Source organism: Paracoccus salipaludis (genome assembly GCF_002287065.1).
GTDB lineage: Bacteria > Pseudomonadota > Alphaproteobacteria > Rhodobacterales > Rhodobacteraceae > Paracoccus > Paracoccus salipaludis.
In genome coordinates, this window is record NZ_NSJZ01000010.1 from 1 (window position 1) to 57671 (window position 57671).

50 protein-coding genes and 2 pseudogenes (1 of these 52 running past the window's edge) are annotated in these 57671 nt (G+C 69.1%); 34 read left to right on the forward strand and 18 right to left on the reverse strand.

Translation table 11 applies throughout. The features are described from left to right. The 3 genes and pseudogenes from CK240_RS18700 to CK240_RS11705 form a co-directional block, all read left to right on the forward strand. A pseudogene (locus CK240_RS18700) lies at window positions 1-619 on the forward strand (hypothetical protein); the annotation flags it as partial. A gap of 125 nt (window positions 620-744) precedes the next feature. Next, window positions 745-2565, forward strand: coding sequence for a translational GTPase TypA (gene typA / locus CK240_RS11700; RefSeq protein WP_095640531.1), 1821 nt, complete (start codon window positions 745-747; stop codon window positions 2563-2565). A gap of 132 nt (window positions 2566-2697) precedes the next feature. Further along, window positions 2698-3288 (forward strand): TetR/AcrR family transcriptional regulator, encoded by a 591-nt coding sequence (locus tag CK240_RS11705; protein ID WP_095640532.1) that lies wholly within the window; start codon window positions 2698-2700, stop codon window positions 3286-3288. On the opposite strand, the gene purU is transcribed toward CK240_RS11705, so the two are convergent. The 6 genes from purU to CK240_RS11735 form a co-directional block, all read right to left on the reverse strand. Further along, the gene (gene purU, locus CK240_RS11710; protein WP_095640533.1) at window positions 3264-4148 is read right to left on the reverse strand and encodes a formyltetrahydrofolate deformylase; all 885 of its coding nucleotides are present in this window, start codon (window positions 4146-4148) and stop codon (window positions 3264-3266) included. The genes CK240_RS11705 and purU overlap by 25 nt on opposite strands. Before the next feature lie 13 nt (window positions 4149-4161). After that, complete coding sequence (locus CK240_RS11715; RefSeq protein WP_095640534.1) at window positions 4162-4485, reverse strand: 2Fe-2S iron-sulfur cluster-binding protein; 324 nt, start codon at window positions 4483-4485, stop codon at window positions 4162-4164. Between the two features lie 311 nt (window positions 4486-4796). Next, window positions 4797-6032, reverse strand: a complete 1236-nt coding sequence (locus CK240_RS11720; RefSeq protein WP_095640535.1) for a beta-ketoacyl-[acyl-carrier-protein] synthase family protein — start codon at window positions 6030-6032, stop codon at window positions 4797-4799. Next, on the reverse strand, window positions 6029-6292 hold the full coding sequence (locus CK240_RS11725) for an acyl carrier protein (RefSeq protein WP_095640536.1): 264 nt from the start codon (window positions 6290-6292) through the stop codon (window positions 6029-6031). Before CK240_RS11725 ends, CK240_RS11720 begins: the two co-directional genes overlap by 4 nt. A gap of 12 nt (window positions 6293-6304) precedes the next feature. Continuing rightward, window positions 6305-7405 (reverse strand): UDP-3-O-(3-hydroxymyristoyl)glucosamine N-acyltransferase, encoded by a 1101-nt coding sequence (locus CK240_RS11730; protein WP_095640537.1) that lies wholly within the window; start codon window positions 7403-7405, stop codon window positions 6305-6307. Window positions 7406-7430: 25 nt separating this feature from the next. Then, entirely contained in the window at window positions 7431-9026 is a 1596-nt protein-coding gene (locus CK240_RS11735) for a L,D-transpeptidase family protein (protein WP_135058833.1), read from the reverse strand. 305 nt (window positions 9027-9331) lie between these two features. On the opposite strand from CK240_RS11735, the gene mepK reads away from it, so the two are divergent. Together mepK and CK240_RS11745 are read left to right on the forward strand one after the other, a co-directional pair. Beyond that, on the forward strand, window positions 9332-9889 hold the full coding sequence (gene mepK / locus CK240_RS11740) for a peptidoglycan L,D-endopeptidase MepK (protein ID WP_095640539.1): 558 nt from the start codon (window positions 9332-9334) through the stop codon (window positions 9887-9889). 159 nt (window positions 9890-10048) lie between these two features. After that, on the forward strand, window positions 10049-11476 hold the full coding sequence (locus CK240_RS11745) for a mannose-1-phosphate guanylyltransferase/mannose-6-phosphate isomerase (RefSeq protein ID WP_095640540.1): 1428 nt from the start codon (window positions 10049-10051) through the stop codon (window positions 11474-11476). Here the strand turns inward: CK240_RS11745 and CK240_RS11750 are convergent. Next, window positions 11473-13395: a potassium transporter Kup gene (locus tag CK240_RS11750; RefSeq protein ID WP_095640541.1), complete on the reverse strand. Its 1923-nt coding sequence runs from the start codon at window positions 13393-13395 to the stop codon at window positions 11473-11475. The genes CK240_RS11745 and CK240_RS11750 overlap by 4 nt on opposite strands. Before the next feature lie 149 nt (window positions 13396-13544). On the opposite strand from CK240_RS11750, the gene aptA reads away from it, so the two are divergent. Further along, window positions 13545-14870, forward strand: a complete 1326-nt coding sequence (gene aptA, locus CK240_RS11755) for an omega-aminotransferase AptA (RefSeq protein WP_095640542.1) — start codon at window positions 13545-13547, stop codon at window positions 14868-14870. Window positions 14871-15037: 167 nt separating this feature from the next. On the opposite strand, the gene CK240_RS11760 is transcribed toward aptA, so the two are convergent. From CK240_RS11760 to CK240_RS18705, 3 genes are read right to left on the reverse strand one after another with little or no spacing between them, the layout of a single operon-like run. Beyond that, on the reverse strand, window positions 15038-16012 hold the full coding sequence (locus tag CK240_RS11760; RefSeq protein WP_095640543.1) for a GGDEF domain-containing protein: 975 nt from the start codon (window positions 16010-16012) through the stop codon (window positions 15038-15040). Then, the gene (locus CK240_RS11765; protein ID WP_095640544.1) at window positions 16009-16575 is read right to left on the reverse strand and encodes a heme NO-binding domain-containing protein; all 567 of its coding nucleotides are present in this window, start codon (window positions 16573-16575) and stop codon (window positions 16009-16011) included. Before CK240_RS11765 ends, CK240_RS11760 begins: the two co-directional genes overlap by 4 nt. A gap of 57 nt (window positions 16576-16632) precedes the next feature. Next, complete coding sequence (locus CK240_RS18705; protein WP_167650033.1) at window positions 16633-16911, reverse strand: DUF3572 family protein; 279 nt, start codon at window positions 16909-16911, stop codon at window positions 16633-16635. 126 nt (window positions 16912-17037) lie between these two features. On the opposite strand from CK240_RS18705, the gene CK240_RS11775 reads away from it, so the two are divergent. The 6 genes from CK240_RS11775 (at window position 17038) to CK240_RS19530 (ending at window position 25113) form a co-directional block, all read left to right on the forward strand. Then, window positions 17038-18426: a diguanylate cyclase domain-containing protein gene (locus tag CK240_RS11775; RefSeq protein WP_167650034.1), complete on the forward strand. Its 1389-nt coding sequence runs from the start codon at window positions 17038-17040 to the stop codon at window positions 18424-18426. A gap of 146 nt (window positions 18427-18572) precedes the next feature. Next, the gene (gene cysS / locus CK240_RS11780) at window positions 18573-20000 is read left to right on the forward strand and encodes a cysteine--tRNA ligase (RefSeq protein ID WP_095640546.1); all 1428 of its coding nucleotides are present in this window, start codon (window positions 18573-18575) and stop codon (window positions 19998-20000) included. Next, on the forward strand, window positions 19997-21628 hold the full coding sequence (cimA, locus tag CK240_RS11785; RefSeq protein WP_095640547.1) for a citramalate synthase: 1632 nt from the start codon (window positions 19997-19999) through the stop codon (window positions 21626-21628). The genes cysS and cimA overlap by 4 nt, the downstream gene beginning before the upstream one ends. After that, window positions 21625-22389, forward strand: a complete 765-nt coding sequence (locus CK240_RS11790) for a squalene/phytoene synthase family protein (RefSeq protein WP_095640548.1) — start codon at window positions 21625-21627, stop codon at window positions 22387-22389. The genes cimA and CK240_RS11790 overlap by 4 nt, the downstream gene beginning before the upstream one ends. A gap of 54 nt (window positions 22390-22443) precedes the next feature. Next, on the forward strand, window positions 22444-22620 hold the full coding sequence (locus CK240_RS19525; protein ID WP_338048963.1) for a hypothetical protein: 177 nt from the start codon (window positions 22444-22446) through the stop codon (window positions 22618-22620). Window positions 22621-22734: 114 nt separating this feature from the next. Continuing rightward, window positions 22735-25113, forward strand: a complete 2379-nt coding sequence (locus CK240_RS19530) for an amidohydrolase family protein (protein WP_338048964.1) — start codon at window positions 22735-22737, stop codon at window positions 25111-25113. Between the two features lie 130 nt (window positions 25114-25243). On the opposite strand, the gene CK240_RS11805 is transcribed toward CK240_RS19530, so the two are convergent. The 8 genes from CK240_RS11805 to tpa form a co-directional block, all read right to left on the reverse strand. Continuing rightward, window positions 25244-26290, reverse strand: coding sequence for a TAXI family TRAP transporter solute-binding subunit (locus tag CK240_RS11805; protein ID WP_240517392.1), 1047 nt, complete (start codon window positions 26288-26290; stop codon window positions 25244-25246). Between the two features lie 41 nt (window positions 26291-26331). Next, complete coding sequence (locus CK240_RS11810; RefSeq protein WP_135058834.1) at window positions 26332-27000, reverse strand: hypothetical protein; 669 nt, start codon at window positions 26998-27000, stop codon at window positions 26332-26334. A 426-nt stretch (window positions 27001-27426) separates the two neighbouring features. After that, a complete protein-coding gene (locus tag CK240_RS11815) occupies window positions 27427-27753 on the reverse strand; it encodes a thiosulfate oxidation carrier complex protein SoxZ (RefSeq protein ID WP_095640551.1) in 327 nt (108 codons plus the stop codon). A gap of 8 nt (window positions 27754-27761) precedes the next feature. Then, window positions 27762-28259 carry a thiosulfate oxidation carrier protein SoxY gene (locus tag CK240_RS11820; protein ID WP_205957822.1) on the reverse strand — a complete coding sequence of 166 codons (498 nt, stop codon included), beginning with the start codon at window positions 28257-28259 and terminating at the stop codon, window positions 27762-27764. After that, window positions 28240-28443: a hypothetical protein gene (locus CK240_RS11825; RefSeq protein WP_095640553.1), complete on the reverse strand. Its 204-nt coding sequence runs from the start codon at window positions 28441-28443 to the stop codon at window positions 28240-28242. The genes CK240_RS11820 and CK240_RS11825 overlap by 20 nt, the downstream gene beginning before the upstream one ends. Window positions 28444-28652: 209 nt before the next feature. After that, window positions 28653-29930 carry an NAD(P)/FAD-dependent oxidoreductase gene (locus tag CK240_RS11830; RefSeq protein WP_095640554.1) on the reverse strand — a complete coding sequence of 426 codons (1278 nt, stop codon included), beginning with the start codon at window positions 29928-29930 and terminating at the stop codon, window positions 28653-28655. Continuing rightward, window positions 29927-30232 carry a c-type cytochrome gene (locus tag CK240_RS11835; protein WP_095640555.1) on the reverse strand — a complete coding sequence of 102 codons (306 nt, stop codon included), beginning with the start codon at window positions 30230-30232 and terminating at the stop codon, window positions 29927-29929. The genes CK240_RS11830 and CK240_RS11835 overlap by 4 nt, the downstream gene beginning before the upstream one ends. A gap of 308 nt (window positions 30233-30540) precedes the next feature. Continuing rightward, the gene (gene tpa / locus CK240_RS11840) at window positions 30541-31920 is read right to left on the reverse strand and encodes a hypotaurine--pyruvate aminotransferase Tpa (protein WP_095640556.1); all 1380 of its coding nucleotides are present in this window, start codon (window positions 31918-31920) and stop codon (window positions 30541-30543) included. Window positions 31921-32250: 330 nt separating this feature from the next. Between tpa and CK240_RS11845 the strand changes: the two genes are divergently transcribed. The 22 genes and pseudogenes from CK240_RS11845 to CK240_RS11945 form a co-directional block, all read left to right on the forward strand. Next, entirely contained in the window at window positions 32251-33462 is a 1212-nt protein-coding gene (locus tag CK240_RS11845) for an ABC transporter substrate-binding protein (RefSeq protein WP_095640557.1), read from the forward strand. A gap of 73 nt (window positions 33463-33535) precedes the next feature. Then, window positions 33536-34390: a branched-chain amino acid ABC transporter permease gene (locus CK240_RS11850; protein ID WP_095640558.1), complete on the forward strand. Its 855-nt coding sequence runs from the start codon at window positions 33536-33538 to the stop codon at window positions 34388-34390. A gap of 1 nt (window position 34391) precedes the next feature. Continuing rightward, window positions 34392-35363, forward strand: a complete 972-nt coding sequence (locus tag CK240_RS11855) for a branched-chain amino acid ABC transporter permease (RefSeq protein ID WP_095640559.1) — start codon at window positions 34392-34394, stop codon at window positions 35361-35363. 1 nt (window position 35364) lies between these two features. Continuing rightward, window positions 35365-36051 (forward strand): ABC transporter ATP-binding protein, encoded by a 687-nt coding sequence (locus tag CK240_RS11860; RefSeq protein ID WP_240517393.1) that lies wholly within the window; start codon window positions 35365-35367, stop codon window positions 36049-36051. Next, a pseudogene (locus tag CK240_RS19220) lies at window positions 36052-36132 on the forward strand (ABC transporter ATP-binding protein C-terminal domain-containing protein); the annotation flags it as partial. It abuts the gene before it with no gap. Continuing rightward, window positions 36129-36836 carry an ABC transporter ATP-binding protein gene (locus CK240_RS11865; RefSeq protein WP_095640560.1) on the forward strand — a complete coding sequence of 236 codons (708 nt, stop codon included), beginning with the start codon at window positions 36129-36131 and terminating at the stop codon, window positions 36834-36836. The pseudogene CK240_RS19220 and the gene CK240_RS11865, both read left to right, overlap by 4 nt. A gap of 20 nt (window positions 36837-36856) precedes the next feature. Beyond that, entirely contained in the window at window positions 36857-38116 is a 1260-nt protein-coding gene (locus CK240_RS11870) for a Zn-dependent hydrolase (protein WP_095640561.1), read from the forward strand. Further along, on the forward strand, window positions 38113-39600 hold the full coding sequence (locus CK240_RS11875; RefSeq protein WP_095640562.1) for a M81 family metallopeptidase: 1488 nt from the start codon (window positions 38113-38115) through the stop codon (window positions 39598-39600). The genes CK240_RS11870 and CK240_RS11875 overlap by 4 nt, the downstream gene beginning before the upstream one ends. Window positions 39601-39609: 9 nt before the next feature. Next, on the forward strand, window positions 39610-40380 hold the full coding sequence (locus CK240_RS11880; RefSeq protein ID WP_095640563.1) for a FadR/GntR family transcriptional regulator: 771 nt from the start codon (window positions 39610-39612) through the stop codon (window positions 40378-40380). Window positions 40381-40449: 69 nt separating this feature from the next. After that, window positions 40450-40821 (forward strand): nuclear transport factor 2 family protein, encoded by a 372-nt coding sequence (locus CK240_RS11885; protein WP_167650035.1) that lies wholly within the window; start codon window positions 40450-40452, stop codon window positions 40819-40821. Window positions 40822-41135: 314 nt separating this feature from the next. After that, the gene (locus tag CK240_RS11890; RefSeq protein ID WP_167650036.1) at window positions 41136-41501 is read left to right on the forward strand and encodes a response regulator; all 366 of its coding nucleotides are present in this window, start codon (window positions 41136-41138) and stop codon (window positions 41499-41501) included. A 33-nt stretch (window positions 41502-41534) separates the two neighbouring features. Beyond that, on the forward strand, window positions 41535-46829 hold the full coding sequence (locus CK240_RS11895; protein ID WP_095640566.1) for a HAMP domain-containing protein: 5295 nt from the start codon (window positions 41535-41537) through the stop codon (window positions 46827-46829). Further along, complete coding sequence (locus tag CK240_RS11900; RefSeq protein ID WP_167650037.1) at window positions 46826-48817, forward strand: response regulator; 1992 nt, start codon at window positions 46826-46828, stop codon at window positions 48815-48817. Before CK240_RS11895 ends, CK240_RS11900 begins: the two co-directional genes overlap by 4 nt. Window positions 48818-49149: 332 nt before the next feature. Further along, entirely contained in the window at window positions 49150-49839 is a 690-nt protein-coding gene (locus CK240_RS11905; RefSeq protein WP_095640568.1) for a hypothetical protein, read from the forward strand. A gap of 91 nt (window positions 49840-49930) precedes the next feature. Beyond that, complete coding sequence (locus CK240_RS11910) at window positions 49931-50395, forward strand: hypothetical protein (RefSeq protein ID WP_095640569.1); 465 nt, start codon at window positions 49931-49933, stop codon at window positions 50393-50395. A gap of 27 nt (window positions 50396-50422) precedes the next feature. Then, window positions 50423-51589, forward strand: coding sequence for a phage tail sheath family protein (locus CK240_RS11915; protein ID WP_095640570.1), 1167 nt, complete (start codon window positions 50423-50425; stop codon window positions 51587-51589). 18 nt (window positions 51590-51607) lie between these two features. Further along, window positions 51608-52063, forward strand: a complete 456-nt coding sequence (locus CK240_RS11920) for a phage tail protein (protein ID WP_095640571.1) — start codon at window positions 51608-51610, stop codon at window positions 52061-52063. Window positions 52064-53070: 1007 nt separating this feature from the next. After that, window positions 53071-53838, forward strand: a complete 768-nt coding sequence (locus CK240_RS11925; protein WP_095640572.1) for a CIS tube protein — start codon at window positions 53071-53073, stop codon at window positions 53836-53838. Next, window positions 53835-55331, forward strand: a complete 1497-nt coding sequence (locus tag CK240_RS11930; protein ID WP_095640573.1) for a phage baseplate assembly protein V — start codon at window positions 53835-53837, stop codon at window positions 55329-55331. Before CK240_RS11925 ends, CK240_RS11930 begins: the two co-directional genes overlap by 4 nt. A gap of 3 nt (window positions 55332-55334) precedes the next feature. After that, on the forward strand, window positions 55335-55682 hold the full coding sequence (locus tag CK240_RS11935) for a PAAR domain-containing protein (RefSeq protein WP_095640574.1): 348 nt from the start codon (window positions 55335-55337) through the stop codon (window positions 55680-55682). 11 nt (window positions 55683-55693) lie between these two features. Further along, entirely contained in the window at window positions 55694-56098 is a 405-nt protein-coding gene (locus CK240_RS11940) for a GPW/gp25 family protein (RefSeq protein ID WP_095640611.1), read from the forward strand. Beyond that, window positions 56091-57671 carry the 5' portion of a baseplate J/gp47 family protein gene (locus tag CK240_RS11945; RefSeq protein ID WP_095640575.1) on the forward strand. It continues 948 nt past the right edge of the window, so the window shows 1581 of its 2529 coding nt (coding positions 1-1581); its start codon is at window positions 56091-56093; its stop codon lies off the right edge, out of view. Before CK240_RS11940 ends, CK240_RS11945 begins: the two co-directional genes overlap by 8 nt.

The window sequence follows — 57671 nt, forward strand, 5'->3', positions numbered from 1 at the left end:
GCTGGTCGGCGGCGCCGCGCAGGCGCTGGGCGGCGCCGCCGCGGGCGCGGGCGCGGCAAGCGCCGCGGGCGGCGAAGGCGGAGGTGACCTCCTGCCGGGCCTGCCCAATCCTGTCGACTACGTCACCGACAACCTGCTGCGCAGCGAGGCCGCGGCGCCCGACCAGTTCTCGAACGAGAACATCCGGCGCGAGGTGGGCAACATCATGGCGAACGTGATCCGCACGGGCGATCTGGCACAGGCCGACCGCACCTATCTGGAACGCGCCATCGCCGCCCGCACGACCCTGCCGCCGGCCGAGGTCAGCGCGCGAATCGACCAGTCCGTCACCCAGGTCCAGCAGCTCAGGAAAGACGCGCAGGATGCCGTGGATCAGGCGCAGGCCGAAGCGCAGCGCCTGCGCGACGAAGCGGCCGCGCAGGCCGAGGAGCTGAAGCAGCAGGCGATCGAGGCGGCGGAAGCCGTCCGCCGCGCGGGTGTGCTGTCGGCCTTCGCGCTGGCGGCCTCGGCGCTGATCGCGGCGGCGGCGGCCTTCATCGGCGCGCAGAAGGGCGGCCGCGCCCGTGACGAGGGCCGCATCTGGGGCGGACTGACCCACAGGCCGCTGCGCCCCCGCTGAGCCCCCCCTGTCAGCCATGGCGGGCCGCCCGAGGGCGGCCCGTTTGTATTTTTTGCGGGATTTGCGGTGGCGCTTGGGGGCTGGCTGGGTTAGTCCGCGCCGAAATCGAACACAGGCCTTCCGACATGGACATCCGCAACATCGCCATCATCGCCCACGTCGACCACGGCAAGACGACGCTGGTGGACCAGCTTCTCAGGCAATCCGGCAGCTTCCGCGAAAACCAGGCCGTCGCCGAACGGGCCATGGATTCGAACGACATCGAGCGTGAACGCGGCATCACCATCCTTGCCAAGGCGACCTCGGTCGAATGGAAGGGCACCCGCATCAACATCGTGGACACACCCGGCCACGCCGATTTCGGCGGCGAGGTGGAACGCATCCTGTCCATGGTCGATGGCGTCTGCCTGCTGGTCGACGCGGCCGAAGGACCGATGCCGCAGACCAAGTTCGTGACCTCGAAGGCGCTTGCGCTGGGGCTGCGCCCCATTGTCGTGCTGAACAAGGTGGACAAGCCCGCCGCCGAGCCCGACCAGACGCTGAACGAGGTCTTCGATCTTTTCGCCAACCTCGGCGCCACGGACGAGCAGCTGGACTTCCCCCATGTCTATGCCTCGGGCGTGAACGGCTGGGCGGACGAGACGATGGACGGCCCGAAGAAGGACATGAGCGCCCTCTTCGACCTGATCCTGCGCCATGTGCCGCCGCCCGCGCAGCTGGCCCACAAGGACGAGCCCTTCCAGATGCTGGCGACCACGCTGGGCGCCGACCCCTTCCTGGGCCGCCTGCTGACCGGCCGGGTCGAGGCGGGCACCGCGCGCCCCGGCGACACGCTGAAGGCGCTGTCGCGTGACGGAGAAAGGGTCGAACAGTTCCGCGTCTCCAAGATCCTTGCCTTCCGCGGGCTGACCCAGACCCCCATCGACGAGGCGGTGGCGGGCGATATCGTGACCATCGCCGGCATGTCCAAGGCGACCGTGGCCGACACGCTCTGCGCGCCCGAGGTGGAAACCGCCCTGCCCGCCCAGCCCATCGACCCGCCGACGATCAGCGTGACCTTCGGCATCAACGACTCGCCCTTGGCGGGCCGCGACGGCAACAAGGTCCAGTCCCGCGTCATCCGCGAGCGGCTGATGAAGGAAGCCGAGACCAACGTCGCCATCCGCGTCGAGGACACTCCGGGCGGCGACGCCTTTGTCGTCTCGGGCCGTGGCGAACTGCAGATGGGCGTCCTGATCGAGAACATGCGCCGCGAAGGCTTCGAGCTGTCCATCAGCCGCCCCCGCGTGATCTTCCGCGAAGAGAACGGCGAGCGGCTCGAGCCCATCGAGGAAGTCATCATCGACGTGGATGACGACTACACCGGGGTCGTGATCGAGAAGCTGACGGGCGACCGCAAGGGCGACCTGGTCGAGATGCGCCCCGCAGGCCACGGCAAGACCCGGATCGTCGCCCATGTGCCGAGCCGCGGGCTGATCGGCTACCAGGGCGAGTTCATGACCGACACGCGCGGCAACGGCGTGCTGAACCGCATCTTCCACGACTGGGCGCCCTACAAGGGCCCGATCCAAGGCCGCCGCCAGGGCGTGCTGATCTCGATGGAGGACGGCGTGTCCGTCGCCTACGCCCTGTGGAACCTGGAAGAGCGCGGCAAGCTGTTCATCGGCGCGCAGGAACAGGTCTACCAGGGCATGATCATCGGCGAGCATTCGCGCGACAACGACCTGGAGGTGAACCCGCTCAAGGGCAAGAAGCTGACCAACGTCCGCGCCTCGGGCACGGACGAGGCGGTGCGGCTGACGCCTCCGGTGCGGATGAGCCTGGAAGAAGCGATCGCCTATATCGACGATGACGAGCTGGTCGAGGTCACGCCCAAGATCGTGCGCCTGCGCAAGCGTTACCTGGACCCCCACGAGCGCAAGCGCCAGTCGCGGACCGACAACTAAAATCACGATCATTCACGATCGCTCTTGATGGTGTGAGGCGGACTTCTATTGTCTGCCCATCCATCATTGATTCTCCCGAAGGCAGAACAGTCCATGCCGAAAACGCCCGAAAGTGGCGATCACTCCTCCACAATGGACCTGCTGGTCGATGCGGCGACCAGCTATCTGCAGGAATGCCAGACCCGCTCGATCGACGTCGAGGAGATCGCGCGTCGGGCCGGCATCGACCCGGCCCTGGCGCGGACCGTATGCCCGACCAACGAGGACCTGGGCGTCGCCATCGACACCTACGGCATGCTTCGGGCGTCCGACGTGATCAACAAGGCGCTTGTGGCTGCCCAGCCGGGCGACAACCGGGGTGCCTTGATCGGCTTGATCCGGGCCTATCTGGATTGGGCGCGCGCCAATCCGATGCTGTATCTCACGCTGGCTACCCGCACGATCCAGTTTCCCGGTGAGAACAACATCGTCCGGCGCTATGACGCCAGCTTCGTGCCGCTGGTCCGCCGCTATCTGGGCGAAAGCGAGGACGCCCCTGCGACCCGGCGCGCCGCCGTGCTGCGCGGCTTCCTGCTGGGGCTGGCCCACCTGGCCCTGGACGGCCACCTGTCGCTTTGGACGCTGCCCAACGTCGATGTCGAGGCCGAGATCACGGCCACCATCGAGGATTTCGTCGACCTGCTGCTGTCGGCGCCCCCTCAGCCCATCCGTTCCGAAGCATAGCCGCCCGGACTGGCCGGGAAGACCACCGTGCGCGATCCATTCGGGAAGACGCGGTGATTGATATGGGCGTGAATGGCGCGGGACAGCACCTGCGCCTCGACGTCTCGGCCAAGGCTCACGTAATCCTCGGGACTTTGGGCGTGGGTGACACGGACGGTGTCCTGCTCGATGATCGGGCCTTCATCGAGGTCGGGCGTGACATAATGCGCCGTGGCCCCGATCAGCTTGACGCCGCGGTCGTAGGCCTGCCGGTAAGGGTTCGCGCCCTTGAAGCTGGGCAGGAAGGAGTGATGGATGTTGATCACCCGTCCCTCCATCCGCGCGCAGACGGCTTCCGACAGGACCTGCATGTAGCGTGCGAGGACGACCAGTTCCGTCCCCGTCTCGTCGATCAGCCCCATCAGCCGCGCCTCGGCCTCGGGCTTGGTCTGGGGGGTGACGCGGATGTGGTGGAAGGGGATGTCGTGGTTCACCACCAGCTTCTGGTAGGTCAGGTGGTTCGACACGACGCCCGTGATGTCGATGGGCAGCGCGCCGATGCGCCAGCGGTACAGGATGTCGTTGAGGCAATGCCCGAACCCCGACACCATCAGCAGCACCCGCATCCGGTGCGAGGCCTCGTGGATCGCCCAATCCATCCCGAAGGCCTCGGCGATCGGGGGGAAGGCCTCGCGCAGCTGCGCGCCCGTGGCGCCCGTCTCGCTGCGGAAGCTCACGCGCATGAAGAAGCGCCCGTTCGCCTGGTCGTCGAACTGCGCCGAGTCGGTGATGTTGCAGCCGTTCTCGGCAAGGAAGCTCGCGACGGCGGCGACGATGCCGCGCCGCGACACGCAGGCGACGGTCAGAACGAAATCGGACATGACCGGCCCCTGCTCAGATCTGCTTCTCGGGCATCTGCACGACCAGCCCGTCCAGGTCGGGCGTGACCTTGATCTGGCAGGTCAGGCGCGAGCGGTCGGGATCGGGCTGCCAGGCGAAGTCGAGCATGTCGGCCTCCATCGGGTCCTTGGGAGGCAGCTTGTCCGTCCATTCGGGGGCAACATAGACATGGCAGGTCGAGCAGGCGCAGGCGCCGCCGCAGTCGGCTTCGATGCCGGGAATGCCGTTGTCACGGGCGCCTTCCATGACGGTCATGCCCGGACGGACATCGACCTCGTGCCGGGTGCCGTTCCATTCGATATAGGTGATCCTGGCCATCAGCGGGGTCCTTTGTCTGCCGACATGGGGATAGGCGATGCATCCGGGGATGAAAAGATCCGAGGTCGCGCCGCCGTCGCCGTCACAGGGGTATTTGGATCAGGAAGAAGCTCGTTAACCTGTTCTTAGGACTTCCGTCGCATCCTCCGAATCGCGGTACAGGCTGGGGAGCCGATGACCGCTCAGGGAGAAGTCGCCCCGGTCATAGCGATGAGTCATCGCGTCCGCCGCGCAGGCGGGATGGCCGGGGCGCACCCCTCGCGTCTTCTTCCTGACCCAAATACCCATGCGGCCGCGCAACCGGGCGCAGCTCATGCTCTTTTCAGCGCGATCACCGCGTTCAGCCCGCCGAAGGCGAAGGCGTTGGACAGGACGGCGCCGACCCTCGCCTCGCGGGCGACATTCGGCACCACGTCCAGCGCGCATTCGGGGTCGGGCTCCTCGTAGCCGATGGTGGGGGCGATGATGCCGGCGCGCAGGGCCATGACACAGGCCAGAAGCTCGACCGCGCCCGTGCCGCCGATCAGGTGCCCGTGCATCGACTTGGTGGACGAGATCATCAGCCGGTCGGCGTGATGACCGAAGGCATGGGCCACCGCGGCGCATTCGGTCTTGTCGTTCGCGGCCGTGCCGGTGCCATGGGCGTTGATGTAGCCGATGTCCTCGGGGTTCAGGCCCGCGTCCTGCATCGCCCCCGCGATGGCCCGTTCAGCCCCTTGCGCGGAAGGCATCACGATGTCCTGCGCGTCTGCCGACATGGCGAAGCCGACCACCTCGGCCAGGATGTCGGCGCCCCGGGCAGCCGCGTGATCCCAGTCCTCGAAGACGAAGACTCCGGCGCCCTCGCCCTGAACCATGCCGTTGCGGTTGGCCGAGAACGGGCGGCAGGCGTCGCGGGACATGACGCGCAAGCCTTCCCACGCCTTGACGCCGCCGAAGCACAGCATGGCCTCGGAGCCGCCCGTCACCATCACCCGCGCCGCGCCCGAGCGGACCATCTGGAAGGCCAGGCCCATCGCGTGGTTCGAGGAGGCGCAGGCGGTTGCCACGGTGAAGGAAGGGCCGCGCAGGCCGAACTCCATGCTGACATGGCTGGCGGCTGCGTTGTTCATCAGCTTGGGCACGACAAAGGGGTGGACGCGGTTCTTCCCTTCCTCGTAGACCGCGCGGTAGTTCTCGTCCCAGGTGTTCAGGCCGCCGCCGGCGGTGCCCAGCACCACGCCGGAACACAGGCCCAGTTCGCCTTGGAAGTTCAGGCCGGACTGCCCCACCGCCTCCTTGGCGGCCAGCAGCGTGAACTGGGTGAACTTGTCGTACAGCGAGATCTGCTGGCGGTTGAAGTGGGCCTCCGGTTCCCATCCGTGGACCTGGGCGCCGATGCGGACGGACAGGCGCTCGACGTCCTGGAAGTCCAGCTCTCCGATGCCGCAGCGGCCTTCCCGCATCGCCGCCAGCGTGTCGGGCACGTTGCAGCCCAGCGCGTTGATCGTGCCCATGCCGGTGATCGCCACGCGGCGCCGGCCCTGCGACACCGGCCGAAGGCTCATGCCTTCCCGGCCACGAGCTTTTCCACCGCGGCGATGATCGCGCCCATCGACGAGATGTCGAAATCGGACTGCGCGGGCTCGTTGGCGTTGAACGGGATCGAGATGTCGAAGGCTTCCTCGATGGCGAAGATCGATTCCACGAGACCGAGGCTGTCGATGCCCAGTTCGGCCGGCGTGGACCCGAGGGTGATCTCGTCGGGGTCCAGCATCGCCTGCTCGGCGACGATGGCGATGACACGGTCTTGGACGCTTTTGCTCATGGGCCTGTTTCTTCAGTCCTTCTGCAACAGGCGTGTGACGGTCTTCTGAAGTTCCGCAAACTGCGCGGCCATGCGCGGCAGGCGGCGGATCGCCTTGTTGATCTCGAGCTGGGTTTCCATCCTGACCGCGGGCGAGCCCAGGATCACGCGGCCCGCCGGCACGTTCGTGAAGATCTTGCTGGCGCCGCCTGCGATCACGTCGTCGCCGATGAAGATGTTGTCGCTGACGCCGCATTGCCCGGCCAGCACCACCCGGTCGCCGATGCGGACCGAGCCCGCGATCCCGACCAGCCCGCACAGCAGGCAGTCGCGCCCGACCTGCACGTTGTGGCCGATCTGGACCAGGTTGTCGATCTTGGTGCCCGATCCGACCGACGTCGCCCGGATCGTGCCCCGGTCGATGGTGGCATTGGCGCCGACCTCGACATCGTCGCCCAGCGTGACGCCGCCCAGAGAGTGGATTCGGACCCAGTGCTGGTCGCGGACATCCCCGCGATGGCCGAGCGTATGGCGGATTTCCTCGATGCCCGAGACCTCGGGCGTGACAAAGGAAAAGCCGTCCCCGCCGATTGCGGCGCCGGACTGCAGGATCAGCCGCGCGCCGGCGGTCACGCCATGGGCAATGCGGGCGCCCGCGTGCAGCAGGGCATCCTCTCCCACCTCGCTGTCCGCCCCGATGCTGACATGCGAGGCGATGCGGGCGCGCGCGCCGATGCGGACGCGCGGGCCGATCACCACGAAGGGGCCGATCGCGGCACCTTCTCCGATCTCGGCCGAGGGGTCGATCACGGCAGACGGATGGATGCCCGGCGCAAGCTCGGGGCCGGGGTCCAGCGCGCGGGTCAGCCCGGCCATGGCCAGCCGGGGGCGCGCGACGATCACGGCGCCCGCAAGGCCCAGTGCCTCGGGGTCCATCCCTTCCGAGATCAGGGCCGCCGCGCCCGGCGCAAGCGCCGCCGCATACTGGGGCGCCATCGCCATCGCGACCACCGCGCGGCCATCCGACGCGGCGCCCGCCTGCGCCGGCTCGGCCGCGCCAGTGATCGTCAGCGATCCGTCACCCCACAGCCGCGCGTCCAGCGCGCGGGCCAGTTCCGCCAGGGTTACAGCCATGGGTGCCCTCCTTGCAGGGACCGTCCTATCGGGTCGAGGCGAGCGTTTCCATCCCGCCTGCCTTCTGCAGCGCGGTCCAGACCGCATCGTCGCGGCCATAGACATCGGGGAAGTGCCGGATCGTGCCGTCCTCGTCCGCGATCGTGGTGAGATAGACCAGGTGCACCGGCAGGGGCTCGGTCTTCAGGAACCGCTCGCGCCCGGATTCGCGGGCACCGGCATAGGTCGCGGCGGGATCGGCGGCCGCACCTTCCAGCAGCACATGGGCCAGGTCGACCGGCTTCTGCACCCGGATGCAGCCGTTGGAAAAGGCGCGGGTGCGTTCCCCGAACAGCCCCTTCGAGGGCGTGTCGTGCAGGTAGATGTTCATGGGGTTCGGGAAGATGAACTTGACCTCGCCCAACGCATTGTCATCGCTGGGCTTCTGCCGCAGCCGATAGGGGAAGTTCTTCGCCGTGTAGCGGCTGAAGTCGATGCCGTCGCGGGCAACCACCCTGCCCCGGCTGTCCACCACGTCCAGATGCGCGACCGCGTGGCGGTTCTTCTGCAGGCGGGGCAGGTAGTCGCGGAGCGCCATGGACCGCGGCACGTTCCAGCTGGGGTTGACGACCACGTTCTGCAGCTCGTCCGAGAACTCGGGCGTGCGCCAGCCTTCCTTGTCCTTGCCGATGACGGCGCGGCTTTCGAAGACCGTGCGCCCGCCCTCCATCACGCGCACGTTGAACTCGGGCAGGTTCACCCAGATCAGGCGGGCGTTCAGGTCATGGCCGTTCAGCCAGCGCATCCGCTCCAGCGCGATCAGCAGGTCGCGGGGGGCAGAGCCGGGGCCACCGTTCAGGCGCTGGATGGTGCGGGGGCCCGCGACGCCATCGGGACCCAGGCCTGCGCGGGCCTGGTAGGCGGCGACCTGGCGGGCGAGCGGTGCGTCGAACAGGTCGGCCTCGGCGCCCTCGGCGGCAAAGCCCATCGCGGCCAGGCGGGCACGAAGGCGGGCAACGGCCTCGTCCCGCATCCCCTCGCGCCAGACGCCTTCAGGGACGGTGGGCACGTCGGCGCCAACGACCGGCCCGACGCGGGCGGCAAGCGCCTGCTGCAGGGCCCGGTAGCCGTCGTTCTGCGGCGGCACCTGGGCCAGCATCGCCGCGGGATCCGGGGCGGCGACAAAGCGCGCCAGAAGCTCCTCGGTCGGGACGCGGATCACGTCCCGCTTGTTTTCCGGGTCCACGCGGCGCGGATCGAGGATGCCGCCGCCCACGTCATGGGTCCATCGGGCGAAGGCCTTGGCAAAGGTGACCTCGGCCTCAGGGTCCGTGCGGCCCTCCAGCCCCTGCAATTGCTCGACGCCATAGATCGAAGGCAGGCCGTGGACGGGGGCCTGCGCCGCCGCCTCGATCAGCGCGATGCGGCGGGGCGCGGCCTCCGGGGCGGTGAAGACGGGCGCCAGCGCCGTCGAGCCGTACCAGGCGGCCAGTCCCGGCTGACGCGCGACGCTTCGTGCCAGTTCCCACTGCTCGGGCGAGAAGTCGAGCCGCGGCGCCGGCGCGGCGGCCTGCGCCCCCAGAGGCAACGCGGCGGACAGCAGAATCGCGCGGACGAGGCGCGGCAGGATGGACTTGGACAACAGCAACTGACTCGACCCTCGCAGGCTTGTGTTTCTTCCTTATGGGGTCTTGTTGCCGGGCTGAACCCCAACAAGCGCGGCATTTCTGCCGATCCAGTTGCGCCTGGGTGACACCCTGCCCCTCGTTCTCTGGACCCATTCTAGAGCCTCGGCGAGTTTTCGCCTATAGTGGCGTCAAATCGCCGCCCTCTGGAACTCACAGTTCCGCAACCGATCGGAGAGTGACATATTCTTAAGCAATCCGGGGCAAACCCGGACAAGCCAGAAGCTGGCACATATAACGCGTAGGACAGGCGGATCTGAACATGACCTTCGAATTCTCGCGACGCGGCATTCTCGGCGTGTTCGCAGCGACGACCGTCGCTGCGGCTCCGGTGATGGCCAATGCCTTCGGTGTCGTCCGCGGAGCCGGCAACTATCGCCGCATCCGCATGTATTCGGGCCGGACCGGCGAAAGCATCGACACCGTTTACTGGGTTGATGGGAAATATGTCCGGGACGCCCTGAACGAAATCAACATCTTCATGCGCGACTGGCGCACGGGGCAGGTCATCGGGATCGACCCGCGCACCGTCGACATCGCCGCGGCCAGCCACCGGCTGCTGCAGACCAACGAACCCTACATGATGCTGTCGGGCTACCGCTCGCCCAAGACCAACGCGATGCTGCGTGCCCGCAGCGGCGGCGTGGCGCGCAACTCGCTGCACATGAGCGGCAAGGCCGCCGACCTGCGGCTGAAGTCGCGGTCCGTCAACCAGATGTACAAGGCGGCCAGCGCCTGCCGGGCCGGCGGCGTCGGCAAGTACTCCTCGTCGAACTTCGTGCACATGGACTGCGGTCCCCTGCGCACCTGGGGCGGCTGACCCCCCGGCTTTCAAGTCTGCGCCAAGCCCGCCACCGCGCGGGCTTTCGCATGTCCGGCGCACAGGCGATCCGGCCTTGGCCTTCCGCCTCGTGACAGGCTTAGGTTGCGGGACCCGCATCCGGGCGAATCGCCCGCCCTTCCAAGGAACGACCTGCCCATGACCCGCGTGATTCCCGTCCTTCTGTCCGGTGGCTCGGGAACGCGGCTCTGGCCGGTGTCACGGAAGTCCTTCCCCAAGCAGTTCGCGCCGCTGATGGGGGACCGGTCGCTGTTCCAGGCCTCGGCCGAGCGCCTGTCCGGGCCGCGCTACGCCGAGCCGCTGGTGCTGACCAACGCCGATTTCCGCTTCATTGTGACCGAGCAGCTGGCCGAGGTCGGGATCGCCCCCGCCGCCATCCTGATCGAGCCGGCGGGTCGCAACACCGCACCCGCGATCCTGGCCGCGGCGCTGCATCAGGCGGAAATCGACCCCGACTCGCTGCTGCTGGTCGCTCCGTCCGACCATGTGGTTCCCGACACCGAAGCCTTCGGCCGGGCCGTGGACCAGGGCCTTCCCCTTGCGCGGCAAGGCCGGATCGTCACCTTCGGGATCGAGCCGACCCGCCCCGAGACCGGCTATGGCTATCTGGAGCTGGACGGGGAACCGCGCGACGGAGCCGCCCCGCTGCGCCGCTTCGTGGAGAAGCCCGACGCCGACACCGCCCATGCGATGCTGGCAGCGGGCCGCTTCCTGTGGAACGCGGGCATCTTCCTGTTCACCGCGCGCACCATGATCGAGGCCTTCCGCGCCCATGCGCCCGAGTTCCTGGAACCCGTCAGGGCGGCATTGGCCGAGGCCAGGCAGGACCTCGGCTTCCTGCGGCTTGCCCCCGAGCCCTGGGACAGCCTGCCCGACCTTTCCATCGACTACGCGGTGATGGAGAAGGCGGACAACCTGTCCGTCGTCCGCTTCGCCGAGCATTGGTCCGACCTCGGCGGCTGGGACGCCGTCTGGCGCGAGGCGCAGGTGGATGCGCCCGCCTGGCGGGGCGTGATCGCGGACGAACGATCCACGGCCATCGACTGCGACAACGTCCTGCTGCGGTCGGATGACGAAGACATGCAGGTCGTGGGCATAGGGCTCAAGGACATGATGGTGGTGGCGACGGGCGACGCGGTGCTGGTCGCGGGCATGGACCGCGCGCAGGATGTGCGCCAGGCCGTCACTGCGCTGAAATCCAAGGGGGCGCGGCAGGCCGAACGCTTTCTGCGCGACCATCGTCCCTGGGGCTGGTTCGAGACCCTCGTCATGGGCGAGCGCTTCCAGGTCAAGCGCATCGTCGTTCATCCCGGCGCCTCGCTGTCGCTGCAAAGCCACGTCCACCGGTCCGAGCACTGGATCGTGGTCAGCGGCACCGCGAAGGTGACGGTGGACGACAAGGTCTCGCTGGTGACTGAAAACCAGTCGATCTACGTCCCCTTGGGCGCTGTCCACCGGATGGAGAACCCCGGCAAGGTGCCGATGGTCCTGATCGAGGTCCAGACCGGCGTCTACCTGGGCGAGGACGACATCATCCGCTACGAGGACGCCTACGCCCGCACCTAGATGTTGATCTGCTGGCCCAACTCGACCACCCGGTTCGAGGGCAGGCGGTAGAAGTTCGTCGGCTCGGACGCGGACCGGTACATCCCCGCGTAAAGGCGCGAGGCCCACAGCGGCATCATCCGCCCCTTGCCCACCCGCAGCGAGCGGCGGTTCAGGAAATACGAGGTCGCCATCACGTCGAAGCGATGCCCCTGCGTCCGGCCCATCGCCAGCGCGCGGGGAACGTTCGGCTGCTCCATGTAGCCGAAGCGCAGCCGAACGCGCCAGAAGCGGTCCGCGACCTCTTCGATGCGGAACCGTTCGTCGTCGGGCACGGTCGGCGTCGTCGCGGTGTCGACCTTCACGACATAGTTTCGCTCGTGCAGGACGCGGTTGTGCTTGAGGTTGTGCATCAGCGCGGGCGGCGCGATGGCCGGGTCGGCGGTCAGGAACACGGCCGTTCCGGGCACCACGGTCGGCGGGCTGGCGGCGAGCTTGTCGGCCAGGAAGTCCAGCTGCACCGACTCGGTCGAGAGCTTCTGCTGGATCACCAGCGTGCCGCGGATCCAGACCACCATGAAGGTCACGACCACGACTGCAAAGAGCAGCGGGATGTAGCCCCCGTCCGGCACCTTCAGCAGGTTGGCGTAAAGGAACACCAGCTCGATCCCCAGGATCGGCAGCATGATCGCCAGCACCACCAGCCAGCTCCAGTTCCACGAATAGCGGAAAACGACGATCGCCAGCAGCGAGGTGATGACCATGTCCCCCGTCACCGCGATCCCATAGGCGCTGGCAAGCCGCGCCGACGAGCCGAAGGCCAGCACCAGCGCGCAGACCCCGACCATCAGCATGATGTTCACCCGGGGCATGTAGATCTGCCCCGCCTGGCGGTCCGAGGTGTGCTGGATCTCCAGCCGCGGCACGAGGCCCAGCTGCACCGCCTGCTGCGCGACCGAGAAGGCGCCCGAGATCACCGCCTGGCTGGCGATCACCGTGGCCGCCGTCGCCAGCAGGATCAGCGGCAGGGTGAACCAGCTCGGCGCCATCAGGAAGAACGGATTGGACGCGGTCTCGGGGTGCGACAGCACCATCGCCCCCTGACCCACATAGGCCAGGGTCAGCGCGGGAAGGACGATCCACAGCCACGAGACGCGGATCGAGCGCCGCCCGAAATGCCCCATGTCGGCATAGAGCGCCTCGGCCCCCGTCACGGCCAGGAAGACCGAGCCCATGACCGGCAACGCGCCGAACCCGTTTCCGGCGATGAAGCCTGCCGCCCGCAGTGGGTTCAGCGCCTGCAGGATGCGGGTGTCGTCCATCACGTGCGAGGCCCCCAGCACGCCCATCACGACGAACCAGACCAGCATGACCGGGCCGAACAGGCGCGCGACTGCCTCGGTGCCTGACCGCTGCACCCAGAACAGCGCGATCACGATCACCAGCGTGACGGGGACCACCCAGTCGGCCGAGCCGGGAACCACCAGTTCCATCCCCTCGATCGCCGACATCACCGACATGGCGGGCGTGATGATCGCGTCCCCGAAGAACAGCGAAACCCCCACGATCCCGGTCAGGTACAGCCACCAGGCCCGCCTTCCCCCCAGCGCCCCCTGCGCCTTGGCGACCAGCGACAGCGTGCCGCCCTCGCCGTTGTTGTCGGCGCGCAGGATCAGGAAGACGTATTTCACCGTGACGATCAGCACGACCGTCCAGAACAGCATGGACACGATGCCGATCACCGCGGTCTCGGCCATGTGATGTTCATTCGCATGGACAAGTGATTCCCGCAGGGCATAAAGCGGTGAGGTGCCGATGTCGCCGAAGACGACACCAAGGCAGGACAGCACCAGCCCCGCGCTGAGCGCATCCGGCGCAGGATGGCTGACCACGTCGGAAAAGTCGGAATTGCTTGGCACCGTATCGGTTGGCTCGGACATCGATTCGCCCTCCTGAGCGCGCCGCGCGGGTTCTGGTCATGCGCGGGCGGTTTGGCAAGTCCGTTGATGGGGTCGGCTTGACTGCACACCCTTCCATGCTAGCGTCCCGCGACACCGCCCGCACGGGCTTTCCCCGATCGAGGTCTCCGATGCCACTGGACCGCAAGCCCGCGCCGAACGACCTGCGCGCCTTCTGGATGCCCTTCACCGCGAACCGGCAGTTCAAGCAGGCGCCCCGGATGCTCGTCTCGGCGCAGGACATGCACTATACGGCGGCGGACGGGCGCAAGGTCCTGGACGGGACCGCAGGGCTCTGGTGCTGCAACGCCGGTCATTGCCGGCCGCGCATCACCCAGGCGGTCAGCGGGATGGTCGGCACGCTGGACTATGCGCCGGCTTTCCAGATGGGACATCCGGGCGCGTTCGAACTCGCCAACCGGATCATCGACATCGCGCCCGAGGGACTGGAGCATGTGTTCTACACCAACTCGGGCTCCGAGGCGGTGGATACCGCGCTGAAGATCGCACTGGCCTATCACCGCGCGCGCGGCGAGGGCAGCCGGACGCGCCTGATCGGGCGCGAGCGCGGGTATCACGGCGTGGGCTTCGGCGGCATCTCGGTGGGCGGCATCGTCAGCAACCGCCGCGTCTTCGGCAGCCTGCTGGCCGGGGTGGACCACCTGCCCCATACGCATCTGCCGGAAAACCGCATGACGCGCGGGCAGCCGGAACATGGCGCGCATCTGGCCGACGAACTGGAGCGTATCGTCGCGCTGCACGGCGCCGATACCATCGCCGCCGTGATCGTGGAACCGATGGCGGGCTCGACCGGTGTCCTGCTGCCACCCAAGGGTTATCTGGAACGCCTGCGCGACATCACGCGCAAGCACGGCATCCTGCTGATCTTCGACGAGGTCATCACGGGCTTCGGCCGTCTCGGCTCTCCCTTCGCGGCGCAGCACTTCGGCGTGGTGCCCGACATGATCACCTGCGCCAAGGGGCTGACGAACGGCGTCATCCCGATGGGCGCTGTCCTGACCTCGGCGGCGATCCACGACGCCTTCATGCAGGGTCCGGAACATGTGATCGAACTGTTCCACGGCTATACCTACTCGGGCAACCCCATCGCCTCGGCCGCCGGGATCGCCACACTGGAAACCTATGCCGAGGAAGGGCTGCTGACCCGCGCCGCCCAGCTCGAGGCGCATTGGGAAAAGGCGCTGCATTCACTGGCGGACCACCCGCATGTCGTGGACATCCGCAACATGGGCCTGATCGGCGCCGTCGAGCTTGCCCCGGTCGAGGGCCAGCCCGGCAAGCGCGCCTTCGACGCCTTCCTGCGCGCCTTCGAGGCGGGCATCCTGATCCGCGTCACCGGCGACATCATCGCGCTTTCCCCGCCCCTCATCATCACCGAGGCGCAGATCGACGAACTAGTCGCCACGCTGGGCAAGGTGCTGAAGGCAGGGAGCTGACGCTGGCATAATAGCCCCGGGATGCATGGGCTCCGGGGCTTGGGGGTGGCTCGGCGAGGACGGGGCGGCCGGCTTGCCCCACTGCATCGCAGCCGATGCTGCATGTCGCGCCGCTGATACCGGGCCGCGGCCTTTCGCGCAGGCCGCTGGAAGGCGGCGGCGCTTCGCTAGCTGCCCTCCCGTTCCTCTCCCCCGGCGATGCGGGTGCAACCGCGGCCGGCGTATTTGGCGGCGTAAAGCGCGGCATCGGCCTCGGCCTCCATCCGGTCCCAGTCCACCCCGGCATAGCGCGACGAGATGGCCACGCCGAGGCTTGCCGAGACGCGGCAGATCTCGCCCGCGATTTCGACCGGACGCTCGACCTGGGCGATGATCCGTCGGCCCATCGCCTCCAGCGCCGCAGGATCGCAGAGCCCCGGCAGCAGAAGGACGAACTCGTCGCCCCCTGTGCGGGACAGCGTGTCGATCCCCCGCGTGATCGCCTGCAGGCCGTCGGCCACATGGCGCAGCATGGCATCGCCCGCCGCATGGCCCCGGCTGTCGTTCAGGGCCTTGAAGTGGTCCAGGTCCATGACGACCAGCGCGAAGTGCTGCGGCACCGCGTGCAGCGTGCCCTGCCGAAGCGCCTCAAAGGAAAGGTGCAGCCCCCGCCGATTGTAAAGCCCGGTCAGCGGGTCGGTGAAGGCCTCGGCCTCGGCGCGGGACCGCGCATCCTCAAGCCGGCGGTTGGCGCGCGACAGCTCCTGCGTCATGGCGCTGTTGGCTTCGTGCAGGAACAGGAACTCCATCGCCAGGTCGGCGGGGGCGAAGTCCCGGTCGGTCAGGTCGAAGCCGCGGATCGCCTCGACCAGCCCGATCCCGAGCCCGAGGTTGAGAACGAGGCCGCCGTCCGGCAGGCCGATGGCCCGACCACGCAGGATCTGCGCAGGTTGGGTGCGCGTGCGCAGGAACACCCGCTCGGCATGGGCCAGCCGCAGCAGCGGGCCAGTCGGCGTCTGGCCGACCACCTCGAACGCCGCCTCGAACGTCGCCGCATCGCCGACCAGCCGTCGCAGCGTGGGGCCGGCCGACAGGATCTGTCCTGCGGCATCCACGTGCAGGTGCATGGGCATCAGCGCCAGCGCGGCCTCGGCAAGCGTCATGCGGCCCCCACGGCCGGATCGCTGATCGAGAAGGGGCGGCCTTCGTTGAAGTCCACCACCGGAACGTCCACAAGGATGCCGCTGCCCCTCACCTCGATCACGGCCAGCACGCCATAGTCGTCCGCCATGGCGTGCAGCATCCCTGCCACGGCGTGCAGCCACAGGACATGGCAGTCGGAATCGACCCGCCAGCCCTGCCCTGTCACCCTCACGGAAAGCGCGGGCAGTTCGAGGCCCGGCGCGACAAGCTGGCCCCGCCCGCGCAGTTCCTCCAGCGTCATCATGAAGGCAGCGAAGTCGCTGCCTCCGAAGCGCAGGAGGCGGCGCACCGATGGCCGTTGCGCCGCCCAGGTCCCGAGATCCTCGGCAAACTCCTCGGTCGAGCGGCCCAGCCGCACGGAAAGGCCGGCCAGCAGGCTGGCCGTGACCCGGTCCTCGTAAGCACCCATCAGCTCGAACCCGCGCGGATCGACGCCCGCGACTCCCGCAGCCGCCGCCCAGACCGGCTCGCCATAGGTGACGCGAGCAAACTCCTCGATCGCGCGATTGACCAGCCCGTGCATCCGACTCTCCTGCTTTGGGCCTTCCTTAGCGCGGTGGGCATTAAGCGCAGGTAAAGATCAGCGCAGCACGCCTGCGGCCAGCGCCTCGCGCGTGTGGGCCACCCTTGTCTCGGACCAGCCGGAGGCCGCAGCGAAGGCCACAAGGCGATCATCCGAAGCGCAGATGAAATCCAGAAGGGCAGTTGCGAAATCCGTGGTCGGCTCAGCGGCCAGCCTGCGCAGATCGGCGGGCATCAGCCCGGTTTCGGCCACCAGCGCCTCAACCAGTTCGGGGTTTTCGGCGAGATGCGCCAGGATCGCCTCGGCCAGTGCGTCGAGAGAGTTTCGAGAGATCATGCCCCACTCCTTGCCGCGCCCGGGTGCCGGCCGCAAGCACACATCGGTGAACAAGCTGCACGGAAACGCTTTGTTAATCAGTTTGCCGCAAAGTGGCATTGTTGGCGCAACCTGCGAGGCACAGCGATGGAGGGGCAGATCCTGGTGGTGGATGGCACGGCCACGAGCCGCATCACCCTGAAGGTGCGTCTCGCGGCCGCGTGCTATGATCCCCTGACCGCCCGCACGGGGGTCGAGGCGCTGGGCGTGCTGGCGCGCTGCCGCCCCAGCATGGTGCTGGTGGGCGGGCCGCCCGGCGACATGGACGCGATAGAGCTTTGTGCGCGCATCGGCGCCCAGGCGCCGGGCCTTCCCGTGGTGATGGCGGTGCCCCGGAACCGGCGGATCGCGGCGCTTCAGGCCGGCGCCGAGGCGGTTCTGGACCTGCCCCTCGACGAGAACAGCCTGTTCGCGCGCATCCGGGGGCTGATGCGCGACCGCCAGATCCATGCCGCGCCTTCGCGTGGTCCCGGGCTTGCCGAGGACCAGCAGGCGTTCCTGCCCGCAAAGCCCGCCGCGGCGCCGACGACCCTGGTGATCGCCGCCGACCTTGGCGTCGCGCGGGGATGGCGCCAGGTCCTCGCGCCCCGGCTTGCCGCGCAGTTCCGCCTTGCCGATCCCGACCGCGCCCTGGCCGAGGCGGCGATCGGGCTAGTGCCGGACCTGTACCTGATCGCAGCGGACGCGGGCCGGCCCGGCGACAGCCTGCGGCTGTTGTCCGAGCTGCGCTCGCGCCGGTCGTCGCGCAACGCGGCCTTTGCGGTGGCCTTCGAGGCCGACCGGGACGACATGATGTCGGTGGCGCTCGACCTTGGCGCGGGCGATGCGTTGCCCTCGGCCCTGGGGTCGCCCGAGGCGGCGGACGAGGCCGCGCTGCGGCTGACGGCGCTGATCCGGCACAAGATGTCCGCCGACGGCCACCGCGCCGCGGAAGAGCGCGAGCGGGCCCTGGCCTGGACCGACCCGCTTACCGGCCTGCCCAACCGCCGCTTCGCCCTGCCCCGGCTGGTCGAGCTTTGCCGCCCCGGCGGCCAGGAGGGCTGCGCGGTCGTGGCCATCGACATCGACCGCTTCAAGGAGGTCAACGACCGTCACGGCCATGCGGCAGGCGACGCCGTTCTTGCCGAGGTCGCGGCCCGGCTTGAACGGGCGGTTCCGGCCCATGGCTTTGTCGCCCGGGTCGGAGGAGAGGAGTTCCTGGCCGTCCTGCCCGAGACTTCCGAAGCCGCCGCCGCCGCGCTGACCCAGCACATGCGCGCCCTCGTGTCGGGGACGCCGATCCTGCTGCCCGGTCGGGACGCAGGGATCGGCTTGAGGATCACGATCTCGGCCGGGGTCGCGGGCCTCAAGGCCGGTTGGCAGGACGCGCAGTCGCGGGCCGAGGACCTGCTCCGACAGGCGGACCATGCCCTGCTCAGGGCCAAGCGCGGCGGGCGCGACCAGGTCATGATCTCGGGCATCGGGGCAGCGGCGTGACGCGGGATCGCGGCGCTTGCCCGCCAGCGGACGCGCTGCTATGCGGTGCGCCATGAACCGCCGCCGCACCATCCGCTGCATTACCGTCTGACACGCGACAGGCGGGCTGTTCACGTGCGACATGGACCCCGCCTCTGGGGAACCTCATGGTCGAGATCAAGCTGACGAACACCCGCACCCGATCGAAAGAGCGGTTCGCCCCGATCGATCCGCAGGACGTGCGGATGTATCTATGCGGACCTACGGTCTACGACCGCGCCCATCTGGGGAACGCCCGCCCGGTGGTGGTCTTCGACGTGCTCTACCGTCTGTTGCGGCATGTTTACGGCGAGGACCGCGTCACCTATGTCCGCAACTTCACCGACGTGGACGACAAGATCAACGCCTCGGCCCTGGCGCGCCAGCAGGCCGGCGACCCGCGTCCGCTTGAGGAACTGATCCGCGAACGGACCGAGGAAACCATCGGTTGGTACCACGCCGACATGGACGCGCTCGGCGCCCTGCGCCCCGATCACGAGCCGCGCGCGACCGACTATATTCCCCAGATGATCTCGATGATCGAGGCGCTGATCGCCAAGGGCCACGCCTATGCGGCCGAAGGGCACGTGCTGTTCGATGTCCGGTCGTTCCCCGCCTATGGCAGGCTGTCGGGACGCTCGGTGGACGACATGATCGCGGGCGCCCGCGTCGAGGTGGCGCCCTTCAAGCGCGACCCGATGGATTTCGTCCTGTGGAAACCCTCGTCGGATGAGGAACCGGGATGGGAAAGCCCCTGGGGCCGGGGCCGCCCGGGCTGGCACATCGAGTGTTCCGCCATGTCGGCGGCGCTGCTGGGCGAAAGCTTCGACATCCACGGCGGCGGCATCGACCTGCAGTTCCCCCACCACGAGAACGAGATCGCTCAAAGCTGCTGCGCCCACCCGCATGAGGATTTCGCCCGCGTCTGGCTGCACAACGAGATGCTGCAGGTCGAGGGCAAGAAGATGTCCAAGTCGCTGGGCAACTTCTTCACCGTGCGCGACCTGCTGGACCAGGGCATTCCGGGCGAGGTGATCCGGTATGTCTTCCTGATGACGCATTACCGCAAGCCGATGGACTGGACGGCAGAGAAGGTCGCCGAGGCCACCAAGACGCTGGACACGCTTTACGAAGTAGTCGGCGAGACATCCCCGGACCGGTCTCAGGCGCCGAACCCCGAGGTGGTCGCGGCGCTGGCCGATGACCTGAACAGCTCGGCCGCGCTGCACGCGCTGATCCGGCAGGCGGGCGCCATCCGTCCAGGCGACACGGCCGCGGCGGCAGGGTTGAAGCGCTCGGCCGGACTTCTCGGCCTTCTGCCGATGACCGGGGGAGAGTGGCGGCGGCTCAAGTCCGGGGGGATCGATCTCAGCGGGCTCGGCGCGCGGCTGCAGGAGTTGCGGATTGCCGCAAAGGCCAGCAAGGACTTTTCGGCCGTCGATGCCCTGAAATCGGCCCTTCTGGCGGCCGGGGTCGAGGTGCGGATGACGGCCGCCGGGGTCGATCTCGCACCCGGCGCAGGTTTCGATGCAGAGGCGGTCGAGGCGCTGAAATGACTTCGAACCCTGAAGCACCGGCGCGCCTCACCCTTTACGACACCACCCTCCGCGACGGGCAGCAGACGCAGGGCGTCCAGTTCTCGGCCGCCGAGAAGGCCGAGATCGCACGGATGCTGGACGCGCTCGGTGTGGACTACATCGAGGGCGGCTGGCCCGGTGCGAACCCCACGGACAGCGACTTCTTCGCGGCGGCGCCAAAGACCCGCGCCACCATGACCGCATTCGGCATGACCAAGCGGGCGGGCCGGTCCGCCGCGAACGACGACGTGCTGGCGGCGGTGCTGGATGCGGGCACGAAGGCCGTCTGCCTTGTCGGCAAGACCCACGATTACCACGTCACCGAGGCGCTGGGGATCACACCGGACGAGAACCTCGCCAACATCGCGGACTCGATCGCCCATGTCGTGGCGCAAGGACGCGAGGCGATCTTCGACGCCGAGCATTTCTTCGACGGCTACGAGGCGAATCCGTCTTACGCGCTGGATTGCCTGCGCGCCGCCCATGACGCGGGCGCGCGGTGGATCGTGCTTTGCGACACCAACGGCGGCACGCTGCCCGAGCGCGTGGGCGAGATCACCCGCGAGGTGATCGCGGCCGGCATCCCCGGCGAGCGCCTCGGCATCCACGCCCATGACGATACGGGCAACGCCGTCGCCTGCTCGCTGGCCGCCATCGCGGCGGGCGCGCGGCAGGTGCAGGGGACGCTGAATGGCTTGGGCGAGCGCTGCGGCAACGCAAGCCTCACCAGCCTGATTCCGACGCTGATGCTGAAGGAGCCCTTCCGCTCGACCCTGACCACCGGGATCACGCCCGAGGCGCTGGCGACCCTCACCCGGGTCTCTCGCCGCCTGGACGAGATCCTGAACCGTGCGCCGCTGCGGGCCGCGCCCTATGTCGGCGCCTCGGCCTTCGCCCACAAGGCGGGCCTGCACGCCAGCGCGATCCTGAAGGCGCCCCAGACCTATGAACACGTGGACCCGGCCACCGTCGGGAACGCGCGCATCATCCCGATGTCGAACCAGGCGGGGCAATCGAACCTGCGCGCGCGGCTGGCCGGCGCGGGGATCGAGGTCGCGCCCGACGACCCCGCGCTGGCCCGCATCCTGTCGGCCGTGAAGGACCGCGAAGATCAGGGCTATGCCTACGACTCGGCCCAGGCCTCGTTCGAGCTGCTGGCGCGCGCGGAACTGAACGCCCTGCCCGCCTTCTTCGAGGTCGAGCGTTACCGCGTCACCGTCGAGCGGCGGATGAACGCGATGGGCCGCCGCATCTCGGTCAGCGAGGCGGTCGTCGTCGTCCGCCTGGGCGAGCAGCGCGTGATGTCCGTCAGCGACAGCATCGGCGCGAACGGAGAGGACGCGGGCCCCGTCAACGCCCTGTGGCGGGCCCTGGGCAAGGACCTCGGCCCGTGGCAGGCCCTGATCGACGAGATGACGCTGGCCGACTTCCGCGTGCGCATCATCGGCGCGGGCACCGACGCCGTGACCCGCGTCACGATCGACTTCACGGACAGCCGGGGCGCGACCTGGTCCACGGTGGGTGTGTCGCCCAACATCGTCGATTCCAGCTTCGAGGCGCTCGCGGACGCGATCCGCTGGAAGCTGATCCGCGACGGCGCGGCATGAGCGGCCTGCCCGATCCCGCGACGCGGCGGCTGGCCGAGCGGTTGCGGCAGGAGGATCCCGACCGCTTCGCCACGGCGATGCTGGCGCGCGGCGAGGCGCAGGCCAAGCTGGTGACGCTTTATGCGCTGAACGCGGAACTGGCGCGCACGGCCCTGTCGGCCCGCGATCCCCTGATCGCCGAGATGCGGGTCCAGTGGTGGATCGACCGGCTGGGCGCGATGGCCGTCGCGCCCCCCCCGCCGCACGAGCTGCTGTCGCCCCTCTGGTCCGCCTGGGGACCGGGGGCCGCCGCCTTTGCGCCGCTGGCCGAGGCGCGCCGCCACGACGCCGCGCGAGAATCCTTCGAGTCCGTCGAGGAGGTGGTCGCCTATGCCGACGCGACCGGGGGCGCCCTGATGACCCACGCCGCGCAGGCCCTGGGCGCCCCCGACGTGCCCGCGCTGCACGCGCAGGGGCGGGGCGCGGCGCTGACCGCCTGGCTGCGCGCTCAGCCCGCCTTGCAGCCGTTGGGTCTCGGGCTTGCCGCGGCAGAACCCGTGCAGCTTGCCGCGCTGGCCCGGACCGCCGCGCAGGCATTCCGTGACGCGGCCGGGGCACGCCGCACCCTGCCCCGCGCGGCTGCCCCCGCCCTGTTCGCGGGGCCGGCGCCGATGCAGGTCCTGCAAGCCATCATGGCGGGGGAACCACCGGCCGTCCCGTCGGATTTCAGCCGCCGCGCGGCGCTTGCCCGACTGGCTTTGACCGGACGCTGGTGGGTCTGACACACCTTCTGGAACAGGTCGCCGGGACACACCTTTGCCGCGTTTCGGCCGCAGATGCTGGGGCAGGAACTGCCGGCGCTGGTGCGGGACGGCTACACCTCGTTCAAGGTCTTCATGACCTGCGACGACCTCGTGCTGAACGATGCTCAATTGCTGGACGTCTTCGAGGTTGCCAGCAGGGCCGCGCGTTGGTGGTCCACGCCGAGGGGCATGACACGATCAGGCACCTGACCCGCCGCCTGGAGGCCGAGGGCCGCACCGCCGTGTTACCACGTCCAGGCCCATTCCCGGATCGCGGAACGCCAGGCCACCCACCGCGCCATCAGCCATGCCCAGCTGATCGACGTGCCGATCGTGATCGTCCATGTCTCGGGCCGCGACCCGATGGAGCAGGTCCAATGGGCGCGGGCGCGCGGGCTCAGGGTGGATGCCGAAACCTGCCCGCAGTACATCGCGCTGACCGCCGACGACCTGCGCGGGCTGAACATGGATTTCGAGGGCGCGAAATACGTCTGCTCGCCGCCGCCACGCGATGCCGACAGCCAGGCCGCGATCTGGCAGGGGCTGCGCGATGGCACCTTCGACCTGTTCTCCTCGGACCACTGCCCGTTCCGCTTTCGGGGTCCGGCAGACACCGGCAAGAACAATCCCGGCGCCCGCACCTCGTTCCGCTGGGTGCCGAACGGCATCCCGGGCGTGGGAACCCGCCTGCCGATCCTGTTTTCCGAAGGCGTGTCCAGGGGCCGCATCAGCATGCAGCGCTTCGTGGCGCTGACCTCGACGAACCCCGCGCGGCTGTATGGTCTTTACCCGCGCAAGGGCAGCATCGCCGTCGGCGCGGATGCCGACCTGACGCTGTGGGACGCGAACCTGACCCGCAGCATCCGGCAGGCCGACCTGAACCACGGCTGCGACTACACACCCCCTACGAGGGGCAAGAGGTCACCGGCTGGCCTGTCCGCACCCTTCTGCGCGGGCGCAATATCGCGCTGGACGGTGCCCCGGCCGGCGAGCCTGCCGGCACCTACCTGCCCCGCCGGACCAGCGAGGCGTTCGAAAGATAGGACGCACGCTTGCCGCCCCGGGCGCTGCGCCATGCGTGAGTGGCGCAGCGCCCGGGTCCGGCGTCTGTCTCAGGGAACCCGGTCCCCTCGGCCCCCGTTGCGGCCCTGCATATTCTCATCCCCATGGATCATGACGCCTCTTTCCTTTACTCCGGGTCGAAACTGCTGGCGCGTCGACCCGGCCGACCGTTTTTCGTTGATCGTGGACGGGCAGGCCTATTTCCGAACCCTCCGCCAGGCGCTGCTTGCGGCGCGACATCTTGTCGTGATGATCGGATGGGACTTCGATTTCGAGATCGACATGCTGCCGGGCGAAAGCGATGCCGAGGGCAATGCCCCGGACGGGATGCCCAACCAGGTCGGCCCTTTCCTCGACGCGCTGGTCGAGCGCCGACCCGATCTCGACATCTACCTTCTGAAATGGAGCGGCGGTGTCCTGATCGCGCCCGGACGCGCGCTGCCGGCCCTGCGCATCAAGCTGATGTCGCCCGACCAGATCCACCTGGCCTTCGACGGCCGCCATCCGATCGGGGCCTGTCACCACCAGAAGATCGTGGTCGTCGATGACGCGCTGGCCTTCTGCGGCGGCATCGACGTGACGGCGGGCCGCTGGGACACGCGCGACCACCGTTCGGGCGACCCGCGCCGCGGCCTGCGCTCGGGCGAGATCGCCCAGCCCTGGCACGACGCGGCCGCGATGATGTCGGGGCCTGCCGCGCGCGCCCTGGGCGAACTGGCCCGCTCGCGCTGGCTGCGCGCCAACGACGCCCCCCTGCCCGAGCCGGTACCCGAGCCCGCCGACCTGTGGCCCGAGGGCGCGGCCGTCGATTTCCGTGACATGCCCGTGGCCATCGCGCGGACCGAGCCGCCCGAGCGGGGCACGCCCGGGGTGGCCGAGATCGAACGGCTCTACCTGGACGCCATCGCCTCGGCGCGACGCTGCATCTACATCGAGTCGCAGTATTTCGCCTCGGGCAGCATCACCCGCGCCATCGCCGCCCGGCTGATCGAACCCGACGGACCCGAGGTGGTGATCGTCAATCCCGAGGCGGCTCAGGGCGCGATCGAGGATGCGGCGATGCATGTCACCCGCAGCACCATGATGCTGGCCCTTCAGGCGCGCGACCGCTTCCGCCGCTTTCGGATGGTTTCGCCCGTCAATGCGGCGGACGAGTCGATCTATGTCCATGCCAAGCTGCTGATCGTGGACGACATGCATCTGCGGGTGGGATCGAGCAACATCGACCGCCGCTCGATGGGCTTCGACACCGAAGCCGACGTCGCGGTGATCGCGCGGGAACCCGCCGACCGCGCCCGCATCCGCGCCATCCGCTCGGCCCTGCTGGCCGAGCACCTGGGCGTCTCGGTCGAGGAGGTGGAGGCAGCCGTCGAGGACTGCGGCGGGCTGATCGGCGCCATCGACCGGCTGAACGCAAAAGGCCCGCGTCGGCTCGAGGTCCTGATCCCCCGCGATCCGGGCCCCGTGGGCAGGCTGCTGTCGCGCAGCCGGTTCTTCGACCCGCGCTATCGCCGCAGCGCCCGAAGCCGGTTGGGGCTGACCAACCGCCACCTGCTCTGGGCGCTTGGCGGAGCGGCGGTGGCGGGCGCGCTGCTGGCGCGCGCGCGCTATCTGCGCCGTGTCGGCGCGCGCGACGACTGACGGGCGCTTCTGCGCGTTCCGGTTGCCTTTCCGCCGCAGGGAACGTGGTCACACCCGTCCTCGCCCGGTGCTCTCGCGGCCTTGGGCGGGGATGGCAGTCTTCAAGGTCGATGCCGGGGCGGTTCCCGGCTCAGCACCCCAGCGTCGAGCAGATATACTGCCGATAGGCGCGGTTCGCCTCGCTTTCCTCGGGCGCGGCGCTGACGGTCGGGCGCGTGCATTCAAGCTGATAGTCGGGCTGAAGCCCTGCATTGACGCAGCCGCCGATGTCCCAGCCCGCAGGGATGTCCTGCAGATCGACGTTCTTCCACTTGGGATGGCCCCCGTCCTGCAACTGCGGCAGCCGCGTCAGGATCAGGTGGGACAGGTCGGACACCGCCTTGCAGCTCTGCCTCTGGTAGCTGTTGCCCTGGGGGTTGTACTCGAAGGTCATGAGCAGCGCCTTGACGGCGATCCCGCTCACCTCCTCGGGCTGGAAGGGATAGGTGTTCGCGGGAATGGTTACCGCGTCATAAACGCTTTGCAGCGTCTCGTCCGTGACCGGCACCAGGTGGAACTGTCCGGCGTCGATGTCGCCTTCGGCGAAAAGGGCCGTGGGGGCGCCCGCGACATAGAAGAAGGCGTCGATCTCGCCTGCCTTGAGCGCGGGCAGCGCCTCGGCGGGCGCGATCTTGCGGCGCTCGGCGGGCCGGGTGCCGGTCAGGTCCAGCACCAGCGAGGCGGTCAGGAAGGTGCCGCTGTTCTCGACCCCGATCGCCACGCGCTTGCCCGCAAGATCGCCGACGCTGCCGATGTCCGACCGGGCGAGGATATGGACTTCCTCGTCGTAAAGCGGAAAGGCGATCCGCACTCCCTGGATCGCGCGCGCCACGGCCGGGTCATCGGCGGAATAGGTCTTCAGATACTCCAGCACGTCGTTCTGCACGATGCCGAACTGGGTATTGCCGCGCGTGCGCACGGCCATGAAGTTCTCGAGCGATCCCGCGGACTCGACCACGTCCAGCGTCTGGCCGCATTCCGCCATCACCCCCGCCAGATCGCGGCCGATCTGGATATAGGTGCCGGTCGCCCCGCCCGTCATCACCGCCTTGCCGAACTCCTGCTGTGCAGCGGCGGGGCCTGTCGCCAACGCCAGCATGGCGCCAAGTGCCGGGCCGAGCCATCCGGTCTTCCCCATCTTTTCCTTCCTCCCCCTTGCGGCTCTGCGGGCCGGTGATGTCAGCTGCAGGCGCCAAGTTCGGCGACCAGCGCCAGCAGCGTCTGCCGGTTGATCTGGCCATAGGCGCCCCGCAGGGCCTCGGGCGCGCATTCCCCTGCGATCAGGCGCCGCCGAAGATCGGCGCGCTGCGGCCCGGTCCCCAATGCCGGGGCGCGCGACAGGGCCCCATCGACCTTTGCCGCGGGGCGCCCCGGCTGCTGCGAGGTCGCCGCAACGGTCCCTTGGGGCTGCGGAGCCTCGGCATCCTCTTGCGGCCCTGACGCAGCCGGCATGGCAGGCTCCTGCTGCACCGGGCTGCGGATGGCAGTCATCTGGTCGAGTTCCCCGGCGGTCTCGGCCAGAGCCGCCTCGGCAAGGTCGCGAAGCTCCTGCGCCTCGGCAAAGCCTTGCTCGGCTTCGGCCTGCCGGCGCTCGGCATCCAGGGCAGCCGCCTCTGCAGCCGCCTGACGGGCTGTCGTCTCCTCCACCTCCTGCCGCAGCGTTGCCTCGTGCTGCTGCGCCAGGGCCAGGGCGGCCTCTGCCTCGCTCCGCCGCGCCTCCAGCGCGGCGACCTCATCCCTCACCTGATCGCGCTGGACCACAAGTCCGTCGAGTTGCTGCGCCAGATCCGCCAGGCGGGCTTCGGCCTCGGCGGCCTGCCGGCGCAATTCGGCCAGGCGCGCGTCCATGTTCTGCTCTGGCTCACCTGTTCCGGCTGCCGCGACGTCCGGTTGCGGGGCCGGTTCTGTTTCCTGCGCTGCGGCTGGCCCGCTTCCGGGCGATGGGGCAGTCCGCGCCTGGTCTGCCGGCGGGTCCGTCCGCATGGCACCGCCCTGCGCCGCCGGGGCGGCGGCAATGTCCTCTGCCGCGGCGATGTCGTCCACTGGGGCGCTGGTCCCCTCCTGAGCGCGCAAGTCGGTGGACGCGCCGCTGCTCTGCCCGAGGGCTGCGCCAGCCATGACGGCCAAGAATCCACTGGCAGCAAGGAGCCTGATCACATCCCACCCCCCTTTCAGGACATCAAGCGCAACCATGGCCCGACCTGTCAAGCAGCGCCGTGATGGCGCAGGCACGCCCGCGCAGGATCGCGGTGGCGGAATGAAGGAATGCTGCCCCTAGCCCACGGTCACGTCGCGATCGGCCTGGGCGACGACGCCCCGGCGGTCGGTCCAGACCATCCGCAGCCTGCCTGAATGGCGGGCGGCAAAGGTGAACTCGATATAGGGGTTCTGCGAGATCGCCATCTCGGGGGTCCATTCAAGCAGCAGGCTGTCGCCCAGCGAAGCCGTGAAGCCGGTCAGGATGTCTTGCGGGACCGTCTGGCCCGAGGCATCCAGCCGGAGGCCGCTTTCCATGACATGGACCATCTGCGCCCGGACTCGGACGATCTCGCCCGGCGCGGGGGTTTCGTTGCTGATCCAGATGCGGGGGGGACGGGCCATGCTGTCTCCTACAGACCGCAGCCGCCGGGGGCGACGGTGATGTCCCGCCGGGCCATCAGCACACGGCCGTCCTCCATCCGCGCATAAGCCCGGACCGGCATGGACCGGATCAATCTCAGCCGCACCGTCACATCGGCCGAGCCGGTGGCGGCGGTGAAGCGGAAGCGGCAGGCCAACGGTCCGGGGTTGAGGTCGGCGATCACGATGATCTCGCTGCACCACGAGGCGTCGGTGATCGGCTCGGTGACATGGACGCGCACCGGAACGGCGGCGGGGTTGTCCCCCAGCGCCGGAAGGTCCAGCGCCAGCCCCTGGGACAGGACCTCCGCGCCCGCGGCGAACTCGGCCGCCAGCCGGTCGGCTTCGGCGGAATCGATCTGCGGCATGGCCGTGGTGGACTGCGCCTGTGCGGCCGCGGGTCCAAGGCCCGCCGCCGCCAGCCCGCCCAGCGCCGCCGCCCCGGCAAGAAGGTCGCGCCGCCGCATGTCAGAACCGAAGGACGTCATCGCGCTTTCCATTGATCCGGGCGAGGTCCTCTTCCGTCAGGCCGGGCACGCGCATGTCGATGTCGATCCGCGTCTGATGGACATGGTCGCCGGCCCCCGCCTCAAGGGTGAACTCGACCGGGTCCACCTCGCCCGGGTGCTTCGTACCCAGCATATAGCAGAGGTGGCCGGGAAGTTCAGCCATCACGATTGCCGCCCGACAGGATCGGGCATCCCTGGTCCACGTGGCCCGTCGAGGTCCGGGCGATCCTGCGGCCGCGCCGATCGCACAGCTTAGGACGGGGGCGCCGAAGCCCTCGGCACGGAAGCTGCGCGCCGGGATGGCTGTCGCAGGGACGCCCGCCTGCGCCGCCGCGCCGAGGTCCGCGCCCCGCAGGCCAAGCGCGGCCGCGCTCACGCCGTGCCCCAGATGTCGGCGCAGATGGACGCGTACCAGCCCGCGCCATGATCGGCCTCGGCCTGCCTGAACTCCGGCCCGGCCTCCAGCGGGCTGACCCCGCCGGAGCCTGCGACCTCGACGACCTTCCCGCCCTCGGCCCGATAGACGCCTGCAACCGAGATGCCCCATCCCGGGCCGACCAGGCTGTAGCAGGTGTTGGCAAAGCTCGCGGGCGGCGGCTCGCGTCCGGCCAGATCGGCGGTGATGGCTGCCGCCGCGACCTTGGCCTGCGCATTGGCGCAGAAGCCGGACTTGGGCATCGGCGCGGCGATGGTCGCGTCCCCGAGGACATACACGCCCGGGACATGGACGGATTCGAACCGGTCGGCCCGCACCGGCACCCAGCCCGTCTCGTCGGTCACGCCCGCGCGTTCCGCGATCAGCCCGGCCTTCTGCGGCGGGATGACGTTCAGCACGTCCGCCTTGTGGCGGGTGCCGAAGGCGGTGAGGGCCGTGCGGGTGCTTGCGTCGACCTCGACCACCAGCCCGTCGTCGCTCTGGCCGACCCATTCGATCATCTCGCCGTAAAGCGCCTGCCAGCCCTGCCGGAACAGCGGCTGCTTGGCAAACCTGTCCTGCGAATCCAGGATGAGGACCCTGGACCGCGGCTTGTGGGTCTTGAAGTAGTGCGCGACCATGCTGGCCCGCTCGTAAGGGCCGGGCGGACAGCGGAAGGCGCCCTGCGGCACCACCATGACAAAGGTGCCGCCATCCTCCATCGCCTCGAGCTGGCGGCGAAGCAGCTGCGTCTGCGGGCCCGCCTTCCAGGCATGGGGAGCAAGCTCGGCCGCCGCCTCGTCATAGCCGGCCAGATCGCCCCAGCGGAAATCGATGCCGGGCGACAGCACCAGCCGGTCCCAGTCCAGCCGCGCGCCGTTCGAAAGGCCGAGGCTGCGGGCCGAACCATCCACGTCCTCGGCCCGGGCGTGGATCACCTCGATCCCCGCCGCACGCAGACCGTCGAAGCCATGCGTGATGCTGTCCCAATCCCGCAACCGGCCGAGGTAAAGGTTCGAGAAGGGGCAGGTCACGAACTGCTCCTGCGGCTCAACCAGGGTGATCCGCAGGTCCGGGTTCAGGCGGCGCAGGTAACGCGCCGCCGTCGCGCCCCCAAAACCGCCGCCGACGACGGCCACGTGGGCCGCCGCCTGCGCGCGCAGGATTTGGGGCAGCGCAAGCGTCCCCATGCCCGCGCCCATGGCCAGAAGCATGTCCCGTCGCGTCGCCCTCATGACCCGATCTCGGCGAACCAATGGGCAAGCGCCCGGATCTGGGCCTCGTCATAGCCCTTCATCAGCCGGGGCATGATCGTGGCGGCCGGATCGGCGCCGTCGCGGAAAGCCAGCATCCGCTCGGCCGCCGTCGCCTCGGGAAGCCCGGCGATCGAGGGGATGGCGCCGGGCGACCGCCCGTCCGGCCCGTGGCAACTGGCGCAAGGCCCGGCGAGCACCTGCACTGCGGCAGCGTCAAGGTCCTGCGCCCCTGCCGCGCCGGGCCCGCCAGCAAGAAAGACGATGGAAAGAAGACGGATCATGCCTCGGCCTTCGGCTTGGTGACGGTCAGTTCATCCTGGCCGGAAGGCTCGCACGGCATCCTGCCGAATCTCAACTCCGAGGATCGGCACCGCGGCTGTCCAGGCGAGTGGCGACCGGCAGCGGCCAAGCGCCCGCATTCCGCTGAACACGGCGCAGGCCGACAGCGGGATCGCTGCCCGAAGACGGGCGCGGAACAGCGAACGGGCCGGCAGGATGCCCGATCCCGGCTGCCGTTCCACTCAGGGTCCGATAGGCCGCCGCCCGTCGACCGGGCTGCCCTTTCCGGAACGGGACCGGGGAACGATGGTCATCCGGCCAGCTTCGCCAGCGCGCGGTCCATGGCGTCGGTGATGCGGTCGATATCGTCGGGCGTGGCGATCAGCGCGGGCGACAGGCAGAGGGTGTTGTTCAGCCCCGGCAGCGAGCGGTTCGTCGCACCGATGATGACCCCCTGGGCCATGCAGTCGGCCACGATCGCCTGCACCATCCTCTCGTCCAGCGGCTCCTTCGTGGCGCGGTCGGCAACCAGCTCGGCGCCGCAGAACAGGCCCTTGCCCCGGACATCGCCGATAACCGCATGGCGCTCCATCAAAGCCTGCAGGTTCGCCATCAGGCGCTCGCCCATGGCGACGGTGTTGGCCAGCAGCCCCTCGTCCTCGATGATCCGCATGTTCTCGATGGCGGCGACGGGGCCGGCGGTGCAGCCGCCGAAGGTCGAGATGTCGCGGAAATAGCTCATGCTGTCCTCGGGCGCGTCCTTGAACATCTCGAAGACGCGCTCGGTCGTCGCCGTGCACGAGATCGCCGCATAGCCCGACGCCAGCCCCTTGGCCATGGTGACGAAGTCGGGTTCGATGCCGTAGTTCTGATAGCCGAACCAAGTGCCGGTGCGCCCCAGGCCGCAGACGACCTCGTCGATGTGCAGAAGGATGTCGTACTTGCGGCAGATCTCCTGCACGCGCGGCCAGTAACCCTCGGGGGGCGTGATGACGCCGCCGCCCGCCGTGACCGGTTCCAGCACGATCGCGCCGATGCTGTCGGGGCCTTCGCGCAGGATGACCTCCTCGATGGCATCCGCCGCGCGCTCGCCGTAGTTCCCGACGTGCCACTGCTTGCGGTATTCCAGGCAGTGCGGCACGCGGACGAAGCCGTCCGGGTAAGGGCCATACTGCATCGCCCGCTGATCCTGCCCGCTGGTCGCGAGCGTGCCGATGGTGGTGCCGTGATAGTCGCGCTCGCGGTAGAGGATCTTCCACTTGCGGCCGCCGTGATGGCGGGCCGCGATCTGGCGCACCATCTTGTAGACCTTCTCGTTCGCCTCGGAACCCGAGTTCGAGTAGTAGACGCGGCTCAGCCCCGGCATCTTCGCGATCAGCTTCTCGGCAAACACCGCGCCGGGCACCGTGCCCGCGGCGCCGGCATAGTAGTTCAGCCGGATCAGCTGGTCGCGCACGGCATTGGCGATGCTTTCGCGGCCGTACCCCACGTTGACCGTCCAGACCCCGCCCGAGACGGCATCGAGGTACTCGGTCCCCTTCGCATCCCAGAGGCGCATCCCCCTGCCCTCGACGAAGACGCGGGGATCGGCGGTCTCGTATGGCTTGTGCTGGCTCAGGTGGTGCCAGACATGGGCGCGGTCAGCCGCGACGACGCCCGACAGGTCGTTCAGGGTTTCAGTGTGCTGCATGGTGGCGATCCTGCGGTGTAGAGGTTGTCAAAGGCAGTCCAGGCGGGCGGCGCGAAGGGTAGCCCCGGGCGCATGGGCCCGGGCCGGGCGGACCCGGCAGCAAAGTCCGAATCAGCCGGGAAAACAGAAGGGCGACGTCCACGCACGGACCTCGCCTGCTGCCGACGACGACGGCACCGCGCCCTCGAAAAAGGCACCAGATCGCTGTTTCCAGTAGGATTCCTGTTTCCGGCAGCCGGTTTCATCTTCATGGACACACGATCATATCTATCCGTATAGTTATTAGAGTTGCTTCCGCTTCGAATGGCAACGCAAACAACAGGGAACCCCATGCTCAATCGCCGCAGCTTCCTGACCACCTCGTCCCTTGCCGCGATCTCTCTCGCCACTCCGGGCCTTCTGGGCCGGGCTTCCGCCCAAGGGGCGGCGCTGAAGATCGGGGTGCCCGTGCCGATCTCGGGCGCCTTTGCCGCGAACGGCAAGTTCGCCACCATCGGCGCGCAGATGGCGGCCGAGGAGGTCGCGAAGGCCCACGGGATCGAGGTCTCGACCCTCGATCTGGACACCGAGGGCAAGCCCGCGACCGCCGTGCGCAAGGTTCAGGACGCGCTGGCGCAGGACGGGATCAAGCTGTTCGCGGGCGGCATCCTGTCGTCCGAGTCGCTTGCCATGGGCAAGGAGATCGAGCGCGGCGGCGGCAGCTTCATGACCACGGCGGGCGCGGACGAGATCACCGGCCCCGACTGCAACAAGGCCACCTTCCGCTGGTCGGTGCCGACCTTCGGCGCCATCGACCAGACGGTTCGCCCGATCATCGACGCCCTGCCCGAGGCAAAGCGCTGGTACACGATCACGCCCCAGTACGTGTTCGGCGACGGGCTTCTGAACGCGGCCAAGGCCGTCTTTGCCGAAAAGGGCATCGAGCACGTCGGCAACAGCTATCACTCGCTGACCGACAAGGAGTTCAGCGGCTACCTGACCAATGCGATCTCCGCCCAGCCGGACGTGCTGCTGCTGCTGAACTTCGGCGCGCAAAGCTCGGATACGCTGCGCCAGGCGGTCAGCTTCGGGCTGAAGCAGCGCATGACGATCGTCGTGGCCTGGGCCTCGGGGCTGGAACAGTTCGAGGCGCTGGGCCCGGACATCTGCGAGGGCGTCTATTTCGGCGCGCAGTACTGGCACGGGGCCGACACGCCCCTGAACCGCGAACTGGTGGCGCGCGTGCAGGAAAAGCACGGCTTCAACCCGAACTATTCCTTCGCCGGGTCCTACATCATCAGCAAGCTGCTGCTGGACGCGGCCGCCAAGGCAGGCTCGGCCGAGGGGTCGGCAGTGATCGGCCAGCTCGAAGGGCTGAAATACACGGGCCTGACCGGCGAGGAGGAGATCCGCGCCGCCGACCACCAGGTCATCAAGGATTACTACCTGCTCAAGGGCAAGGCCAAGGACGCCATGGCCGGCAAGGACGACTACGTGGACATCATCAGTTCGGGCAAGTCCTTCCTGTCCGCCGAGCAGTCCGGCTGCAAGATGACGGCCTGAAGTCCGCCGCCCTTCTCCGCGCGGCGCATGACCCGCGCGGAGACCTTCCCGCGCCCGACTTCAGGAGAGTTGCGTGATCTACCTTTTCCAGATTCTGAACGGCATCGGCCTGGGAATGCTGTATTTCCTGCTGGCCGTCGGCCTCAGCGTCATCTTCGGCCTGCTCCAGTTCGTGAACTTCGCCCATGGCGCGTTCTACCTGCTGGGCGCCTACCTGACCTTCGACCTGACCCAGCGCGGTTTCAGCTTTTGGGCGGCGATGCCGATGGCCACGCTGATCGTGGCGGGCATCGCCGCCGCGATCGAGGCGCTGCTTCTGCACCGCATCTACAAGCTGCCGCACACCTTCCACATCCTCGTGACGGTCGGCCTTGCGCTGGTGATCCAGGAACTGGTGATCATCGCCTGGGGCCCCTTGGGCGGCAGCGTGCCCGCGCCCGAGGGGCTGCAGGGCGTCGTGATCGCGGGAGACTTCATCTATCCGCAGTACCGCCTGTTCACCATCGGCTTCACCGCCGTTCTTGCCGGGCTGCTGTGGTGGCTGCTGGAAGGCACGCGGCTGGGCGCCATCGTCCGCGGCGGGTCCGAGTCGCCGTCGAACATGGCGCTGCTGGGCTACAACACCATGCGCATCAACACGGCCGTCTTCGGCTTCGGCGCGGGGCTGGCCGGTCTGGCGGGCGCCCTGGCGGCGCCGATCCGGGGGGTCGAGCCCTTCATGGGCGTCGAGGCGCTGTCGGTGGCCTTTGTCGTCGTCGTGATCGGCGGCATGGGCAGCTATACGGGCGCGCTGGTCGCGGGCCTTCTGGTCGGCATTGTCCAAAGCGTCATGACCACCGTCTGGCCCGAAGGGGCCCGGCTCATGATCTACCTCGGCATGGCGCTCGTGATCGCGACGATGCCGCGCGGCCTGCTGGGGAGAGCCTGAGATGCATCCGCTCGACAAACCCGCCGTGCAGTTCGGCCTGGCGGTGCTGACCGTCGCCGTGCTGCCGCTGTTCCTGACCTCGGGCATCCTCGCGACCGAGATCCTGATCTTCGCCATGGTCGTGGCCGCCTGCAACCTCCTGCTCGGCTACACGGGCCTTCTGTCCTTCGGGCAGGGCATCTTCTTCGGCGTCGGCACCTATGCGGCCGGCATCTGCCTGACCCGCTGGCAGGTGCCCGTGCCGCTGGTGCTTGCCGGTTCCGCCATCCTCGGCGCGGCGATCGCTACGCTGGTGGGATGGCTGTCGATCCGGCGGCAGGGCGTCTACTTCGTCATGCTGACGCTGGCCTTCTCGCAGCTGTTCTATTTCATGGCCTACACGTTCAGCGGCATCACGGGCGGGGACAACGGCCTTCTGGGCGTGCCGCGTCCCAGCCTCGGCGGCGCAGAACTGAACGCGCCCTGGTCCTATTACACCTATGTCGCGGTCTGCTTCCTGGCAATCTTCGCCATCCTGGTGATGGTCACGCAATCGACCTTCGGCCGCACGCTGATCGCGATCCGCGAGAACGAGGGTCGCGCCGCCGCGATCGGGTTCCCGACCCGCCTGTTCAAGATCGAGGCCTTCGCCATCTCGGGCGCGGTCACGGCTTTCGGGGGCGCGCTGCACGCCATGCTGATCGGCGTCGCCCCGCTGTCGAACATCGAACACCACACCAGCGAGCTGATCCTGATCATGACCATCATCGGCGGCAGCTCCAGCCTGTTCGGTTCGGTGCTGGGGGCGGGCTTCTACCTGCTTCTGGCCGACGCGCTGTCCGCGGTCTGGCCGCGCTGGCTGCTGCTTCTGGGCCTCGTGCTGGTTGCCGTGGCGCTGTTCCTGCAGCGCGGGCTGTGGGGGCTGGTCGAGCGCCTGTATGACGCCGTGCTTCGGCGCGAGCCCAGCCCGACCAAGCCGGCCGAGGAGCACTGAGATGACCGACATCGCATTGCAGACCCGCGGGCTGGGCGTGAAATACGGCAGCTTCAACGCCCTGGCCGACGTCGATCTGGCGATCCGCCGCAACAGCGTCCATTCGATCATCGGGCCCAACGGCGCGGGCAAGACCACGCTGTTCCATGCGCTGACCGGGCGCGTCCGCGCCTCTGCCGGGCGGATTGAACTGGATGGTCAGGACATAACGACCACCTCTGACGACGACCGGGTGCGGCTGGGGATCGCGCGGTCCTTCCAGGTCACGAGCCTGTTCCCGAACCTGACCCTGCGCGAGAACCTGCGCCTTGCCGCGCAGGGGCGCACGCCCTGGCAGGCGCTGGCCCCGTGGCGGCGGGCAGAGTCGAACACAAGCGCGCTGGCCATCGCCGACGAGGTGATCTCGCGGCTGGAACTGGGCGCCGTGGCGGGGCGGATCGCGGGCGAGCTGTCGCACGGCCAGCAGCGCCGGCTCGAGGTGGGCATGGCCATCGCCGCCCGTCCCCGCGTCATCCTGCTGGACGAGCCGACCTCGGGCATGGGCATCGACGACATCGAGGCTATGAAGGAACTGATCCGCGACCTCGGGCGCGACCACACCGTGCTGTTCATCGAGCACAACATGGGCATCGTCATGAACATCTCGGACATGGTCACGGTGATGCGGCTGGGCCGCAAGCTGGTCTAGGGCCCGCCCGCCGTCGTGCGCGAGGACCCCGAGGTGCAGCGCGCCTACCTGGGCAACATGATCACCGGAGACATCGCATGACGCCTGCGCTGCGCCTGTCGGACCTGCACAGCCACTACGGGAAAAGCCACATCCTCCAGGGCGTGTCGCTGGAGGTGGCGCCCGGCGAGATCGTCACGCTTCTCGGCCGCAACGGCGCCGGGAAAAGCACGACCCTGAAGACGGCGGTCGGCCTGATCACCCCCAGCCAAGGCCGGGTCGAACTGGAGGGCCGGGACGTCACCGGCCAGCCCGCCCACCGCATCGCGGCCGCAGGGCTCTCGCTGGTGCCCGAGGACCGGGGCATCTTCCAGCTGCTGACGGTCGAGGAAAACCTGCGCATCGCCGAACGCCGCGGCGCGCGCTGGTCGATCCGGGACATCTACGGGATCTTCCCGCGCCTCGAGGAACGCCGGAAGAACGGCGGCGGCCAGCTTTCGGGCGGCGAGCAGCAGATGCTGTCCATCGCCCGTGCGCTGCTGGGCGGGCCGAGGGTGCTGATGCTGGACGAACCCGTCGAGGGCCTCGCCCCGATCATCGTCGAGGAGATCGTGGCCCAGATCCGCCTGATCCGCGACGCCGGCGTGCCGATCCTTCTGGTCGAGCAGAACCTTGCCGTCTGCAGCCAGCTGGCCGACCGCCACTATATCCTGGAACTGGGCCGGATCGTGCATTGCGCCACGGCCGAACAGTTCCGGTCCGACCCCGACACCATCGACCGCTATCTCGGCGTCAAGGCCGCCTGAGGCGGGAAGGAAAGCAATCCATGTCCAACCTCAAGATCGACGCAGCCCGGCTGTGGGGCAGTCTCATGGAAACGGCGCAGATCGGCGGCACCCCGGACGGCGGCATCGCCCGCCTGACGCTGTCCGAGGACGACAGCCGCGTGCGGCACTGGCTCAGGGCGCAATGCGATGCGCTGGGAATGACGATGGTCGTGGACGAGGCGGGCAACATGTTCGCCACCCGCCCGGGGCGGCGCCCGGACCTGCCGCCCATCGCCATGGGCAGCCACCTGGACACCCAGCCCACGGGCGGCAAGTTCGACGGTGTGCTGGGCGTCCTCGCGGGGCTCGAGGTGCTGCGGACGCTTGACGAGGCGGGCTTCCAGTCCGAGGCGCCGCTGATGCTGGTCAACTGGACGAACGAGGAAGGCTCGCGCTTCTCGCCCGCCATGCTGGGCTCGGGCATCTGGGCCGGCGTCTACAGCCGCGATTACGGCGACAGCCGGACCGATGCCGGGGGCGACAGCTTCGGGGCCTCGCTCGACCGCATCGGCTGGCGTGGCGAGGCCGAGGCGGGCTCGGTCCGCTTCGGCGCGATGTTCGAGCTGCACATCGAGCAGGGCCCGATCCTCGAGGCCGAGGGCAGGCAGATCGGCGTGGTGCAGGGCGTGCAGGGGATGCGCTGGTTCGACCTTGGCCTGACGGGCACTGCGGCCCACACCGGCTCGACGCCGATGAACCTGCGCCGCAACGCGCTTGTCGGCATGGCGCAGGTGATCGGGGGCATCGACCGCATCGCCCGCAGCCACAAGGACGCCGTCGGCACCATCGGCTTCCTCGAGGTCAGTCCGAACTCGCACAATGTCATCCCCGGCGAGGTGCGCGCGACCATCGACCTGCGCCATCCCGACGACGCCGTCCTGGACCGGATGGAACAGGAGGTTGCCGCGCTGGTGGCCGAGGCGGCGCAGGCGAACGGGCTTGGGCATCGGCTCGTCCCCATCTCGCGCACGGCACCCGTGGCCTTCGACCCCGAATGCATCGCCGCGGTGCGGGCCGGGGCGAAGGCAGCCGGGCTTTCCACCCGCGACATGATCTCGGGTGCCGGTCACGACGCGGTCCATGCCGCGGCCGTCGCGCCGACGACGATGATCTTCGTGCCCTGCAAGGGTGGACTGTCGCACAACCCCGCGGAATCCACCCTGCTCGAGGAATGCGCCGCCGGCGCGCAGGTCCTGCTGGAGGCCGTGCTGGATTACGACCGCCGCAAAGCCGAACGCCGCGCCGAGGTCGCCGCATGAGCAAGCGCCTTGTCCTTGCCCGCCTGAACCACGAGACGAACACCTTCTCGCCCGTGCCGACGCCGCTTTCCTCCTTCAATCCCCTGTGGGGACCCGACGCGCTTGCGGCGGCCGAGGGCGCACCCACGGCCCTCGGGGCCTTTGAGGCCTTTGCCCGCCGTATCGGGGCCGCGATCGACGTGCCGCTGATCGCCCATGCCATGCCCTCGGGGCCTGTCGAGGACGACGCCTTCGAGGCCATGGCCCAGGCGATCCTGCAATCCGTGAGGCAGGGATGCGACGGCATCCTGCTGGACCTGCACGGCGCCATGGTGACGCGCAGCCATGATGACGGCGAAGGCGAGCTTCTGGCCCGCCTGCGTGCAGCCGCGCCGGGGGTCCCGATCGGCGTCGCGCTTGATCTGCACGGCAACATCACGCAGGCCATGCTGGACAACTGCGACGTGATCGTGGGCTTCAAGACCTACCCCCATGTCGACATGGTCGAGACGGGCGCGCATGTCACGCGCCTGTTCGCACCGCTGCTGGACGGGGCCGCGCGGCCCGCCATGGCGCTCTGCCATCCGCCCATTCTGGCCGCGACGCTGTGCATGAACACGACCACCGACTGCGCCATGACCGACCTTGTGGCACTGGCGCGTCAGGCGGAAAGTCGGCCCGGCGTCCAGGCCGTCACCGTTTTCGGCGGCTTTCCTCTCGCGGATCTTGTGGAAACGGGCCTTTCCGTCGTCACCGTCGCCGATACGCCCGAACTCGCCGCCGAGATCGCGCGGGAACTGGGCCGCGAGGCATGGCGCCGCCGCGCGGAATACATCTACCACGAGGAACCGCTTGCGGCGTCCATTTCGCGGGCGGTCGCCCTGGCCGATGGTTCGGCCCCGGTCCTGCTGCTGGACCACGGCGACAACTGCATGTCGGGCGGCACCTGCGACGTGATGGACGTGCTGGAGGAACTGCTGGCCGCGGGTCAGGACGGCATCCTTGTCGGACCCATCGCCGATGCCGGCACTGTGGCGCAGTTGTTCGCCGCCGGCGAGGGCGCCACCGTCGAGGTCAGGCTGGGCAACAAGACCCCGGCCCAAGGCCTTCCTTTGCCGCATCCCCCCTTGACGCTGCGGGGCCGGGTCCTGTCCCTGTCGGACGGCCGCTACCGCGTGACCGGCCCGATCTATCACGGGCAGGTCCTCTCGATGGGCCGGGCGGCGCTGCTGGACACGGGCGCCGCGCGGATCGTGGTCTGCGAGCAGCCGCACGAACCGCTGGACATGGGCGTGTTCACCTGCCTGGGGATCGACGGGCTGTCAGCACGCTTCCTGCACCTGAAATCCCGCATGTACTGCCGCCCCGTGTTCGAGCCCCTGGCGAAAGCCGTGGTCGAATGCGCAAGTTCGGGGGTCACGGCCTCGGACCATGATCTCTTCGCCTTCCGCAAGCTGGCCCGGCCGATATATCCGCTGGACGACGAGATCATCTGGCAAGGCTGAAGGACATCGATGGATCAGGACGCACCCCGGGCCAGGGAACGCAGGCTGGCGCGCATCAAGCTGTCGGACCAGGTGGCCGAGGACATCCGCCGCCGGATCGCGCGCGACCGCCTGCGCCCCGGCGACCGCCTGCCCCATGAACGCGCCCTGATGGACCATTACGGCTGCTCGAAGGGCACCATCCGCGAGGCCCTGAAGGCGCTTGAGGTCGAGGGACTCGTGCGCATGGTGTCGGGGCCGAACGGCGGGCCCGAGATCCAGGACGCCTCGATCGACGTGATGACCCAGCAGTTGCGGCAGTATCTGCATTTCCAGAAGATCGACTTCGGCCAGGTCTACGAACTGCGCACCTCGCTGGAGGTCATCCTGGCGCGCAACGTCATCGGCAAGCTGACCGAGGATCACCTTCGCCGGCTCGAGGAGAATGTCCGTCTGTGCGAGCAGGCGAACAGCGCACGCGACCGCGCCCTGGTCCGCAAGGCGGAAACCGAGTTCCACGACATCCTCTGCGAGGCATCGGACAACGTGATCCTTGTGCTGATGTGCCGCTTCCTGAACAGCATGCTGCGCGACCTGGTCAGCTATCGGTCCGACAGCATGCGCGAACACGAACTGTTCGGCAGCCACAACATCGAAAGCCACAAGGACCTGCTCAAGGCCTTTCGCGCCGGGGACGCCGAGGCCGCGGCCGAGGTCATGCGCAACCACATGTGCTGCGCCGAAAGCTTCATGCGCCGGCTGGACGCATCGTTCAACTCGGATCTGCTCAGCCGGTCCTAGGGTCCGGCTTCCCTTCTTCGGCGGGATCGCCGGAACCTTCGCACCTGAGCAACGACAAGGAGAATGCCAGTGACCGACCTTGAGCTCGCGCAGAGCCTGGAAGCGCGCCGGACAGAGGCCATGCAGGCCGGAGACGCAGACGCCCTGGAAAGGATGTTCGACGACGAGCTCGTCTATACGCATTCCTTCGGCAATCGTGACAGCAAGGCCGAGTTCATCGACAAGTTCCGCCGCGGCGGCTTCGTGTATCACGAGCTTCGCAACACGGTGGATCAGGTCTCAAGAAGGGGAGATGTCCTGATAGTCACGGGCGCCATGTGGTCGCGCGCCACCGTGGCCGGGACAGACCGCATCATCGACAACGTGGCAACGGTGGTCTGGGCCAGGAAGGAAGGCGAATGGAAGTTCCTCGCCTTTGCGCCGACGCCGATCAGGTCGTGACCGCCCGAGTCCGGATCGACCTGATCCTGCGGGTTCCCCTGCCCTCGGCAACCTTTCCGTCCGGGTCCCGCCCGAACAGGAGATCCGGGCAAGGCAGTCGGCTTTCCTTGCGACGCTTGCAAGGTCGCGGACAGCATCACCGCTGACAGGCCGTCCGAAGAAAATTCCGGCATGTCAAAAGGATTGCCGACGCCTGTCCCGCCGGACCGCCGCAGGGGAATGATTGCGGCCAGGTGCGGCGTGCAATACCCTCCGCCGCGGTGCAACCTCTCCTCTGCTGAAAGAACCGCATGTCCACGTCTGCCAAGCTTCGCGTGCTGATCGCCGAGGATGAGGTCCTCGTCTCGATGTTTCTCTCAGATCTGGTCGAGGACGCCGGTTTCGAGGTCGTGGGCGTCGCTCGCACCGCGTCCGAGGCGGTGGAAATGGCGCAGCAGCACCGACCCGACATCGCGCTCATGGATGCCAACCTGAAGGGCGGGTCCACGGGCGTGTCCGCGGCCGAGACCTTGGTTCGCGGTCAGGATATCTCGATCATCTTCATCTCCGGCGACAGCGGCCTTGTCCACGATCCGGCCGTTGCCGCGCTGAAGCCGGTCGCGGTGGTGGAAAAGCCCTGCATGCCCGACGAATTGACGGCCGTGCTGCACCGCGCCGCCCGCCTGCGCAACGCTGCCTGAAGCCCCGACCAGACGCCGGACACCAAGACAACCATGCCCCAGAACCTGACCCAGACCGACGGCACCCCCGTTGCCCTGACCGCGGCGTTGCGTGCGCTCGCCCGCGGCGATTTCTCGATCACGCTGCTCGAGGATGGCGACGACGCGCCGCTTGCCGAAGCCTACAACATGCTGGCCGACCAGAATCGCGCCCTCGTCGGCGAACTCGCACGGCTGCAGCACGCGGTTGTCCAGGAAGGCCAGACGAACGAGCGGATCCATCTGGAGGGCGCCACGGGCGGGTGGCGCGAGGCCGTCGATTCGGTCAACGGCCTCATCCAAGGCAGCATGCTGCACGGGGAAGGGATCACCCGCGTCGTCCGCGCCGTGGCCGAGGGCGACCTGTCGCAGTCCGTCCCGCTGGAGTTCGGCGGGCGGCCGCTGAGGGGTGACCTGCTGCAGACGGCCGACGCCATCAACACGATGGTGGACCGGCTGAAGTCCTTCGCCTCGGAGGTGAGCCGGGTCGCCCGCGAGGTCGGCACCGAGGGCAAGCTGGGCGGGCAGGCGCGGGTCGAGGGCGTCGCCGGGACCTGGCGCGACCTGACCGACAACGTGAACGCCATGGCCTCGAACCTGACGGGGCAGCTGCGCAACATCGCCGATGTCACGACCGCGGTCGCGCGGGGCGACCTGTCCAAGAAGATCACGGTGGACGTCCAAGGCGAGCTGCTGGCGCTGAAGAACACGGTCAACACCATGGTCGATCAGCTGAACGCCTTCGCCTCCGAGGTGACGCGCGTCGCGCGCGAGGTCGGCACCGAGGGCAAGCTGGGCGGGCAGGCGCGCGTCGAGGGCGTCGCCGGCACCTGGCGCGACCTGACCGACAGCGTCAACGGCATGGCGGGCAACCTGACCATCCAGTTGCGCGACGTGTCCAAGGTCGCGACCGCCATCGCCTCGGGCGACCTGACCCAGCAGATCACCGTCGATGCCCAGGGCGAGATCCTGCAGATCAAGCAGGTCATCAACACGATGGTCGAGCAGCTGTCGTCCTTCGCGTCCGAGGTGACGCGGGTCGCCCGCGAGGTCGGCACCGAGGGCATCCTGGGCGGCCAGGCCGAGGTCGAGGGGGTCGCGGGCACCTGGCGCCGGCTGACCCAGAGCGTGAACGGACTGGCCACCAATCTGACCAACCAGGTCCGCGAGATCGCCGAGGTCACGACCGCCGTCGCGCGGGGCGATCTGTCCAAGAAGATTGCCGTCGACGCCAAGGGCGAGATCGCCGAGCTGAAGAACACCATCAACACGATGGTGGACCAGCTTTCCGCCTTTGCCTCCGAGGTGACGCGGGTCGCCCGCGAGGTCGGCACCGAGGGGCGGCTGGGCGGCCAGGCGCGGGTCGAGGGCGTCGCCGGCACCTGGGCGGACCTGACCGGCCGCGTGAACCAGATGGCCGAGAACCTGACCGGCCAGGTCCGCAACATCGCCGAGGTGACGACGGCCGTTGCCCGCGGCGACCTGTCCAAGAAGATCACCGTCCAGGTCCAGGGCGAGATGCAGGAACTGAAGGAAACCATCAACACGATGGTGGACCGGCTCAACCGCTTCGCCTTCGAGGTGACGCGCGTCGCCCGCGACGTGGGCACCGAGGGCAAGCTGGGCGGCGAGGCCCGCGTCGAGGGTGTCGAGGGCACCTGGCGCGACCTGACCGAGAACGTGAACGGGCTGGCCTCGAACCTGACCGAACAGGTCCGCAACATCGCCGAGGTCACGACGGCCGTGGCGCGGGGCGACCTGTCCAAGAAGATCACCGTCGATGCCAAGGGCGAGATCCTGGCGCTGAAGAACACCATCAACACGATGGTGGACCAGCTGAACGCCTTTGCGTCCGAAGTCACGCGGGTCGCCCGCGAGGTCGGCACGCAGGGCAAGCTGGGCGGGCAGGCGCAGGTGCCGGGGGTGGCCGGGACCTGGGCCGACCTCACCAACAACGTCAACCTGATGGCCGACAACCTGACCAACCAGGTGCGCGGCATCGCCCGCGTGGTCACGGCGGTGGCGAACGGGGACCTGAAGCGGAAGCTGACGCTGGACGTCAAGGGCGAGATCGCCGAGTTGGCCGAAACCATCAACGAGATGATCGACACGCTTGCGACCTTCGGCGACCAGGTCACGGACGTCGCCCGCGAGGTCGGCATCGAGGGCAAGCTGGGCGGACAGGCGCGCGTTCCGGGCGCCTCGGGCCTGTGGCGCGACCTGACGGACAACGTCAACCAGCTGGCCGCCAACCTCACCACCCAGGTGCGCGCCATCGCCGAGGTGGCGACCGCCGTGGCTGAGGGCGACCTCACGCGCTCGATCTCGGTCGAGGCCAAGGGCGAGGTGGACGCCCTGAAGAACGACATCAACCGGATGATCACCAATCTGCGCGACACCACAGAGGTCAACCGCGAGCAGGACTGGCTGAAGACGAACCTGACGCGCTTCACCCGCCTGATGCAGGGCCAGCGCGACCTGGAAACCGTCTGCAACGTCCTGCTGTCCGGTCTTGCCCCGCTGATCAACGTCCAGCACGGGGCGATCTGGCTGGCCCACGAGGACAGCGATGGCGCCGTCTTCGAACTCGCCGCGACCTACGCCATGACGGAGCGCAAGTTCCTGGCCAGCCGCATCCGTCCGCGCGAAGGGCTGATCGGTCAATGCGCCGTCGAGCGCGAGCGCATCCTGCTGACCAACGTGCCCGGCGACTATGTCCGCATCCGCTCGGGCCTGGGCGAGGCCGCGCCGCTCAACATCGTCGCGCTGCCGGTGCTGTTCGAGGAACGGGTGCTTGCGATCATCGAGCTCGCCTCGTTCAACCGCTTCACCGAAACGCACGTCGCCTTCCTCGACCAGCTGGTGGAATCGATCGGGGTCGTGCTGAACGGGATCAGCGCCTCGATGCGGACCGAGACGCTGCTGAGCCAGTCGCAGATCCTCGCCTCGGAACTGCAAAGCCAGCAGGACGAGCTGCGGTCGTCGAACGGGCGGCTCGAGGAGCAGGCGACCCGGATGCGCGAAAGCGAGGAGATGCTGCGCCAGCAGCAGGAGGCGCTGCGCGTCAAGAACGAGGAGCTTGAGGAAAAGGCCGAGCAGCTTGCGCTGACCTCGAAATACAAGTCCGAGTTCCTGGCCAACATGAGCCACGAGCTGAGGACGCCGCTGAACAGCCTGCTGATCCTGTCGAAGCTTCTGGCCGAGAACAGCCGCGGCAACCTGTCCGAGAAGCAGATCGAGCAGGCATCGACCATTCACGCGGCGGGCGACGACCTGCTGCGGATGATCAACGACATCCTAGATCTTTCCAAAATCGAGAGCGGCACGGTCGTGCTGAACCTCGAATCCATGCGCTTCGGCGACTTTGCCCAGGCGATGGATCGCCAGTTCCGCGCCATGGCCGAACAGAAGGGCCTGGATTTCACGATCGACCTGGCCCCGGACCTGCCGGCCGCCATGACGACCGACAGCATGCGCCTGCAGCAGGTCGTCAAGAACCTGCTGTCGAACGCGCTCAAGTTCACCGAACGCGGCAGCGTGCGGATGGATGTGGCGATGGTGCCGCCCGGCCAGAGCTTCCGCAATGCGCGCCTGGCCGCGGCGACCCGCCGGGTGGCGATCACCGTGACCGACACCGGGATCGGTGTCGCACCGGCCCAGCAGCAGGTGATCTTCGAGGCGTTCCAGCAGGCCGACGGCACCACCTCGCGCCGCTACGGCGGCACCGGGCTTGGCCTTTCGATCAGCCGCGAACTGGCGACGCTTCTGGGCGGCGAGATCAGGCTGGAATCGACGCAAGGCAAAGGCAGCCGTTTCACGCTGTATCTGCCGCTCGAGAACGGCCTGGCCGAACCCGAAGCAGACGAGATCCTGCCCTGGCCGGCCGCCCCGGTGTCCCTGCCCGCCCCCTCTGCTTCTGCGTCCCGGCCTGCGCAAACCGCCGCGCCCGAAGCGGCCTCGTATCTCGTGCGGACCGAAGCCGATGCGCCGTCCGGTTCGGGCACTGGAAACGGGTCTTCCGCCGAGATTTCGTCCGATGCCGGACGGATCGGCGGCCCGGCTTCCGCGGTTCCTGCCCCGCTCGGCGCCTCTCCGCGCCGCAACGGCGGTCGTCCGCTGGTGGCCATCGTCGAGGACGACCCGGTCTTTGCCGGCATCCTTCAGGATATCGCGACCGAACGCGGCTTCGCCGGCCTCATCATCGGACGCGGGCGCGAATTGCCCTCGGTGATCCGCCACCAGCGGCCCGACGCGGTCAGCCTCGACATCCAGTTGCCGGACGTGGACGGCTGGGCGCTTGTCGACCGCATCACCACCGATCGCGAGATGCGGCACCTGCCCGTCCATCTCATCTCGGTTGTCGATGACGAGGAACGGCTGCGGGGTCGCGGCATCGAATATTCCGGCAAGCCCGTCAGCCGGGAACGGCTGATCGAGGTCTTCGACAACCTCAAGGCGCAGGCCACCCGGCGCAGCTGGAGAGTGGTTCTGGTCCGCCCCAACGCCCGCCTGACCGCCGAACTGCGCGCCCTGCTCGAGGCGGTCGACGGGCTGGTGGTGGACGAGGTCACGCCCGGCAAGGCGGCGGCCGCTCTTCAGTCGCCCGCCGATGCCGTCCTGATCGTCGCGCCGACCGCCGACAAGGCCGTCTGCGAGCTTCTGGCGGCGCTGGCCGGACGGCGCGAGCCGCTGCCGGTCATGGTGGGCCTTGACGCGGCGCCGGGCGCCGAAGCGGCGGCGGCACTTGCGCGTGCGGGGGCCGAGCTGGTGATCCGCACGGACGCCGGGGGCGAGGGTCAGCTGCTCGACAGGCTCGTGGCGACCCTCAAGCTGCGCTGGGACAGCCTTCCCGAGGCGCTGCGCGCGGCCATCACCGCCGTGCGGACGCGCGACGAGCTGCTCGACGGCCAGCGGGTCGCGGTGATCGACGACGACATCCGCAACATCTTCTCGATGACCGCCCTGCTCGAGGATCACGGCATCGAGGTCGTGAGCGCCGAAAGCGGCGCGGCGGGGCTGGCCCTGCTGAACGCGCAACCCGAGCTTGCGGCCGTTCTGGTCGACATCATGATGCCGGAGATGGACGGCTACGAGGTGATCCGCAGAATCCGCGCAGATGCCCGGTTCCGTGATCTTCCGCTGATCGCCGTGACGGCCAAGGCGATGGCCGAGGACCGCGAGCGTTGCTTCAACGCCGGGGCCTCGGACTACCTGTCCAAGCCTGTCGAGAAAGAGGAACTGATCGCGGTGCTGCGCACCTGGGTCAAGCGCCGCAAGCCGCGGGGGTCGACGCCGGGGACCCTGGCGTGAGCGCCGCGGCGGCCGACGCGCCTGCCCGGATCCTCGTCGTCGACGACGACGAGGCCAACCTGATCGCCGCGCAGGCCGTGCTGGCCGACCTCGGCCATCCGGTCGTCACCGCGACCTCCGGCGCCGAGGCCCTGCGCGCCGTGCTGCGGCACGAGTTCGCCGTGATCCTGCTGGATGTGCGGATGCCGGGCATGGACGGATACGAAACCGCCGAACTGATCCGGCAGCGTGAACGCTCGCGCCACGTGCCGATCATCTTCCTGTCCGGCGTCGACAAGGAAACCTCGCACCAGTTCCGCGGCTATGCCGCCGGTGCCGTCGATTACGTCCTCAAGCCCGCCGAGCCGCTGATCCTGCGGTCCAAGGTCCAGGTCTTCGCCGAGCTTTATGAACAGCGCCGCCAGATCGCGCTGAAGGCCGAGGCCGAACGCAAGCTCATGGCCGAGAACCTTGCCGTGCGCGCGCGCGAGGCCGAGGTCGCGCGCGAGCTTGAACGCACGCTGATGACGCAGGCGCTGGTGCTGGACGCCCTGCCCTTGGCCCTTTTCGTGATCGAGCCGGGCGAGGATGCCCGCCGCTTCGTTGGCGGCAATGTCCAGGCGCTGTGCGGGGGCCATGACGACCTGGACTTTGCCGTCGGGGACTGGATGGACCGCGTCCACCCCGACGATCGCCCGCGGCTGGCGGCGGCGCAAAGCGCGCTGCCCGACACCGGAGGCTACGAGATCGAATACCGCATCCTGTGCGGCTCTGAAGAGCAGTGGATGATGGAGCACGCCGCTGCCGGGGACGAGGGCGAGGACGGCCTGATGATCTCGGGCGTCATCACCGATGTGACAGGCCGCAAGCGGCTTGAGGAACAGCTGACCCACGCGCAGAAGCTCGAGGCGATCGGGCAGTTGTCGGGCGGGGTCGCGCATGACTTCAACAACATGCTCGGCGTCATCATCGGCTCGCTGGACCGGGTGCAGGCCACCGCCGAACTGGACGAGCGCAGCCGCGGGCGGCTCGGCCTCGCGCTGCAGGCGGCCCAGAGCTGCGCCGACCTGACCAAGCGTCTTCTGGGCTTTGCCCGTCGCCAGAAGCTGCAACCGCGCGAGCTTGACGTGACCTCCGAGATGGGCCGCCTTCGCGGCCTGTTCGAGCGCGTGCTGGGCGAAACCGTCACCGCCACGCTGGACATCCCGGCGGATCTGCCCCCGGTGTGGCTCGATGCCTCGCAGTTCGAAGGGGCCATCGTCAACCTAGTGGTGAATGCGCGCGACGCGATGCCGGAAGGCGGCACCCTGGCCGTCTCGGCGCGGCTGGTGGACCTGGACGCAGGCGAAGCGGCAATGGCGAACCTGCCAGCCGGTCCCTTCATCCGCCTGTCGGTCGCCGACAGCGGCACGGGCATGGACGCCGAAACCCAGGCGCGCGCGCTGGAACCCTTCTTCACGACCAAGGGCCCCGACAAGGGAACCGGGCTCGGGCTCAGCTCGATCTACGGCTTCCTGCGCCAGTCCGGAGGCGGGCTGCGTATCGAAAGCGAGCCGGGCGCTGGCACCGCCGTGCACCTGTACCTGCCGCCGATGCAGAACCCCGAGAGTTCCCGGGAAGAAGCGCCACGTGCCGCAGCAGCGGACCTGACCGGATTGCGGATAGCCTTGGTCGAGGACAATGACGCGCTGCGCGACGTGACCTGCGCCATGCTGAACGAGATGGGCTGCGGGGTGACCGGCTTTGCCAGCGCCGACGCGGCGGCGGATGCGCTGGATCTCGCGTCCATCGACCTGCTGGTGACTGACTGCGTCATGCCGGGGCAGTTGAACGGTCCCCGGCTCTGCGAACTGCTGCGCGAACGTCGCGATGATCTGCCCGTGCTCTTCATTTCGGGGTTCCGCGCGGATGCCGAGGAATTGCCGACCCGCGCAACGGCTCTGCTGGCCAAGCCCTTCGACGCCGCTCAGCTTCGGGCAGCAATCGGGAACCTGCTGAAGCCGGCATGATCCGGCGCCGAACACGGCGACGCCCGGATCGATGAGCCCTTGTCGGCGGCAGGACCGGCGAAGGCCCCGCTTGCCGCCCGGTTCCTGAACAGGGCTGCGGAAGCACAAGGCAGTCCGCGACCTGCGCTGCCCGTCCCGCGCCGTGCGGCGGGTCGCCCGGGCGCATGTGTTCGCCTTGTCCGGCGCCGACAGGCTTTCCGTGACGGATGCCCTTCCGGCTGATGGAAAAATGCCCCGGCGCTGTCCTGCCAGACTCGGATGCTTCGCTTGGAGGAAGGATCAACCGGGGGTATCGTCAGGAGGATCGCCGGCGGTCGGATCGGAGCAACCGGATGGATGCGACAAAGATCGGCATCTTCTGCCTCGGGCTTTTTGCCTTCGCCATGGCAGTTCTGGGCGAGCTTTCGCTCGGCTTCGCCCTGGGTTCGATGGCGGCGGTGGAAGCGCACAGCACGCCCGGCTGGGGCATCCGCATGCTGGGGCTGATCGACCTCGCGCTTGCCTGGACGCTTGCACTCATGGCGGTCGAGATCATCCGCCCTGTGGGCCAGCTTGCGAAGCTCCAGGGGTTCGTGACCCTCGTGCTGTCGATCTTCGGCATCCTTGCCGGGCTGCTGCTGATCTTCACGACGCTGTCCTTGCTGATCCTGATGGTCTCGCTGCTGCTGGCATTTCCCTTCGGGACCGCCGTCTACATGGCCGCATGGGCGGCTTTTCCGGCAGACGCCGCGCAGGCGACATTGGCGCTGCTGATGATCTTCAAGCTGATCGGCATCGCGCTTTTCATGGTGGCCACCCCGGGGCTGCTGAAGAACAAGGGGCTGATCCTGCTGCTGGGGCTTTCGGTCGGGCTGACCTTCCTGACCGGCCTTCTGATCGGCTTCGTTCCGGGGGTGGTGGCGGCCATCGCCGATGTTCTCGGCGCGCTTATCTCGGCGGTCGCGGGGACGATCTGGATGGTGGTGCTGCTGGTCGGCGCGATCGGCTCTGTCCTGCGCGCGATCCGCAGCACCGTCACCTGAGGCAATCGCCTTCCGCGTGAAACTAACAGTGCGATGAAGGCCGGGATCTGATAGACATAAAGCAAGCTTCTGTTTCGCTGGAGTCGTTCCGATGTCCGTTGAAGCGCTGATGGAATGGGTGAGGCACCATGCCGGCGGTGCTTCGGTTCATCTGCGCGGAACGGGGGATGACCCGGCCGAAGGCGTCAGCCTGGCGCTGGTGGCCATCGATCCTGCCGCATCCTTCGGAACCGGCACGCTGAGGATCGACCTGACCTATCGCCTGACCGTGCGGCTGGCGGATGCGGGCGCGGCGAACGATCTGCTCTGCGACATCGCCTTTGCCGCGATCGACGCCCCGGGCCTTCCGGGGGACGGCGACTCACTGCGCCGCCCGATCCGGCTGCTTGCGCCGGCAGAGGCGCAAAGTCGCCATGGCCCCGTTTCCGAACCCTGCCTGCACCTCGTCCTCACCGTCGAGCGTCGGCGGGAGATGACGCCCGCGCTTCCGGTCAGGGAACGCATTCTCAGAAGCAGCCAGGACGTGCCGCGGCTTTCCGCGGGTCAAGGAAGGTAACGCAGCGGGCAAGGGAGGATTGCCGAGATGCCCGAGTATCTGACGCCAGGCGTTTATATCGAGGAAGTGTCCACGGGCGCGCGGCCGATCCAGGAGGTGGGCACCACCACCGCGGCCTTCCTTGGGCTTGCGCCCGACCCTGCCGCCAAACCGGGCGAGGCTCACGCCGTCACCAGCTGGCGCGACTTCACGCGGATCTTCGGGGGCCAGGCGGGGGTCTCGACCCCTCTCTCGCATGCGCTGGCGGGGTTCTTCCTCAACGGCGGGCAGCGGGCCTGGGTGGTGAACACCGGTCCCGGCGGCGGGTTCGAGGAAGGACTGCACGCGCTGTCGGCCGTGGACGAGATCTCGATGATCGCGGCGCCCGGCCAGACGGATGCCGCCGTCCACGACCTTCTGCTGACCCATTGCGAGCAGCTGGGCACCCGTTTCGCCATCCTCGACGGCCCGGCCGAGGCGCACAACCTGTCGCTGCTGATCCGCGTGGCCAGCCTGTCCGCCGGGGACCGCGACGAGGGCGAGGGCGACGGGTCCGGCGGCATGCGCTCGCGCGAAAGCGAACGCGGCTACGGCGGGCTTTATTTTCCTCATCTCGTCGTGCGCGACCCCTTCGACTCGACCAAGCTCGTCACGGTGCCGCCCTCGGGGCATGTGGCGGGAATGTTCGCGCTGAGCGACATGCGGCGCGGCGTCTTCAAGGCGCCGGCAAACATGGTCGTGCGCGGCGCGCTGGGACTGTCGCAGCGCCTGACGGATGCCGAGCAGGGCGTGCTGAACCCCGCGGGCGTCAACGCCTTCCGCATGTTCACCGGGCGCGGGATCGTGCTGTGGGGGGCACGCACCCTCGCGCCTGCCGCCAGCGAATGGCGCTATGTCCCGGTCCGGCGACTTTTCATCATGGTCGAGGAAAGCATCCGCCGCGGCACCCAGTGGGTCGTGTTCGAACCGAACGACGAGCGGCTGTGGAAAAGTATCCGCCGCGACGTCGGGGCGTTCCTCATGCTGCTCTGGCGGGACGGGGCCCTGCAGGGGGCGACGCCCGAGCAGGCCTTCTTCGTCAAGTGCGACGCCGAGACCAACACCCCCGACGAGATCGCCGCCGGGCGCGTGGTCATCGAGGTCGGGCTGGCCCCGGTCCGTCCGGCCGAGTTCGTGATCTTCCGCATCGGCCAGACAAGCGCCGAACTGCCCTGACCCGCGAAGGAGCTGGCCATGCCGGAAACACAAACCACCCAGACCGCCCAGGCACCCGACCCGATGCGGAACTTCCAGTTCCGGCTGGAGATTCCGGGCGTGGCGCGGGGACATTTCACCGAGGTCAGCGGCCTTGGCGTGCGCGTCCACCCGATCCGCTACCGCGAGGGCGGCATCGGCCAGATCGTGCGAACCTTGCCGGGGCCGGTCGACTATTCCGAGGTGACGCTGCGATATGGCCTGATCCGGGACGCCGAGCTGTGGAACTGGATGCAGGGCACGATCCAGGGCCGGGTCGAGCGGCGCAACGTGTCCATCATGATGCTGGAAACGGATGGCACGACCGAGAGCCTGCGCTGGAACCTCTTCAACGCCTGGCCCTGCGAATGGCAGGGGGCACCCCTGGACGCACTGGGGCGCGACGTGGCGGTCGAGCTGCTGCGCCTTTCCTTCGACCAGCTCGAGCGGGTCTGAGCCATGGCCACGCGGGTCCCGCTCCGGCGCCGGCTTTCGCGCCTTCTGCAGCGGGTGGCGCGCCTGCTCGACGTGCAGGAAAGCGAGCAGCAGGCGCGGATGTTGCGGCTGCGCCGGTCCTTCCCCGAAGCGCCCGAGGCCTGGATCGCGGCGGTGGCGGCCTGCGGAGAGCCCGCCGGTCCGATGCAGGCGGCGCGGCTGTCTAGGCCACCCGGCCGCACTCCCTTAGCCACGCACTCTCCATGGAACATGACACCCTCCGGCCATCCCGAAGGGCGCGGTCGTCCCGACGGCCTTTCTTCCGACCCGCCGCCAGCCCCGCCGATCGTCTCGCCCACGGCGAAGCCTCAAGGACCGCGGCTGGTCTTCGACCATGTCGCCCCCTGTGGAGAGGCGCGGGAACGGGCCTTGTTCCACGGGCGTCCTCCTCTCCGGCCCGCGCCCGCCGTCCTTGCCGATCTGCCGCCTTCACCCTCCCCGGCGCCTGCCCCGATCCCGCCGCCGCCCGGGCGCACGCCGCTGCGGTTCCGCGCCGAGTTCCACCGGGATGCAGCGCCCCATCTCTTTCGCCCGGACCCGCCGCGCGACCGAAGCCCCGCGACTGCCTCCACCGACGCCGCCGCCCCGACCGCCGACTTCCCGGTCTTGCAGCCGGAACGCGAACACCCGGTCGATCCCGCATCCTTTGCCCTGCCCGAACCGAAAGCCTGGCACCGGTCCCTGTGGCCGCCGCCATCCCCGCCGCCCCCCCGGTCGGCGGGGGAAAGGGTTCCCCCCCTCCTGCCCCCGGCCCCCGGCCCGTCCGCCGAGGCAAGGTTCCCGCAGCCGCTGCCCCGGCCCCCCGCTCCGCTCCCCCTTCCGCCCAGGGCATCCTCCCCGGCACGGGCCAGTGAGGCCGTGCCCGCGCTTCCGCATCCCTGGCCCGCGCTTCCCGCCCGCCCCGACCCTCCGGCACCCCCGGCAACGGGCCGCTGGGCCGAGCCCCTGCCCGATCAGGAGAGACGCGGATGGAGCGCGTGACCTTTCTCATCGAGGACACGGGCGAGCGCGTGTCCTGCCTGCTCAATCCCGAAAGCCTGACGCTTACGCGCCGCGCGGGCCTGCGCGAGCGGACCGGCCGGGGCGGCGCACTGACGGGCGCTGCGGGAAGCCACGATCCCCTGATCGCGACCGGGGGCGGCGTGACGGAACTGGAACTGCACCTGCTCTTCGACACGGAACTGGCCCGGAGCCTCGATCCCCGCCCCGCCGCGGCGCCCGCCGGCGGGCCCGAGCCGCCGCGGCTGACCGAGCCCGACGTGCGCGACCTCACGCGGCCCCTGCTGAACCTGGCCGAACCTGCCCCGGGAACGGGGGACAGGCGCGGCGCGGCGGTCTGCCGCTTCATCTGGGGCACGGCCTGGAACCTGCCCGTGGTGGTGCTGGTCGTCGCCGAAAGGCTCGAGCGCTTCGGCCCCGACGGCGTGCCGGGCCGTTCGTGGATGAGCCTGCGCCTGCGGCAGGTGCCCGAGAGCGAAAGCGCCTCCATGGCCCCCCCGCCGCCGGCCGGGGGAACCCTGCCCGAGGCGGCGCCCGAGATGATGCCGGACGCCATCCAGACGGTCGCCGACCCTTCCGGCCAGCCCTCGACGCCGCTTTACCTGGCCGCCCTGTGGCTGACGGGCGATCCCGAGGACTGGCCGCGCGTCGCCGAGGCGAGCGGGATCGAGGACCCGCTGCGGATCGAAGCGGGGACGATCCTGACCGCCGGCCCGACGGCAGAGGCCGCGCCATGACCCGCCCCCTCACCTCGCGGCCCCGCCTGCGTCTCGACCTCGACGGTGCCGAGATGGACGGGGCGCTGGCGGCCCGGCTGTCCTGTGCCGTGCTGCGGCAGGCGCTCGGCGCCCCGGCGGCGCTGGAACTGGACTTTGCCGATCCCGACTGGTCCGACATCCTGCGCACCGGCACGACCGTTCGGGCAGCGATCGACGGCCGCGCCGTCTTCGCGGGTGCCATCACCGGGATGCGCGAGGAATCCTCGGCGTCCGGGCGCTCGCTGCGGGTGGTGGCGCGCGATCCGTTGATCCGCCTTGCCCGGCGGCAGACGCTGCGGGCGCTGGCGGATGTCTCGGCGCCGGATGTGGCAGCGCAGCTTGCCGCCGACATCGGCCTTGGCAGCCGCAGCCTCGAGACCACGCCCAAGCGCCTGCTGGTGCTGCAGCACGAACAGACGGACCTCGACTTCCTTGCCGATCTTTGCGGCCAGTCGGGGCTTTACCCGATCGTGCGCGGCGACCTGCTGCTGCTCATGTCTCTTGCAGGGGACGGAGAGGGCGCGACGCACCTTGAACTGGGACAGTCGCTTCTTTCCTGCGACATCGCCGTCGCCGCCGACAGGTGGCTTCCGGGCGGTGTCATCCACAGCCGCGATCCCCTGTCCCTGAAGTCGCGCATCAACCGCTCGTCCCTCGCGCGGCAGGACCGGGTGGTCGATCTGCACGACCCCGGCGGCGACCCACCGGGGGGCGAGCGGATGCTGCTCAACCGGCACCTCGGGACCGACGCCGAGGCCGAAGCCATGCTGCAGGCCACGCTTGACCGTGCCGCGGCCGAGGCGGCGGTGGCCGAAGGGCTTGCCGAGGGCGACCCGGACCTCGTGCCCGGACGCGCCGTCACCATCGAGGGCGTGCTGCCGCCGCTTGCGGGCGGCTATGTCATCACCCGCGCGCTGCATCGGCTGTCGGCGACGGAAGGATATGTCACCGAGTTCTCGACCGAGGCCCCGCGCCTGCCCCGGCCCGCGCGCACCCCGCTTGTGGCCGTGGGCCGGGTCACCGACGACGGCGACCCCGAGAAGCTGGGCCGCTGCCGGGTCGAGCTGCCGGATTTCGGCGGCCTCGACGCCGGCTGGATGGCCTGCCTTTCGGCGGGCGCGGGTCGCCGCCGAGGGATCGTGGCGCTGCCGCAGAAGGGCGACGACGTGCTGGTGCTGTTCCCCGAGGGCGACCCGGGCCGCGGCATCGTGCTGGGCGGGCTGTTCGGGACCCATGCGCTGCCGTCCGAGGCCCGGCGCGAGCCGCACGGGATCGTGCTGCGGACCGAGGGCGGGCAGATCCTTGACCTTTCCGGCGGCGGCGGCGCGCTGAAGGTCGCGACCTCGGGGGGAAGCCTTCTGGAGATGGGCCCCGGGCAGGTCCGCCTGGCAGCCGCGGCCGACCTGGTCATCGAGGCGCCGCGGCGGACCATCACCATCCGGGCGGCGGAGATCAATTTCGAACGGGAATAGGACATGCTGAAGGTGCTGACCGAGAAGGCCGGACTGAGCTGCGCCCACGGAGGCCGCGTCGGGCTGGAAGCCTCGCAGGACCTGGTGCGGATCCAGGGCGTGCCGGCGCTGGTCCGGCCCGACCTGCTGGACCGGCCGATCAGGGCCTGCCCGCATGCGACGCCCGCCAATCCGCCGTGCTTCAGGACGGTCTCGGTGGACGAGGCGGCGTCCTATTCCAGCTTTGTCTTCATAGAAGGCAAACCCTTGGCGAAGCTGTCCGCCACCGGAAAGACCGACTGGAGCAAGCTCGGGATCGTGCCCTTCTCGGCCGGCGCGGCGGGGCAGGACTTCGTCACCGTGGGCGAATGAAGGAGGGCGCGATGGCAGGCTTGCAGGGATGGCTTTTCGCGCAGCCGGGCGGCCCCGCGCTTGCCGCGAACGGGACCGTGGCCACCGTCAGCGGGCCCGCTCTCATCAGCCAGTCGCTGATGATCCTTCTGGGCACCGTGCCGGGGGAACGGGTGATGCGGCCCGATTACGGCTGCCCGCTGGACCGGCTGGCCTTCGCCCCCAACGACGCGACAACCGCGGGGCTTGCGATCCACTATGTCCGGCAGGCCCTGCGCCGGTGGGAGCCGCGGGTCGAGATCCTGCGGCTGAACGCGGGTCCGTCGCTGCAGGACTCGCCCGAGGCGCTGCGGATCTGGCTCGAATACCGCATCCGGCAGACGGTGCAGCGGGGCAGCCTCAGCTTCACGCTGGATCTGGGGAGGCCCCATGCGTGACGAGGACCTGATCGACCGCCGCCGCTTTGCCGACCTCGTGGACGAGGCGCTGGCGATCATCCGCGCCCGTTGTCCCGACTGGACCGACCACTCGCCCGGCGATCCGGGCATGACCCTGCTCGAGGTCTATGCCTGGCTGACCGAGACGATGCTTTACCGGCTGAACCGCCTGCCGTCCCGGCTGCATCTGGAACTGCTGAAGCTGCTGGGCATCCTGCCGCTGCCCGCCGCCGCGGCCGAAACGCGGCTGCGGGCGAGCCGCGCGGGCGACGATCTGCCCGCCGCCGAATGGCCCGAAGGGCTGCGCGTCTCGGACCCCGAGGGGAAGGTGGTCTTTTCCACCTGCGGCCCGCTTCGTTTCGGCAAGGGCGAAACCGTGGCCGAGGTATCCGCCGTCAACGCCGAGCCGGTCGAAGGCGAGCTGCTGGGACTGGGCACGGGCGAGGCGGGGCGCAGCTTCACCCTGCGCCGGGGGCCGGTGCCACGGCCCCTGCCGGTGGTCGAGACGCTGCGGATCGGCGTCGAATGGCCCGGCGGCGACGAGGTCCCGCCCGAGGCCCGGACCGTCAACCTCGAGGGACGGGTCTTCGTGCTGTGGGACGAGGTGCCGGGCTTCCGTCCCGGCCAGCCTCCGCGCGCCTTCACCGCCGACCGCCTCGCGGGGCGGATCACCTTCGCACCGCTGTCGGGGGTGATCCGCGCGGCGGATTCGGGCGGCTTCGCGATCCCGCCACGGGGGGCCGAGATCCGCGCCTGGTACCTTGTGGGCGGCGGCCGCGCCGGCAACGTTCCCCCCGATACGCTTGTCCGGCTTCGCCAGCCGGTGCCGGGACTTTCGATCACCAATCCTGCCCGCGCGACCGGTGGCGAGGACGCCGAGACGCCCGTCGCCTTCGTGGCGCGCGGCTCCGACGCCGTGAGGATGCCCGAATCCGCGATCACCGCCACGGATTTCGAACGGGTGGCGCTGGCCGCCGGGGGCGTGGCCCGCGCGCGCGCCGAGGCGGAACTGGCCTTGTGGTCCTTCGGCCGGCCCGGCGTGGTTGATGTCCGCATCGTGCCGCAGGTCCCCCCCGACCCCGAGTCCGGCGCCGTGACCGAGGAAATGCTGGCCTCTCACCGTCAGGTGCCGCTGCGCGACCGCGTCGAGAAGCTGCTGGACGCCCACCGCCCCATCGGGGTCCGTGTCGCCGTCGGCTGGACGAAGTGCCGCAGCGTGTCCGTCGAAGCCCGCATTGCCGCCTCGCCGTCCGAGGATCTCGCCGCGCTGGAACGGCGGGTCACGCGCCGGCTGAACGCGCTGCTGTCGCCGCTCGGCGGCTGGCCCGCCGGCAAGGCCCTGCGCATCTCGGAGGTTTACGAGGCGATCCTCGCCGAGCCGGGGGTGCGCTATGCCGAAGGGGTGAGCCTGTCCACCGGCGACGGGCCGGAAGGGCCTGTCAGCCGGCTGGTTGCCGATCCGCACCAGCCGCGCACGCTTTACGCACTGATGACCGACGGGCTCTACCGCTCGCTCGACGACGCGCAAAGCTGGGAGCGGGTCGCGGGAGAGGACGGAGTGCGGCCCAAGGCG

Bases quoted from the DNA above. Each gene is read 5' to 3' on its own strand.
- typA (WP_095640531.1), top strand. From the start codon at position 745: ATGGACATCCGCAACATCGCCATCATCGCCCACGTCGACCACGGCAAG.
- CK240_RS11705 (WP_095640532.1), top strand. From the start codon at position 2,698: ATGGACCTGCTGGTCGATGCGGCGACCAGCTATCTGCAGGAATGCCAG.
- purU (WP_095640533.1), bottom strand. From the start codon at position 4,148: ATGTCCGATTTCGTTCTGACCGTCGCCTGCGTGTCGCGGCGCGGCATC.
- CK240_RS11715 (WP_095640534.1), bottom strand. From the start codon at position 4,485: ATGGCCAGGATCACCTATATCGAATGGAACGGCACCCGGCACGAGGTC.
- CK240_RS11720 (WP_095640535.1), bottom strand. From the start codon at position 6,032: ATGAGCCTTCGGCCGGTGTCGCAGGGCCGGCGCCGCGTGGCGATCACC.
- CK240_RS11725 (WP_095640536.1), bottom strand. From the start codon at position 6,292: ATGAGCAAAAGCGTCCAAGACCGTGTCATCGCCATCGTCGCCGAGCAG.
- CK240_RS11730 (WP_095640537.1), bottom strand. From the start codon at position 7,405: ATGGCTGTAACCCTGGCGGAACTGGCCCGCGCGCTGGACGCGCGGCTG.
- mepK (WP_095640539.1), top strand. From the start codon at position 9,332: ATGACCTTCGAATTCTCGCGACGCGGCATTCTCGGCGTGTTCGCAGCG.
- CK240_RS11745 (WP_095640540.1), top strand. From the start codon at position 10,049: ATGACCCGCGTGATTCCCGTCCTTCTGTCCGGTGGCTCGGGAACGCGG.
- CK240_RS11750 (WP_095640541.1), bottom strand. From the start codon at position 13,395: ATGTCCGAGCCAACCGATACGGTGCCAAGCAATTCCGACTTTTCCGAC.
- aptA (WP_095640542.1), top strand. From the start codon at position 13,545: ATGCCACTGGACCGCAAGCCCGCGCCGAACGACCTGCGCGCCTTCTGG.
- CK240_RS11760 (WP_095640543.1), bottom strand. From the start codon at position 16,012: ATGACGCTTGCCGAGGCCGCGCTGGCGCTGATGCCCATGCACCTGCAC.
- CK240_RS11765 (WP_095640544.1), bottom strand. From the start codon at position 16,575: ATGCACGGGCTGGTCAATCGCGCGATCGAGGAGTTTGCTCGCGTCACC.
- CK240_RS18705 (WP_167650033.1), bottom strand. From the start codon at position 16,911: ATGATCTCTCGAAACTCTCTCGACGCACTGGCCGAGGCGATCCTGGCG.
- CK240_RS11775 (WP_167650034.1), top strand. From the start codon at position 17,038: ATGGAGGGGCAGATCCTGGTGGTGGATGGCACGGCCACGAGCCGCATC.
- cysS (WP_095640546.1), top strand. From the start codon at position 18,573: ATGGTCGAGATCAAGCTGACGAACACCCGCACCCGATCGAAAGAGCGG.
- cimA (WP_095640547.1), top strand. From the start codon at position 19,997: ATGACTTCGAACCCTGAAGCACCGGCGCGCCTCACCCTTTACGACACC.
- CK240_RS11790 (WP_095640548.1), top strand. From the start codon at position 21,625: ATGAGCGGCCTGCCCGATCCCGCGACGCGGCGGCTGGCCGAGCGGTTG.
- CK240_RS19525 (WP_338048963.1), top strand. From the start codon at position 22,444: ATGCTGGGGCAGGAACTGCCGGCGCTGGTGCGGGACGGCTACACCTCG.
- CK240_RS11805 (WP_240517392.1), bottom strand. From the start codon at position 26,290: ATGGGGAAGACCGGATGGCTCGGCCCGGCACTTGGCGCCATGCTGGCG.
- CK240_RS11810 (WP_135058834.1), bottom strand. From the start codon at position 27,000: ATGGACGCGCGCCTGGCCGAATTGCGCCGGCAGGCCGCCGAGGCCGAA.
- CK240_RS11815 (WP_095640551.1), bottom strand. From the start codon at position 27,753: ATGGCCCGTCCCCCCCGCATCTGGATCAGCAACGAAACCCCCGCGCCG.
- CK240_RS11820 (WP_205957822.1), bottom strand. From the start codon at position 28,259: ATGACGTCCTTCGGTTCTGACATGCGGCGGCGCGACCTTCTTGCCGGG.
- CK240_RS11825 (WP_095640553.1), bottom strand. From the start codon at position 28,443: ATGGCTGAACTTCCCGGCCACCTCTGCTATATGCTGGGTACGAAGCAC.
- CK240_RS11830 (WP_095640554.1), bottom strand. From the start codon at position 29,930: ATGAGGGCGACGCGACGGGACATGCTTCTGGCCATGGGCGCGGGCATG.
- CK240_RS11835 (WP_095640555.1), bottom strand. From the start codon at position 30,232: ATGATCCGTCTTCTTTCCATCGTCTTTCTTGCTGGCGGGCCCGGCGCG.
- tpa (WP_095640556.1), bottom strand. From the start codon at position 31,920: ATGCAGCACACTGAAACCCTGAACGACCTGTCGGGCGTCGTCGCGGCT.
- CK240_RS11845 (WP_095640557.1), top strand. From the start codon at position 32,251: ATGCTCAATCGCCGCAGCTTCCTGACCACCTCGTCCCTTGCCGCGATC.
- CK240_RS11855 (WP_095640559.1), top strand. From the start codon at position 34,392: ATGCATCCGCTCGACAAACCCGCCGTGCAGTTCGGCCTGGCGGTGCTG.
- CK240_RS11860 (WP_240517393.1), top strand. From the start codon at position 35,365: ATGACCGACATCGCATTGCAGACCCGCGGGCTGGGCGTGAAATACGGC.
- CK240_RS11865 (WP_095640560.1), top strand. From the start codon at position 36,129: ATGACGCCTGCGCTGCGCCTGTCGGACCTGCACAGCCACTACGGGAAA.
- CK240_RS11870 (WP_095640561.1), top strand. From the start codon at position 36,857: ATGTCCAACCTCAAGATCGACGCAGCCCGGCTGTGGGGCAGTCTCATG.
- CK240_RS11875 (WP_095640562.1), top strand. From the start codon at position 38,113: ATGAGCAAGCGCCTTGTCCTTGCCCGCCTGAACCACGAGACGAACACC.
- CK240_RS11880 (WP_095640563.1), top strand. From the start codon at position 39,610: ATGGATCAGGACGCACCCCGGGCCAGGGAACGCAGGCTGGCGCGCATC.
- CK240_RS11895 (WP_095640566.1), top strand. From the start codon at position 41,535: ATGCCCCAGAACCTGACCCAGACCGACGGCACCCCCGTTGCCCTGACC.
- CK240_RS11905 (WP_095640568.1), top strand. From the start codon at position 49,150: ATGGATGCGACAAAGATCGGCATCTTCTGCCTCGGGCTTTTTGCCTTC.
- CK240_RS11910 (WP_095640569.1), top strand. From the start codon at position 49,931: ATGTCCGTTGAAGCGCTGATGGAATGGGTGAGGCACCATGCCGGCGGT.
- CK240_RS11915 (WP_095640570.1), top strand. From the start codon at position 50,423: ATGCCCGAGTATCTGACGCCAGGCGTTTATATCGAGGAAGTGTCCACG.
- CK240_RS11920 (WP_095640571.1), top strand. From the start codon at position 51,608: ATGCCGGAAACACAAACCACCCAGACCGCCCAGGCACCCGACCCGATG.
- CK240_RS11925 (WP_095640572.1), top strand. From the start codon at position 53,071: ATGGAGCGCGTGACCTTTCTCATCGAGGACACGGGCGAGCGCGTGTCC.
- CK240_RS11930 (WP_095640573.1), top strand. From the start codon at position 53,835: ATGACCCGCCCCCTCACCTCGCGGCCCCGCCTGCGTCTCGACCTCGAC.
- CK240_RS11935 (WP_095640574.1), top strand. From the start codon at position 55,335: ATGCTGAAGGTGCTGACCGAGAAGGCCGGACTGAGCTGCGCCCACGGA.
- CK240_RS11940 (WP_095640611.1), top strand. From the start codon at position 55,694: ATGGCAGGCTTGCAGGGATGGCTTTTCGCGCAGCCGGGCGGCCCCGCG.